The organism is Streptomyces thermodiastaticus, from assembly GCF_014656135.1.
Lineage (GTDB): Bacteria > Actinomycetota > Actinomycetes > Streptomycetales > Streptomycetaceae > Streptomyces > Streptomyces thermodiastaticus.
Window position 1 is genome coordinate 1 of sequence record NZ_BNBV01000020.1, and the last position, 57,671, is coordinate 57,671.

Consider the following 57,671-nt stretch of genomic DNA (forward strand, 5'->3'; position numbering starts at 1 on the left):
TCGGGGTGACTGGCGAGCTTCAGCGCGCGCCCGTAGTTCTTCAGGGCGACGTGGATTCCAACCGCCTCGGTCTTCGCCGCCGTTGCGCCGAAGCTGGTCCCGTACACCTTCTCGTCTCGTCCGAGCCTCGCCGCTGCGGCGTGCGCCTGTGAGATGTAGTCAGCCTCGCGCGACGGGCGGTGCCGGCTCGGACGACCGGCAGCCGTCGAGATGCCCTCACTCGCGCATGTCCCGGCTCACAGTGGTGGCCGCTCGCGCGGCGCAGGCCCGCCATCCCCCCGGTCAGTCGCGGGAGTTGCCGAACAGGATCCGGTAGACGATCAGCAGCACCAGGGAGCCGCCGATCGCGGCGGCCCAGGTGGCGCCGTCGTAGAAGTCGCGGGAGATGGGGTGGTCCAGCCAGCGGGCCGAGATCCAGCCGCCGATGAACGCCCCCGCGATGCCGATGAGCGTGGTGCCGATGAAGCCGCCCGGGTCACGGCCCGGCAGCAGGAATTTCGCGATGGCTCCCGCCAGCAGCCCCAGAACGATCCATGCGATGACGCTCATTGCCCGACCTGCCCTTCCCGGCCGACGGTCTGCGCGGTCGCGGGTGCTCCGCGCGCTCGGGCCGTGCTGCTGCGAAGGACGCCACGACGGCGTCCCACGGTTGCCTGCCGGGCGGGAGCGGGCTGGTCAGCGGGTCGCGAAGGGCCGGTCGGTGGGCACGATCTCGCGGCCCAGCGGGAACAGCGAGACCGGGATCAGCTTGAAGTTCGCGATGCCGAACGGGATGCCGATGATGGTCACGCAGAGCATGGCGCCGGTGACGATGTGGCCGAGGGCCAGCCACCAGCCGGCCAGGACCAGCCAGAGGACGTTGCCGACGCAGGAGGGGGCGCCGGCGTCGCGGCGCTCGACCGTGGTGTATCCGAAGGGCCACAGGGCGAAGCGGCCGATGCGGAAGGCCGCTATGCCGAAGGGGATGCCGATCACGGTGATGCACAGCAGCACGCCCGCGAGAAGGTAGCCCAGGAACAGCCAGAGACCGCTGAGCAGCAGCCAGATGATGTTCAGGATCGTCTTCACCGGGTGCGACCTGCCATCTGCTCGAGCCGGGCGATGCGCTCCGCCATCGGCGGGTGCGTGGAGAACAGCTTCGACAGCCCCTGGCCCGGGCGGAACGGGTTGGCGATCATCATATGACTGGCGGTCTCGATCCGGGGCTCGGGCGGCAGCGGGAGCTGCCGGGTGCCGATCTCCAGCTTGCGCAGGGCGTTGGCCAGGGCCAGCGGGTCGCCGGTGAGGCGGGCGCCGGACGCGTCGGCCTCGTACTCCCGGGAACGGCTGATGGCCAGCTGGACGACGGAGGCCGCCAGCGGGCCCAGAAGCATGATCAGCAGTATGCCGAACAGGCCGGGTCCCTCGTCGTCGTCGGACCGGCCGATGGGGATCAGCCAGGCGAAGTTGACCAGGAACATGATCACGGAGGCCAGGGCGCCGGCGACGGAGGAGATCAGGATGTCGCGGTTGTAGACGTGGCTGAGCTCATGGCCGATGACGCCGCGCAGCTCGCGTTCGTCGAGGATGCGCAGGATGCCCTCGGTGCAGCACACGGCGGCGTTGCGCGGGTTGCGGCCGGTGGCGAAGGCGTTGGGTGCCTCGGTCGGGGAGATGTACAGGCGGGGCATCGGCTGGCGGGCCTGCGTGGACAGGTCGCGGACCATCCGGTACAGGCCCGGGGCCTCGAACTCGCTGACCGGGCGGGCCCGCATGGCGCGCAGGGCGAGCTTGTCGCTGTTCCAGTACGCGTACGCGTTGGTGGCCAGGGCGACCAGGACGGCGACGATCAGCCCGGTGCGGCCGAAGAAGCCGCCGATGACGATGATGAGGGCGGACAGTACCCCGAGGAGTACTGCGGTCCTGAGTCCGTTGTGCCGGCGGTGCACGGTACGCCCTCCAAGTGGTGCGGCAGGGGAACCCTTCGCTTGTGCGGGACACCTCTGGTGCCGTGACGTCCTCGCGCTGTCACGTCCAGTGGACCCTTTCGTTACTGGTCAACGCCAGGCGGTCGCCGCGGGTTCCCTGAGACAGGGGGCGGGGCGCGGGCCGTCCGGGTGAGCGTGCCGGGCGGACGGCCCGTGCGGGTGTGCGGGCGGGGCCGTGCGGGCCGTCGCCCGGGTGCTCGCGCCGCCGGCGCGCCGGTCTCTAGAAGAGGCTGCCGCCGGCGAAGCGGAGGACCAGCTGGGGGGCGCCGGACAGGGCGACGGCCAGGACCGCGGTCAGGGCGATCGCGGCGGTGAGGGGTGCGGGGACGCGCAGCCGTACGGGTTCGCCCTCGGGGGCGCGGAACAGCAGGGCCGTCCACTGCAGGTAGTAGTACAGGGCGACGACGACGTTGACGGCCATGACGACGGCGAGCCAGCCGAGGCCCGCGTCGACGGCGGCGGAGAACACGACGACCTTGGCGAACAGTCCGATCACGCCCGGTGGGAGCCCGGCCAGGCACAGCAGGAAGAACGCCAGGACCAGCGCGGTGAGGGGGCGGGAGGTGTACAGGCCGCGGTAGTCGGCGACGCGGTTGCGCGTGCGGCCGCGGCCGACGAGGGCGGCGACGGCGAAGGCGCCGAGGTTGACCGCCGCGTACATCAGGGCGTAGGCGACCGTGGAGCCGATGGAGGTCTGCGGGTCCCTGGCGTGGCCCGCGGCGGCGATCGGCACCAGCAGATAGCCGGCCTGGCCGACGGAGGACCAGGCCAGCAGACGGATCGCGCTGTGGGTGCGGGTGGGCTGCTGGTGCAGTGCGCCGACGTTGCCGACGGTCATGGTCAGCGCGGCGAGCACGGCGAGCGCGGGGCCCCAGGCGGCGGAGTAGCCGGGGAACGCGACGACGGTGACCAGGATCAGGCCGGTGAAGCCGACCGCCTTGCCGATGACCGACAGGTAGGCGGCGATCGGCAGGGGGGCGCCGGCGTAGGTGTCGGGCACCCAGAAGTGGAAGGGGGCGGCGGCGGTCTTGAAGGCGAAGCCGACAAGGGTGAGGACGACGCCGGTCTGGGTGAGAGTCTGCAGGCTGCCGTCGACGTGCTGGATGCGGGCGGCGATCTCGGTGAGGTGGAGGGTGCCGGTGGTGGCGTAGACGAAGCTGACGCCCATCAGGCTGACGGCGGTGGCGGTGACCGAGGACAGGAAGAACTTCAGGGCGGCGTCGGTGGACCTGGCATCGCCGTGCCGCAGGCCGACCAGGGCGAACGCGGGCAGGGAGGCGACCTCCAGGGCGACGATCAGGGTGGCCAGGTCGCGGGCGGCGGGCAGCAGGGCGGCTCCGGCAGCCGAGGACAGCAGCAGGAACCAGTACTCGCCCTCGGGCAGCCGGCCGCGGGCGTCGGTGAGGGCGGTGACCGACAGCAGGGCCGTCAGCAGCGCGCCGCCGAGCACCAGGAACTGGATGACGAGGGCGAAGTGGTCGGCGGTGTAGCTGCAGACGTGGGGGTGGCCGGGCACGCAGAAGGTGCCGCGGTCGCCGTGGCGCAGGGGCAGCAGCAACAGGGCGGAGGCGGCCAGGGCGGCGACGGCCACCCAGCCGAGGAGGGGCTTGCGTGCCCGGGGCAGGAACAGATCGGCGACGAGGACGGCCAGGGCGGCGAGCGCGGTGAGGGCGGGCGGCGCGACGGCGAGCCAGTCGACGGACTGGACCAGTGACGCGGCCGGCTGGGCCAGGGTGCTCATCGGGTGCCTCCTGCGAGGAACTGCTGCACGGCCGGGTCGGTCAGTCCCAGCAGGGCCTTGGGCCACAGCCCGGCGAGGACGGTGAGGACGACGAGCGGCGTCCAGGCCGCGAACTCGAAGCCGCGGACGTCGGGCAGCCGGGGGGTCTGCTCGGGTGCGGCGCCCATGCAGACGCGGCGGACCACGACGAGCAGGTACGCGGCGGTCAGCAGGGTGCCGAGGGCGCCGATGGCCATGAAGGTGACGAAGGCGGGCCGGCTCAGGCCGGCGGCCGGCCGGAACGCGCCGAACAGGGCGAGCATCTCGCCCCAGAATCCGGCCAGGCCGGGCAGCCCGAGGGAGGCGACGGCGCCGAAGGCGAGCAGGCCTCCCAGGCGCGGGGCGGTGCCGTACAGCGCGGCGCCGGTGTCCTTCGCGAGGGTGTCGAGGTCGGTGGTGCCGGTGCGCTCCTTCAGGCCGCCGACCAGGAAGAACAGCAGGCCGGTGATCAGGCCGTGGGCGATGTTGGCGAACAGGGCGCCGTTGACGCCGGTCGGGGTCATGGTGGCGATGCCGAGCAGGACGAAGCCCATGTGGCCGACGGAGGAGTAGGCGATGAGCCGTTTCAGGTCCCCTCGGGCGCCGCGCCGGGCGAGGGCGAGGCAGGCGAGGGATCCCCAGACGATGCCGACGACGGCGAACGCGGCGAGGGCGGGCGCGAAGGTGCGGAAGCCGTCCGGGGCGACCGGCAGGAGGATGCGGACGAAGCCGTAGGTTCCCATCTTCAGCAGGACCCCGGCGAGCAGGACGGAGCCGGTGGTCGGGGCGGCGGTGTGGGCGTCGGGCAGCCAGCTGTGCAGCGGCCACATCGGGGACTTGACCGCGAGGCCGATCCCGATCGCCAGAACGGCGACGACCTGCACGGATGTGGTCAGTGACCGGCCGTTGTCAGTGGCGAGTGCCACCATGTCGAACGTGCCCGCCTTGATGCCGACGAGAAGGAGGCCGAGCAGCATGACGACCGAGCCGAGCAGGGTGTAGAGGACGAACCGCCAGGCGGCGGCCCGGCGTCCCTCGCCGCCCCAGCGGGCGATGAGGAAGTACATCGGGACGAGCACCGTCTCGAAGGCGAGGAAGAACAGCACGAGGTCGAGGACGGCGAAGGTCGCGAGGGTGCCGGTCTCGAGCAGGAGCAGCAGGGCGACGTAGGCCTTCGGGGCGGGGCCCGCAGGGGGCTTGACGTAGGAGTACAGCGCGCAGAGGAAGGTCAGCAGCGCGGTCAGCACGACGAGGGGGAGCGAGATGCCGTCGATGCCGAGATGGATCCGCACATGGAGTGCGGGGATCCAGCTGATGTCGGTCGTGGCCTGCATCCTTGACGGGTGGTCGTGGTCGAAGCCCGCCGCGAGGGCGATCGCGGCGAGGAGCACGACGCCGGTCACGGTCACGCCGTGCCGGAGCACGGCCTGCTCGGGGGAGGTTCCCTTCAGTCCGGGCGGCGCGGGCAGCAGGGCGGCCAGCGCGCCCAGGAGCGGGGCGGCGACGACGAATGCCAGAAGGAACTGCATCACGGACTCGCTGATATCGATCACGCCTGCTCACGCTCCCGTGGCGACGAGGACGGCGGCGACCGCCAGGACGACGGTGCCGGCGAGCAGCGCACTCACATAGGTCTGCACATTGCCGGTCTGGGCGCGCCGGACGGCGGCCCCCAGCAGCCGGGGCAGGGCTCCCGCGCCGCGCACGTAGGTCTCCACCACCTCGCGGTCGAGGAACCGTACAAGGCTCGCGCCGGCCGTCACCGGGCGGACGAACGCGGCCCGGTAGAGGGCGTCGAGGTGGAAGCCGGCGGCGGCGTGGCGGTGCAGCGGGCCGAGCAGCAGCCGTCCGGGGTCGGCGGGGTCGGGTGCGGAGGCGATGTCGCCGTAGGCGGGTTCGTGACCGGCGACGGCCTCCGCCTCGACGAGGCCGGCGTCGGCCTGCGGGTGCGCGGCGACCGCGCCCAGGGGGGTGCGCGCGGCGCGTGCGGTGGTGTGCCGCCAGGCGCCGTAGGTGAGGACGCCGCCGGCCAGGGCCAGGCCGGTGCCGAGCACGGAGGTGGTCAGGGCGGGGGCGAGGCTGTCGCCGCCCAGCCAGTCGGGCAGGAGGCGGTAGGTCAGTCCGCCGAAGGCGAGGGAGGGCACGGCGAGCACCCACAGCACGGCGTTCATGGCCACCGGCTGCCGGCCGTGGCCGGGGGCGTCGGCGCCGCGGCCGTGGAAGGCGAGCAGCCACAGGCGCAGTGCGTAGGCGCCGGTGAGCAGCGCGGTGACCAGGCCGGCGACGAGCACGGTCCAGCCGGCCGCGGCGGGGACGTGGACGGTGTGGCCCATCGCGGCGTGCTCGGCGGCGGCCAGGACGGTCTCCTTGGAGAAGAAGCCGCTGAAGGGAGGGATCGCGGCGAGCGCGAGGAGCGCGACGGTCATCGTCCAGTAGGCGTCGGGGACGCGGTCGCGCAGGTTGCCCGTGCGGGACATCGCGGCCAGCGAGTTGGTGCCGGCGGCGTGGATGACCACGCCGGCGGCGAGGAAGAGCAGCGCCTTGAAGGCGCCGTGGGACAGGAGGTGGAAGACGGCGGCACCGCGGTCGCCGGCGGCGAGGGCACCGGTCATATAGCCGAGCTGGCTGATCGTCGAGTAGGCGAGGACGCGTTTGATGTCGTCCTGGGCGAGGGCGGCGAGCGCCGCTGAGGCCATGGTGACGGCGGCCATGACGGCGAGGACCGTCATCGCGGCCGCCGAGGCCTGGTAGACGGGCAGCAGCCGGGCGACGACGTAGACGCCGGCGGCGACCATCGTCGCGGCGTGGATCAGCGCGGAGACGGGCGTGGGGCCGGCCATCGCGTCGGGCAGCCAGCTGTGCAGGGGGAACTGCGCCGACTTGCCCGCCACGCCCGCGAGGAGCAGCAGGGCGGCGAGGGTCGGATGGTGCAGTCCGCCGCCGGCCACGGTGCCGAGGACGGTGGTGATGCGGAACGAGCCCGCGTCGCCGGCCAGCACGAACAGGCCGATGAGGAAGGGGACGTCGCCGAGCTTCGTGACCAGGAACGCCTTCAGGGAGGCGGCGCGGGCCTGGGGGGTCTCCCAGTAGTGGCCGACCAGGAAGTAGGAGCAGATGCCCATGACCTCCCAGCCGACCAGCAGCACGATCAGGTCGCCGGTGTAGACGACGAGCAGCATCGCGGAGGTGAACAGGGAGACCAGGGCGGCATAGGAGGGGTAGCGCGGGTCGTCGCGCAGGTAGCCCGTGGAGTAGATCTGCACGCAGGTCGCGACGACGCCGACGAGGACGGCGACGAGTGCGGCGGTGCCGTCGATGTGCAGGGCCAGGTCGACGGGGACCGAGCCGGTGGGGGTCAGCTGGGTGGCCGCGTCGAGGGCGGGGCCGCCGCCCTGCCCGGCGGCGACGAGCACCGCGAGGACGAGGGAGGCGAGCGTCGGCAGGACGGCCAGCGGGCGCACGAACCCGGGGGCGGTGCGGCCCAGCAGCAGCCCGGCGACGGCGCCGAGGAACGGCAGGAGGGGGACGAGGACGGCGTTGGTGGTCGTGGTCACGCGGTGGCCTCAGCCTTCTCGGCACCGGGCACGGTGCTGTCGGAGCCGGCGGAGTCGTCGGAGTCGTCACCGTGGCCCTCGGCGGCGTCGCGGAGCCGGTCGATGGCCGAGGTGCCGCGGTTGCGGTAGACGGCGAGGACGATCGCCAGGCCGATGCCGATCTCGGCGGCGGCGATGGCGATGGTGAACAGGGTCAGGGCCTGCCCGGAGTGCAGGGTGTCGCGGGCGGCCTTGCTGAGATACACGTCGAAGGCGACCAGGTTGAGATTGACCGCGTTGAGCATCAGCTCGACCGACATCAGGACCAGGATCGCGTTGCGACGGGCGAGGACGCCGTACAGGCCGGTGCAGAACAGCAGCGCGGACAGCACGGCGGGGTAGGCCAGGTGCATCAGTGCTTTCCCTCCTCGGCGGGCCGCTGCCCGTCGCGGGCCGCCCGGGCCTGCTGTGCGGCGCCGCCCGCCCGGGCCTGCTGTGCGGCGTCGGCCGCCTTCGCCCTGCGGGACAGCACGATCGCGCCGACCAGGGCGGCGAGCAGCAGGACGGACAGGGCCTCGAAGGGCAGCACCCAGTTCTGGAACAGGCCGGCCCCGGTGACCCTGGTGGAGCCGGCGGCCGGGCCGTCGAGGTCGATCCAGGTGGTGCGGAACGCGTCGACGACCACCCAGACCAGGGCGGCGGCCGCGGCGACGGCCACCAGCAGGGCGGCCCAGCGGTTGCCGGAGTCGGCGTCCGGGGAGCGGCCGATGGGGGCCTTGGTGAGCATCAGGCCGAACAGCAGCAGCACGACGACGGAACCGACGTAGATCAGCACCTGCATCCAGGCGATGAACTCGGCGGTCAGCAGCAGGTACTCGACGGCGAGGCCGCCGAGGGCGACCACCAGCCACAGCGCCGCGTGCACCAACTGGCGGGTGGTGACGGAGACGAGGGCGGCGCCGAAGGTGACCAGGCCGATCAGGAGGAAGGTGATCTCGACGCCCGTCGGCGACAGGAAGCCGTGCTCGGCGGCGGCCGCGGCGGACACGGCGGCGTGGGAGGGGGTCACGCGTCGCCCTCCCGCGGTGCCGCCGGCCCGTCCGGCGCGGCCGCCTGCCGGTCGGCGAGCTTTTCGGCACTCCTGCGGGCGGCGGTCAGCTCCTTCGGCTCCTCCGCGCCCTCGTCCAGGGCGGGCGGGGCCGGCACGGTCCACATCCACTCGCGCAGCTTGTCGCGCTCGTGGGTGAGGTCACGGATGTCGGTCTCGGCGTACTCGAACTCCGGCGACCAGAACAGCGCGTCGAAGGGGCAGACCTCGACGCAGATGCCGCAGTACATGCACAGCGAGAAGTCGATGGCGAAGCGGTCGAGGACGTTGCGGCTGCGCTCGCGGCCGCCGGGGGTCGCCGCCGGGACCGTCTCCTTGTGCGAGTCGATGTAGATGCACCAGTCCGGGCACTCACGGGCGCACAGCATGCAGACCGTGCAGTTCTCCTCGAACAGGCCGATGACCCCGCGGGTGCGGGGCGGCAGCTCGGGCTGGACGTCCGGGTACTGCTCGGTGACGGTCTTCTTCGTCATCGTGCGCAGGGTGACGGCCAGCCCCTTGGCGAGGCCGGAGCCGGGGAAGGAAGCGCGGGGCCGCCCGGAGGGCGTCGTTGCGGGGCGGTGGCCCGGCGAGGGGCGGGACACTAGGAGATCACCACCTTGACGATGCCGGTGAGGGCGATCTGGGCGAGGGAGAGCGGCACGAGGAGGGTCCAGGACAGCTTCTGCAGCTGGTCCTCGCGCAGCCGCGGGTAGCTGACGCGCAGCCAGATGACGACGAAGGCGAGCACGGCCGTCTTCAGCAGGGTCCACAGCCAGCCGAGGCCGTCGGCGCCCCACGGCCCGTGCCAGCCGCCCAGGAACAGGACGGTGGTCAGACCGCTCAGGACGACGATGCCGGCGTACTCGGCGAGCAGGAACAGGGCGAAGCGCAGGCCGGTGTACTCGGTGTACGCGCCGAAGATGATCTCCGAGTCGGCCACGGGCATGTCGAACGGCGGGCGTTGCAGTTCGGCGAGGCCGGCCACGAAGAAGACGAACGCGCCGACGATCTGCCAGGGCACCCACCACCAGTGGAAGGCGTCCAGGATGCCCACCAGCGACACCGTGCCGGCCGCCATGGCCACGGAGGCGGCGGCGAGCAGCATCGGCAGCTCGTAGGCGAGCAGCTGGGCGGCGGTGCGCAGACCGCCGAGCAGAGAAAACTTGTTGGCAGAGGCCCAGCCGGCCATGAGGGAGCCGAGGACGCCGACGCCCATCACCGCGAGCACGAAGAAGATGCCCGCGTCCAGGACCTGCCCGACCAGGCCCGAGCCCGGGCCGATGGGGACGGCGAGCAGCACCAGCAGGTACGGCAGCAGGGCCACGGCCGGGGCGAGCTGGAAGACACGGCGGTCCGCGCCCGCGGGCACCACGTCCTCCTTCTGCGCGAACTTCACGCCGTCCGCGACGAGCTGGGCCCAGCCGTGGAAGCCGCCGGCGTACATGGGGCCCAGGCGGCCCTGCATATGGGCCATCACCTTGTGCTCGGTCTGGCCGACGAGCAGCGGGAGGACGAGGAAGGCCACGAAGACGGCCAGGAGTCGCAGGGCGACGTCGGCCACGCCGTTCACTGCGTGTCTCCTTCCGGTGCTTCGGGTGCTTCGGGTGCCTCAGGGGCGGCGGGGGATTCGGGAGTCCTTTGGGCCTCGGCGGCCTCGGGGGCCGGGGAGGCGCCAGAGGTCTCGGGGGCCGGGGAGGCGCCAGAGGTCTCGGGGGCCGGGGATCCCTGAGAGGCGTCGGGCTGCGGTCGCTCCTCGGGCTGCGGCTGCTGCCGCTCCTCGGGCTGCGGCTGCGTCCGCTTCTCGGGCTGCGGCTGCGGGTGGCCCTCGGGCTGCGGCCGCGGGCGTTCCCCGGGCTCCGGACGCCGCTGCGGCTCCGGTTCGTCGAAGGCGGGGCGGGCGTGGTGCCAGGGGGCGTCCGGGCTGCGGGGCGCACGGCTCGCCGGCGGCTGGGCGGCCGCCGCCCGCTGGGACGCCGACCCCTCGGAGGCACTGCGCATCCGGCGCGGCCCCGCCGTACCGGAGGCACCGCCGGCCCGCTGGGATGCCGACCCCTCCGACGCGCTGCGCATCCGGCGCGGCCCCGCCGTACCGGAGGCACCGCCGGCCCGCTGTGACGCCGACCCCTCCGACGCACTGCGCATCCGGCGCAGGCGTGCCGTGGGCGCGGCGGGCGGCTGTGCGCCCGGTTCGTGGGCCACGGATGCCCCGCCGGCCGGGCCCTCCCCCGCCGGTGCGCCCGGCGCGGTCTGGCTCGCCGATCCCTCGGAGGCCTTCCGCATCCGGCGCGGCCGGGTGGCGCCGGTGGTGTCCTGCGGCTCCCCCGCCGTGGTCTCCGCCGCCCCGGCGGCCTCGGTCCCGGCCGCCGTGCGGCGGCGCACCGGGCCGCCCGCGCGCCCCGCGGCCCGCGCGCCGCGGACCGGGGCGGCCGGGAGCTGTCCCTTGAGGGGTCCCCACTCGCTGGGGTCGGGGACGCCGGGGGGCAGCATCTGGCGGCGCCGGGGTCCGCCGTGGTCCGACTCGCCCGGTTCCTTGGCGCCGGGCCAGGTCTTGGCGACCCGCGCGGCCAGCACGAAGTCCTTGCGCAGCGGGTGGCCTTCGAAGTTCTCCGGCAGCAGCAGATGCTCCAGGTTGGGGTGGCCGGTGAAGCCGACCCCGAACATCTCGTGGGTCTCCCGCTCGTGCCAGGCGGCACCCGGGTAGACACCGACCGCGCTGGGCAGGACGGGCTCCTCGTGCGGGACCGTGGTGCGCAGCAGCAGCCGACGCACCGGGGCCAGGGCGGCGACATGGGCACAGACGCGCAGGCCCAGGCCCGGTTCGTCGACCGCGCTGAGCCAGTCGAAGTAGGTGCAGCCCAGCTCGTCGCGGGCGGTGCGCAGGGCGGTGAGCCACGCGGTCGAGGGCACGTCCACCGTGAGGACCTCGTAGGACTCCTCGGCCGTGGCCTCGGGTCCGAACAGGTTCTCGGCGGGCGCGGGCAGCCAGCCGGCCCCGCTCATCGCGCGCTCCCCTCGCCCGAGGGGCCGGTGCCGCCCGGCCGGCCGGAGCCGTCCGCGGCCCGGTCGCCCTCCGCGGCCCGGTCGTCGTCCGCGGCCCGTCGCTCGCGCGCGGCCTGGGGCGCCGGAGGCTTCACCAGGTCGCTCTGCAGCGCCGCCACCGAGGCGCGGGCGGGTGCGGCGTAGCGCTCGCCCAGCGACTCGCGGGCGATCTTCTCCTGGAGCTTGAGGATGCCCTGGAGCAGCGCCTCGGGGCGCGGCGGGCAGCCGGGGACGTAGACGTCGACCGGGATGATCTGGTCGACGCCCTTGGTCACGGAGTACGAGTCCCAGTACGGGCCGCCGCAGTTGGAGCAGGCGCCGAAGGAGATGACGTACTTCGGCTCGGGCATCTGCTCGTACAGGCGCTTGACCGCCGGGGCCATCTTGTCGGTGACGGTGCCGGACACCACCATCAGGTCGGCCTGGCGCGGTCCGGGCGCGAACGGGATGACGCCGAGGCGGATGAAGTCGTGCCGGGACATCGACGCGGCGATGAACTCGATCGCGCAGCAGGCGAGACCGAAGTTGAACACCCACAGCGAGTAGCGGCGGCCCCAGTTCAGGACGACCTTCATCGGTTCGGGGGCGAGCCGGGACAGGGCGCCCAGGCGCTTGGGCCCGGGGAGCGGTACGGGGCCGGCGGCCGGCGGAGTCGAGGCGTTCACGTCCATGCCAGGACTCCCTTCTTGTAGGCGTAGAGCAGGCCCACGGCGAGGAAGCCGAGGAAGAGGAACATCTCCACCAGCGTCGCCGCACCGTAGCCGGGGGCGGCGAAGACGGTCGCCCAGGGAAACAGGAAGACCGAGTCCACCGCGAAGATCACGTAGAGGAAGGCGTACACGTAGTAGCGGACCTGGGTGTGGGCCCAGCCCTCGCCGACGGGGTCGACGCCGCACTCGTAGGTCAGCAGTTTCTCGGGGGTGGGCACCACCGGGCGCAGCAGCCGGCCCGCGCCGAAGGCGACCGCGACGAACAGCACGCCCACGACCGCGAGCAGCCCGACGACCGAGTAGGCGTGGAAGTAGTCGGCCGCGACGACGGTCGACTCCCGCACCGTGTCCGGCAACGTCTCAGGCACCGTCCCTCGCTCCCTGGTCTCGTGCTGTCGCGTGTTCCGTACGGATGTACGGACGGATGCGCACCGTGTGTACGCACGGGAGTCTAGGCCCTGATAAAGAGAGGGTAAGCGGCCCCGTCACCCGGGGACGAGGCGGCCGCGCAGGTGAGACCAACGGGTCCACGCATGTGCGACCAGAGGGTCCACGCACGGGCGGCCAGAGGCTCCACGCATGGGCGGCGAGGTGGGGTTTTCCCCCGCTTGCCGGGGCGGTCGGCCTCATGGCGCCCCGGCCCGCCGCGCGGCACGCTGAGCCCTATGACCGCACGCACCCCTGTGGCCGGCCGTTCCGCCGCCGGCACCGAGGACACCGACCGCGACCGGCTGCCACCGCCCGGTTTCGCCTTCCCGGCGGCCACCTGGAAGGAGATCGCCCATCTGCTGACGAACCTGCCGGTGTCGGCGGTCGGGTTCGTCTATGTGCTGACCATGCTGAGCGTCGGCGCCGGCATGGCCGTCACGGTGGTCGGGCTGCCGCTGCTCGCGGCCGGACTGCTGGGCCAGCGGCAGCTGGGCAGGCTGGAGCGGCTGCGGGTCCGGGCGCTGCTCGGGGTGCGGATCGACGAGCCGAGCCCGCTGCCGCTGCTGCGCGGCGGGGGCGGGCTGAGCGGGATGTGGATGGCGCTGAAGGACCCGGTGGCCTGGCGCGGCGCGCTGTACGACGTCATCCGGTTCCCGTGGGGCGTCGTCACCTTCTCGGTCGTTGTCACCTCGCTGTTCGTGCTGTGGCCGGTGCTGCCGTTCCTGGCGCGGGGCATGGCGAACGTGGACCGGGCGATGGCGCGGGCGCTGCTGTCGCCCTCCGACGAGCTGGAGCGGCGGATCGCCGAACTGGAGTCCGACCGGGGGGTGGTGGTGGACGCGGCCGCCGCCGACCTGCGGCGCATCGAACGCGATCTGCACGACGGGGCGCAGGCCCGCCTGGTCAACCTGGCGATGGGGCTGGGCCTGGCCAAGGAGAAGCTGCTGGAGGATCCCGACGCCGCCGCCGCGATGGTGGAGGAGGCGCACGGCGAGGTGAAGCTGGCCCTGCAGGAGCTGCGGGATCTGGCCCGGGGCATCCATCCGGCCGTGCTGACCGACCGGGGCCTGGACGCGGCCCTGTCGTCGGTGGCCTCCCGGTGCACGGTGCCGGTGAAGGTGACCGTCGACCTGGACACGCGTCCGGCGGAGGCCGTCGAGGGCATCGCCTATTTCACGGTGTCCGAGCTGCTGCAGAACGTCAGCAAGCACAGCGGGGCGTCGCAGGCGTCGGTGGACGTGTGGCGGTCCGGGGACCGGCTGATGCTGCAGGTCGTGGACGACGGCCGGGGCGGGGCCCGGCCGGACGCCGGTTCGGGTCTGCGCGGGCTGGCGGAGCGGCTGGACGCCGTGGACGGGCTGTTCGTCGTGGACTCCCCCGAGGGCGGCCCGACGACGGTCACGGCGGAGCTGCCCTGGCGGGACCGCGGCGGCGCCCCGGCCCGGCGGGCGGGGGGCTCGCGCCGCCGCTGAGGTGGGGGAAACCCCCGGTGCGAGACGCCGACGCGCTCCATGGTCCGGCGGCCCGTCCCCGAGGAGCCTGGAGACACGGCCGGAACCGCAGGAGTACGCGCACGACGAGGGGAACGGGACGACGCCGATGACCATCTACGACCGATCACCCCACGCAGCGCCGCACGCGCCGGGCACCGGCGCCCGCGGCCACGGACACGCGCACGGACCCGGCTTCGCGCCGGACCGGCGCCACCGGCTGCCGGCGGCGCTGCGGGCCCCGGTCGAGGGCCGCCACTGGCGCGAGCTGGCGTATGTGCTGCTCAGCCTGCCGGTCGCCGTCACGCTGTTCACCTACGCCGTGACGATGGTGTCGCTGGGGGCCGGCCTGCTGGTGACGTTCCTGGGCATCCCGGTGCTGGCGGCGGCGCTGGCGGGCTGCCGCGGGTTCGGCGTGCTGGAGCGGGTGCGGGCCCGGGCGCTGCTGGGCTGCGAGGTGGCCGACCCCGAGCCGGTGCGGCCGCGCACCGGCAACGGCCCGCTGGCCTGGACGGGGGCGGTGCTGCGCAGCGGCGCCTCCTGGCGGGCGCTGCTGTACGCGCTGGCGCAGTTCCCGTGGGCGGTGTTCTCGTTCTGCGTCGCGGTGACCTTCTGGGCGACCGGCTGGTCGCTGCTGACGTACCCGCTGTGGTTCTGGGCCTTCCCGGTGTGGGGCGGGCAGGGCGGCATCCAGCTCTACGGGGACGAGCAGCACGCGTTCTACCTGGACGGCCCCTTCGAGATCGCCGTGACGGCGCTGGTGGGCCTGCTGGTCACGCTGGCCACCCCGTGGGTCGTGCGGGCGCTGACGACGGTGGACCGGCTGCTGGTGCACGGGCTGCTCGGCCCGTCGCGGCTGTCAGCACGGGTGTCGGAGCTGGAGTCGGACCGCGGGGTCGTTGTCGACACGGCCGCCGCCGACCTGCGGCGCATCGAACGCGATCTGCACGACGGGGCGCAGGCCCGCCTGGTCAACCTGGCGATGGGGCTGGGCCTGGCCAAGGAGAAGCTGGCGGAGGATCCGCAGGCGGCGGCGCGCATGGTGGAGGAGGCGCACGGCGAGGTGAAGACCGCGCTGCAGGAGCTGCGGGACCTGGCCCGCGGCATCCACCCGGCCGTGCTGACCGACCGGGGCCTGGACGCCGCCCTGTCGTCGGTGGCCTCCCGGTGCACGGTGCCGGTGCGGGTGGATGTGGACCTGCCGGAGCGGCCCGCCCCGGCCATCGAGGGGATCGCCTACTTCACGGTGTCGGAGCTGCTGCAGAACGTCAGCAAGCACAGCCGGGCCCGGTCGGCGTCGGTGGAGGTGTGGCGGTCCGAGGACCGGCTGATGCTGCAGGTCACGGACGACGGTGTGGGCGGCGCCGAGATGTCCGCCGGGTCGGGTCTGCGCGGGCTGGCCGAGCGGCTGGACGCGGTGGACGGGGTCCTGGTGGTGGACTCGCCGCCCGGCGGGCCCACCCGGGTGACCGCGGAGCTGCCCTGGCGGCGCTGACGGCGCACGAAACGACCGGTGGTGGCCTGCGGGCCGCGGTGTCACGGCCGCGGCCCGCAGGCCTGCGGACGTACGGGCGCCTCCGGTGCCGCGGGCTTCGTCCGGCGCGACATGCCGTCGTGACGATGCTGGGATGCTGGACGGTGCCGCCGCCGTCCCGAGCGGCGTACCGGCGGCCGTGGGAGCGAAGCAGCGAGCACATGGGGGCCGAGAAGCGTGGAGGACAGGGTGCGGGTGGTCATCGCCGAGGACTCGGTGCTGCTCAGGGAGGGGCTGACCCGGCTGCTCACGGACCGCGGGCACGAGGTGGTGGCGGGCGTCGGGGACGCTGAGGCGCTGGTGGCCACCATCACCGGGCTGCATCGCGAGGGGAAGCTGCCCGATGTCGTGGTGGTGGACGTGCGGATGCCGCCGACGCACACCGACGAGGGGGTGCGGGCGGCGGTACGGCTGCGCAAGGTGCACCCGGACCTCGGTGTGCTGGTGCTGTCGCAGTACGTGGAGGAGCGGTACGCCACGGAGCTGCTGGCGGGCTCCAGCCGCGGAGTCGGCTATCTGCTCAAGGACCGGGTGGCCGACGTGCGGGAGTTCACGGACGCGGTGGTGCGGGTGGCGCGCGGCGGGACGGCGCTGGACCCGGAGGTGGTCGCCCAGCTGCTCGGGCGCAGCCGCAGACAGGACGTGCTGGCCGCGCTGACCCCGCGCGAGCGGGAGGTGCTGGGCCTGATGGCCGAGGGCCGGACCAACTCGGCGATCGCCCGGCAGCTGGTGGTCAGCGACGGCGCGGTGGAGAAGCACGTCAGCAACATCTTCATGAAGCTCGGCCTGGCACCGAGTGACGGGGATCACCGGCGTGTTCTGGCCGTCCTCACTTATCTGAACTCCTGATCCGTCGACACTGTGTCAGTAACGGCGCGTCGCGCCGGCCACGGGCGCACCGCGGGTGCGCGCATCCGGGCTGCCGTGCGGCGGGCCGGACACCGGGCGGGGCGCGGCGCCGGCCACCGGGCACGCCCCGGGCGCACGCAGGGGCACGGGGAGGTTCAGGATCACGAGGGAGGTGTGCGGGGCCGGGCGCGGGCGGGACGCCCGCCACGGCAGGAGGAAGCGGGACGGACAGCAAGGACACCGGACCGTCTCACAACTGCGTCCACCATGCGAACGGCAGGCGGATGGCGATCCGGACGGTCGTAGGGTTGAAGCCGGGAAAGGTCTTCGGGGAAGGCCGCTCCCCCACAGCCGCCTCGAAGGAGGTCCAGTTCAGTGACCAGCCAGGTCAGCAGTCCAGCGGAGCAGGCCGACGGAGCCGTCGCGGGAGAGCAGCGCAGGGCGGGGACGAAGGACGTCCGCCGCCTGAACCGGGTGATCATCCGGTTCGCGGGTGACTCGGGTGACGGTATGCAGCTCACCGGCGACCGTTTCACCTCCGAGACCGCGTCCTTCGGCAACGACCTGTCGACGCTGCCGAACTTCCCCGCCGAGATCCGCGCCCCCGCAGGGACCCTGCCGGGCGTGTCCTCGTTCCAGCTGCACTTCGCCGACCACGACATCCTCACCCCGGGTGACGCGCCGAACGTGCTGGTGGCCATGAACCCGGCGGCGCTGAAGGCGAACATCGGCGATCTGCCGCGCGGTGCGGAGATCATCGTCAACACCGACGAGTTCACCAAGCGCGCCATGCAGAAGGTCGGCTACGACACCTCCCCGCTGGAGGACGGCTCGCTCGACGGGTACAACCTGCACCCGGTGCCGCTGACCACGCTGACGGTGGAGGCGCTGAAGGAGTTCGACCTGTCCCGCAAGGAGGCCGAGCGCAGCAAGAACATGTTCGCGCTGGGCCTGCTGAGCTGGATGTACCACCGGCCCACCGAGGGCACCGAGAGGTTCCTGCGGACCAAGTTCGCCAGGAAGCCCGAGATCATGAAGGCGAACATCGCCGCGTTCCGGGCCGGCTGGAACTTCGGCGAGACCACGGAGGACTTCGCGGTCTCCTACGAGGTCGCCCCGGCGGCCGAGGCGTTCCCCGTCGGCACCTACCGCAACATCTCCGGCAACCTCGCCCTGGCGTACGGGCTGATCGCCGCCGCCCACCAGGCGGACCTGCCGCTGTTCCTGGGCTCGTACCCGATCACCCCGGCCTCGGACATCCTGCACGAGCTGAGCCGGCACAAGAACTTCGGTGTGCGCACCTTCCAGGCCGAGGACGAGATCGCCGGCATCGGTGCCGCGCTCGGCGCCGCCTTCGGCGGCTCGCTGGCCGTGACCACGACGTCCGGCCCGGGTGTGGCGCTCAAGAGCGAGACGATCGGCCTGGCCGTGGCGCTGGAGCTGCCGCTGGTGATCGTGGACATCCAGCGCGGCGGCCCGTCGACCGGTCTGCCGACCAAGACCGAGCAGGCGGACCTGCTGCAGGCCATGTACGGCCGCAACGGCGAGGCCCCGGTCCCGGTGGTCGCCCCGCGCACCCCGGCGGACTGCTTCGACGCCGCCCTGGACGCGGCCCGGATCGCGCTGACCTATCGCACCCCGGTGTTCCTGCTGTCCGACGGCTACCTCGCCAACGGCTCCGAGCCGTGGCGCATCCCCGAGCTGGACGAGCTGCCCGACCTGAGGGTGCGGTTCGCGCAGAGCCCCAACCACACCCTCGCCGACGGCACCGAGGTCTTCTGGCCGTACAAGCGCGACCCCAAGACCCTCGCCCGCCCGTGGGCCGTCCCCGGCACCCCGGGCCTGGAGCACCGCATCGGCGGCATCGAGAAGCAGGACGGCACGGGCAACATCTCCTACGACCCGGCCAACCACGACTTCATGGTCCGCACCCGCCAGGCCAAGGTCGACGGCATCGAGGTCGCGGACGTGGAGGTCGACGACCCGGACCAGGCGCGCACGCTGGTGCTGGGCTGGGGCTCGACGTACGGGCCGATCACGGCGGCCGTGCGGCGGCTGCGCGCCGAGGGCCTGCCCGTCGCCCAGGCGCACCTGCGCCACCTCAATCCCTTCCCGAAGAACCTGGGGGCGGTGCTCGAGCGGTACGAGCGCGTGGTGATCCCCGAGATGAACCTCGGCCAGCTCGCCACCCTCATCCGCGCCACGTACCTGGTGGACGCCCACAGCTACAACCAGGTCAACGGCATGCCGTTCAAGGCCGAACAGCTCGCCACCGCTCTCAAGGAGGCCATCGATGGCTGAGACGTCCACGCAGGGCGCGGTCGAGGCGCTGTCCCTGGTGCCGAAGGCCGAGGCCCGGCAGACCATGAAGGACTTCAAGTCCGACCAGGAGGTGCGCTGGTGCCCGGGCTGCGGTGACTACGCGATCCTCGCCGCCGTCCAGGGCTTCCTGCCGGAGCTGGGGCTGGCGAAGGAGAACATCGTCTTCGTCTCCGGCATCGGCTGCTCCTCGCGCTTCCCGTACTACATGAACACCTACGGGATGCACTCCATCCACGGCCGCGCCCCGGCCATCGCCACCGGCCTGGCGACCTCGCGGCGGGATTTGAGCGTGTGGGTGGTCACCGGTGACGGCGACGCGCTGTCCATCGGCGGCAACCACCTCATCCACGCGCTGCGCCGCAACGTCAACCTGAAGATCCTGCTGTTCAACAACCGGATCTACGGCCTGACCAAGGGCCAGTACTCGCCGACCTCCGAGCTGGGCAAGATCACCAAGTCGACGCCGATGGGCTCGCTGGACGCGCCCTTCAACCCGGTGTCGCTGGCGATCGGCGCGGAGGCGTCCTTCGTGGCCCGCACCATCGACTCGGACCGCAAGCACCTCACCGAGGTGCTGCGGCAGGCGGCCGCCCACCCGGGCACCGCGCTGGTGGAGATCTACCAGAACTGCAACATCTTCAACGACGGCGCCTTCGAGGTCCTCAAGGACAAGCAGCAGTCCCAGGAGGCGCTGATCCGCCTGGAGCACGGGCAGCCGATCCGCTTCGGTGCCGACGGCAGCCGCGGTGTGGTGCGCGACCCGGCCACCGGCGATCTGCAGGTGGTGGACGTGACGCCGGAGAACGAGGCCGACATCCTCGTCCACGACGCCCACGCCGCCTCCCCGACCACGGCGTTCGCCCTGTCCCGGCTCGCCGACCCGGACACCCTGCACCACACGCCCATCGGTGTGTTCCGGTCGGTCGAGCGGCCGGTGTACGACACGCTGATGGCGGACCAGCTGGACACCGCGGTCGAGCAGCGCGGCAAGGGCGACCTGGCCGCCCTGCTGGCCGGCGGCGACACCTGGACCGTCGTCGGCTGACGAGGGCGCACGGCAGAGCCGGACGAGCTCGCAAGGCCCGGGACCGTTTGTCCCGGGCCTTCGCGCGTACCGGGACGGTACGGCGAGGGCGAGCGGAGACAGCCGGGAGACAGGGCACTGTCTCTTGGTTAGCGCTTCCCGTAGGGTCGGTGTCGACACCTACGGAACCGTCACGGAGATCCCCATGAGCATCGTCGTCACCGGAGCGACCGGACGCCTCGGCCGCCACGTCGTGGACCACCTGCTGCAGAAGGTACCGGCCGAGCAGATCACGGCCGTGGCGCGCACCCCGGAGAAGGCCGCCGGCCTCGCGAGCCGCGGCGTCCGCATCGCGGTGGCCGACTACGACGCGCCGCAGACCTTCGAGGGCCTCTTCGCGCCCGGTGACCGGGTGCTGCTGATCTCCGGCAGCGAGGTCGGCAAGGACCGGGTGCGGCAGCACCGGACCGTCATCGAGGCCGCCGCGGCGGCCGGGGTCGCCCAGCTCGCCTACACCAGCGCGCCCGGCAGCCTCACGGCCGCCCTCGCCGACGACCACCGCGCCACCGAGGAGGTGCTGCGGGCCTCCGGACTGCCGTGGACGCTGCTGCGCAACGGCTGGTACCACGAGAACTACACGGAGAACCTGGGCCCGGTGCTGGAGCGCCGCGCCGTCGTCGCGGCGGCCGGCGAGGGCCGGGTGTCCTCCGCCTCCCGCGCCGACTACGCGGCCGCCGCGGCCGCCGTCCTGACCGGCGAGGGACACGAGAACCGGACCTTTGAGCTGGGCGGCGACACCGCGTGGAGCTTCGCCGAGTACGCGGCCGAGCTGAGCCGCGTGACCGGCGAGGAGATCGTCTACAAGGCCGTCACGCCGCAGCAGCTCACCGGCATCCTGACCGGCGCGGGCCTGCCCGAGCAGGCGGCCGCGGTCTTCGCCGGCGTGGACGCCTCGATCGCCAAGGGCGAGCTGGAGATCACCTCCGGTGACCTCTCCCGCCTCATCGGCCGCCCGACCACCCCGCTCTCCGACGCGGTCGCCGCCGCACTGAAGGCCTGAGCCGGCCCTCGGGCCGTGTCCGCCACCGCACCGGCGCCCCGGCGGCACCGCGCCTGTCATGACCGTATACCGGTACGGACATGACAGGCGCGGCGCTCGGCGCTACCTTCGTGGAGGCATGTCACGACGTGTAGGAGGGCCCGTGGGCGGGACATCAAAGGGTGAGCAGCGCATAGGCCTGCTGAACGGCATCGCGGCGTACGGGATGTGGGGGCTGTTCCCCCTCTTCTTCCCCCTGCTGGAGCCCGCCGGCGCCGGTGAGGTCCTCGCCCACCGGATGGTGTGGTCCTTCGTCGTCGTGGCCGTCGTGCTGCTGTTCATCCGCCGCTGGCGGTGGGCCGGGGAGCTGCTGCGGCAGCCGCGCCGGCTGGGGCTCGTCGCGGTGGCCGCGGCCGTGATCAGCGTCAACTGGGGCGTCTACATCTGGGCCGTGAACAGCGGGCACGTCGTCGAGGCCTCCCTCGGCTACTTCATCAACCCGCTCGTCACCATCGCCATGGGCGTGCTCCTGCTCAAGGAGCGGCTGCGGCCGGTGCAGTGGGCCGCGGTCGGCGTCGGCCTGGCCGCCGTCGCGGTCCTGACCGTCGGCTACGGCCGTCCGCCGTGGATCTCCCTCGTCCTCGCCCTGTCCTTCGCCACCTACGGGCTGATGAAGAAGAAGGTCAACCTCGGCGGCGTGGAGTCCCTGGCCTCCGAGACCGCGATCCAGTTCCTCCCGGCCCTCGGCTACCTGCTGTGGCTGGGTGCGCACGGCGACTCGACGTTCACCACCGAGGGCTGGGGCCACACCGCTCTGCTCGCCACGACCGGCGTGGTCACCGCCCTGCCCCTGGTCTGCTTCGGCGCCGCCGCGATCCGGGTGCCGCTGTCCACGCTCGGCCTGCTGCAGTACCTCGCCCCGGTGTTCCAGTTCCTGTGCGGGATCCTGTACTTCCACGAGTCCATGCCCGCCGAGCGCTGGGCCGGGTTCGGCCTGGTGTGGATCGCGCTGATGACGCTGACCTGGGACGGGCTGCGCACGGCACGCCGGACCGCCCAGCGGCGGGACGCCCTCGCCCGGGCCGCGGCGGCGTCCACGTCCACCGAGGCGGTGGCTTCCGGTCCGGCGCGGGCGGCACAGCCGGCGGCCGCGCCGGTCGAGGCCCAGCAGGGGCCGGAGGCCTGACCGCCTCCGCCTGAACCGTTCCTCCGGCACCGGACCGGACCGCCGGGCATCGACCCGCCCGGCGGTCCGGTCCGGTGCCGTACGGCGTCAGTGGTCCGCCGGGGGCGTCCGGGAGCCGGTCCGGGCGGCGAGGCGGTCCAGGCGGGCGCGGACGGCATCGAGCCGGTCCCGGTCGCCGGCGGCCGGGCCGTCCGCCCCGGCGAGCCGGGTCCACAGCGCGAGCAGGTCGCTGCCGAGGCGCAGCCCCTGCTCCGGTTCCCTGACCGCCCGCCAGGCCGTGACCGCGCTCAGCACATCTCCGTAGGCGCCCTGAGCGTCCCCGTCCTGGTGGCGGGTGCGGGCCAGGTCCAGCAGCAGGGTGCAGGCCCGCAGCGGGTCGCAGTCCAGCCAGGCGAGGTAGGCGAGCAGTTCGCGCAGGTACAGGACCTCGGCGTGGTCCGGGCCGAGCGCCGCGGACGCGTCGGTGACGGTGCGCCCGGCGAGGTCCGCCGCCTCCTGGACGCGTCCGTCCCGCACGGCCTCGTGGACCGCCGTGAGAGCCCCGGCGAACAGCGCCTGCCCCGCACCGCCGGCCGCGGCCCCGGGATCCTCCCCGAGCACCGCCTCGGCCACGGCGTCGAAGCCGCACACGGGTGCGGGAGCGGAGGCGGAGGCGGTTCCGGGGTGCGGCTTCGGTCCCTCGTCGAGGCCGGGGCCGGCGCAGGCGGCCGAGGCCGCCGCGGAGACCGAGGGCGCCGGTGCGGAGTGCGCGCACGTCGCGGGCCCGGCGAGGGGACCGGGCGGGACCGGACGGGTGCCCGCCTCGGCCGCCCGGCCGTCCATCACCGGCGGCGGGCCGAACTCGCCCGTCGGCGGTGCGACGGTGCCGGGCGGGTGCGCCGCGCCGGCCGTGACCGGCTCCGGTGGGACGCGCAGCAGCACGGTCGGATCGGGGGAGTTGGGCGTCTCCGGCGCCGCAGGCGGCATCGCGGGCGTGCTGCCCCCGCCGGTGTTCCCGGTCCCGCCGGTGCTCCCGGTCCCGCCGGTGCTCTCGGCCCCGCCGGTGCTCTCGGCCCCGGCGGCGTCACCGTGGCCCGCGCCCGCCCCATCGCCCTGCGCCGTGTCCGGCCGGGCGGCCCCGGGCCCGGACGGGGTGGCGGCCGTGATGCGCACCGGCTCCGCCGTGAAGGTGCTGGAGCCGTCGCAGTGCACCCGCAGGGGGACCACGTAGCCGCTGCGTTCGTCGGTGACCGTGGCGTGGACCGGGCGGCCGGCGGCCCGGGCGATACGGTGCAGATGGTCCAGGACGGCCTGCTGGATCTCCTCGCCGGGCGCCGGCCGCACCGGGACACCGTCGACCAGCGCCCACGCCCCGGTCGCGGAGCCGGAGCCGCTGCCGTCCGGGGCGCCGGCGGCGGTGGCCGGCACACGCACGGCGATCGGGGTGGCCCGGGCGAGGACCGTGGAGCGCTCGGCGCTGTCCTGGTCCCGGTTCTTCTCGCGGCTCGGTCGAGACATCGGCTCCCTCGCTCGGATGCGTGCCATCCGGTCGTCGTGGTCGTACCGTCGAGTCTCGCCCGTCGACCGCGCCGTCCACGTCACCGCAGCGTCACATCCTCGCACCAGGAGCCGTCCCTGACGTCGCCCAGGTCACATCCGCCGCTCGTGGCCACCGGCCCACGGGAGCCCCTGCCGGCCCGCCAGGCCGCGCACGACGCCTGTCAGACGGTCACGTCCCGCGTGGTGAACCGCGCCCAGGCCGCCGAGCCGAACACGGCCGCGTACAGCGCCTGCAGCTCCAGGTTCTTCACCAGGTCGTCCCAGAGGACCGGCTCGCGCATCAGGTCGGCGAAGGACAGCCAGTAGTGGGACACGAGGTAGGGATGGACGGCGTGCAGCTGGGGGATCTGGTCGACGATCTGCATGCCGATCAGCAGGCCCACGGTCGTCGCCATGGCCGCGATGCCGCTGTCGGTCAGGGTGGAGACGAACAGGCCGAGCGCGGCGATCCCGATCAGTGACGCGGCGACCACGAGCGCAATCAGCAGGGCCCGCCACAGTCCCTCGCCGAACCCGATGCGGGTGCCGGAGATCGTCGTCAGGTCGCCGACCGGGAACAGCACCGCGCCCGCCCCGAGCGCCACCACGGCCACCACGAAGGTGGCGGCCAGACAGAACGCAAGGACGGCGGCGGACTTGGTGAGCAGCAGCCGGGTGCGGCCGGCCGGGGCGACCAGCAGATAGCGCAGGGTGCCCGCGCTCGCCTCGCCCGCGATCGCGTCGCCCGCGACGACGCCCACGGCCATCGGCAGGAAGAACGGCAGGGTCGCCGCCAGCGCGGTGAAGACCAGGAAGAGGCCGTTGTTGCTGACCTGCGCGATGAACGGCGGCCCCTCGCCGCCGGCCGGGGAGCCGTCCCGGGTCTCGATCCGCACGGCCACCCCGACCAGAACCGGCACGGCGGCCAGCACCCCGAGCAGCGCGCGGGTGCGCCAGCGCCGGAAGACGGTCGCCAGCTCGCTGCGCAGCAGTCCCAGCGTCCACAGCGGGTGCGCGGCGGGCGAGGAGCCCGTCGTCCCGGCGGCCGGCCCGGCGGTCTCAGCCCGCGACATCGAACCCCTCCCCCGTCAGGGCCACGAACGCGTCCTCCAGCGAGGCGCGTTGGACGCCGAAGCCGCGGACCCGCACGCCGGCGGTGACCAGGGCGGCGTTCACCTCGGCCAGGTCCCGCTTCGGCACCTGCCCGCTCACCCGGTCACCGGTGACCACGAGGTCGCCCACGCCCTGCTCCTTCAGCACCCGGGCGGCCTCCCCCGCATCGGGCGTGGTGACCACCAGACGGCCGCGCGCCCCCGCGGCCAGCTCGGCCACCGGGCCCTGGGTGACCAGCCTGCCGTGAGTCATGACCGCGGCGTGCGTGCACATCTGCTCGATCTCGTCGAGGAGGTGGGAGGAGACGAAGACGGTCGTGCCGTCCGAGGCCAGCTGCCGCACCAGGGAGCGGATCTCCCGCATCCCCTGCGGGTCCAGGCCGTTGGTCGGCTCGTCCAGCACCAGCAGCTTGCGGGGCCGCAGCAGCGCGGCGGCCAGGCCGAGCCGCTGCTTCATGCCCAGGGAGTAGGCCTTGGCCTTCTTGCCGGCGGCCGCGGTCAGGCCCACCCGGTCCAGGGCGGCGGCGACGCGGGCCGTGCGGGTGCGCGGGTCGGCCGTCGGGTCGGCGGCGTCGTAGCGCAGCAGGTTGTCCCGGCCGCTGAGGAAGCCGTACAGGGCGGGGCCCTCGATGAGGGCGCCGACGTGAGGCAGCACGGTGCGCGCGGCGCGCGGCACGGGGTGTCCCAGGACGTGCGCGGTGCCGGACGTCGGCTCGATCAGGCCCATCAGCATGCGGATGGTGGTGGTCTTGCCCGAGCCGTTCGGGCCGAGGAAGCCGAAGACGCTGCCCTTCGGGACCGTGAGGTCCAGCCGGTCGACGGCGAGCTGTCCGCCCCGGTAGCGCTTGGTCAGCGCGCGGGTGCGGATGACGCCGTCCACCGCGTCGTCCGACTGCCCCGGCCGTGGTGTGCCGGCGGGCGCCTCGTCCATCGGCTCCCTCGATCCGTCGTGCCCCGAGCGGGGCTCACCGTGCCCCGCTCGCCGCCTTCACCAGCGTGTCCTTGGTGACGGCACCGGCGTAGACCGTGCCGTCGTCCGTGATCAGGGCGTTGACCAGGCGGGTGGAGAACACCGTGCCCGTGCCGAACTTCCCGCTGACCTGGTCGCCGAGCGAGCCGAGGAAGCCGCTCGCGGCGCCCTGGCCGGAGGACGGCCGGGTGCCGCCGCCGAGGCCGGTGTCGAAGCGGACGACGGAGTTCCAGCCCTTGCCGATGACCCGCACGCCGTCCTTCGCCGCCCCGTCACCGGCGGACTTGCCCGAGGGCAGCAGGCCCTCGGGGAGGGCGCCGGAGGACAGGGAGTGCTCACCGGCGTCTTCGCCCTCGGTGACCTTCGCTCCCTTGGGCGGGGTGAAGCGGAATGTGGAGGCGGCCGGCTCGGCGAAGCTGATCCGGGTGAAGCCGGCGTCCACGACGGCGGGTCCGCCGCCGGCCGGGGTGAGCGTGAACTTCAGCGGCAGGCCGGTCGCGGAGTCCACCGCGATGGTGATCACGCCGACCGTGGTGCCGGAGGCGTGCCGGGGCGTGACGACCAGCCGGTAGGCGTCCCGGCCGGCCACCCGGGCGGTGCCGTCGACCGTCACCGAGGTGGTGTCGTCGACCGCCGCGAGGACCTTCCCGGCGAAGTCCTGGGGCGTGCCCGGCACCTGTTCACGGTGCTGCTCGCCGTGCTGGGACGCGGTGGTGTGGTACACCTCGCCGGACGCGCTGTCGTAGCCCCAGACGTCCTTGCCGTTGTGGACGATGCTGTACTCGGCGGCCTTCTCGACCAGCGAGACCTTCTGCCGGTCGGGGCCGTCGGCCGCGACCCGCAGCGTGTGCGTGCCGGAGGCCAGCTCGGCCAGGCGGGACGCCGGGTCGGCCGACGAGCCGTCACCGTCCTTGCCCACGCCGAAGGCCGGCCCGTCCGCCAGGCCGCCGAGGTCGGGCAGGCCGAGGTCGGTGCTGATCCGGACCGTGCCGGACAGCTGCTCGACGTCGGACGCGGCGATCTTGGCGAGAAGCTGCCGGGCACTGACGTCGGGCAGGTCGGGGTCGCCGGAGTCGGCGAGCGCGGGGACCAGTCCGATCGTCGCCGCGGCCACCCCCATCACCGCCACGGGGACGACGTACCGAGCGGCCTTGCGCCGCATCGGGTGCGGCACGCGCGTCTGCCCGGAGTCCGTGGTGCCGTCGGATGCGTACGGTGCCATGTGTGCCTTACCTCCGTCGTCGGCGGCGGCTCCCCTGTGCGCTGTTCCCACCCGAGCCGCCATTCTCACCCGAAACGGTGAGGAGTGGTGTGGTCCGTGTCTCCATCTGACCAGAACCGCACCCTGGAGACGTCAGACCTCGGGCCCAACTCCCGGTACGCCTGGGGTATGACGCGGGACGCGGCTCTCCCCCGGAACCCGTAGGGGACGCGGGGCGGCGCTCAGGGCGACGGGGGCCGCGGGCCGGAACGGCCGGTGCGCGAGGGGTCAGCCGGCCCGGTGCACCACGGCGTCGCACAGGTCGATCAGCGCGGCCTTGGCGTCGCAGTCCTCCAGCGGGGCGAGCGCGGCCCGGGCGTCCTCCGCGTACCGCACGGTGTCCCGGCGCGCCTGCTCCAGGGCCGGGTGGGCGCGCAGCGCGGCCAGCGCCTCGGCGTGCCGGGCGTCGTCGCTGAGGTCGGAGTCCAGCAGCTCGCACAGCGCGACGTCCTCGGCCAGGCCGAGCCGCGCCACCCGCTCGCGCAGCCGCAGCACCGGCAGGGTCGCGATGCCCTCGCGCAGGTCCGTGCCCGGGGTCTTGCCGGACTCGTGGGTGTCGGAGGCGATGTCCAGCACGTCGTCGGCCAGCTGGAAGGCGACGCCCAGCCGCTCGCCGTACTGGGTGAGCACGTCCACGACGGTCTCGTCGGCCCCGGACATCATGGCGCCGAACCGGCACGAGACGGCCACCAGCGAGCCCGTCTTGCCGCCGAGGACGTCCAGGTAGTGGTCGACCGGGTCCCTGCCGTCCTGCGGTCCCGCGGTCTCCAGGATCTGACCGGTGACCAGCCGCTCGAAGGCCAGGGCCTGCACGCGGACCGCCTCGGGGCCCAGGTCGGCGAGGATCTGCGAGGCACGGGCGAACAGGAAGTCACCGGTCAGGACGGCCACGGAGTTGCCCCAGCGGGTGTTCGCACTGGCCACTCCGCGCCGCACCGCGGCCTCGTCCATGACGTCGTCGTGATACAGCGTCGCCAGGTGGGTCAGCTCCACCACCACGGCCGAGGGCACCACCCCCGGCGCGTACGGGTCGCCGAACTGCGCCGCGAGCATCACGAGCAGCGGCCTGAACCGCTTCCCGCCGGCCTTGACCAGGTGCTGCGCGGCCTCGGTGATGAAGGGGACCTCGCTCTTGGTGGCTTCGAGCAGCCCTTCCTCGACAGCCGCCAATCCGGCCTGGACATCGGCTTCGAGAGCCTGGCCCCGCACGCTCAGCCCGAACGGCCCGACGACGGTCACGAGGGGTCTCCTGTCTGCTGGTGTCTGCTGGCGATTACACGGTTTGTCGATAGGTCGCTGCCATCACTCAAGTCAGCGTATCCGGTCATGTTTCGATCACCGATAGCGCCCACCGCTACAGGCCGGGCGCTATCGGGTATCGCTCGGCATGACGCCGAATGCGACATATGTACAGATATGCGCCGTCTTGCTGCTCCCCGGTGGAGGTTGCCCGCGCCCGCCATGCGTGCCCACCCATACACACGTTCACACTGGCCATAACGTCGCCCGACGTGACGATCGTCACGTTGCCGCGCCCCGCACCTCCCTTCATCGCCCGATTCAACCCTATTAGGGCCCCACTTCCTGTTAGCCGTGAATGCCCCTGCCCGTCGGCCGACCGTGAGGTCTATCACGTCCGCGCCGGGCACGCATCACGTCGCCGTTCCTTCATTCCCGCCCCACGCAGGCAAGTTGACCCTTGGCGGACGCAAAGGATCAAGCCCCTCATATGCCCTTGATCATGGAATATCCGGGCGATGCAGGCGACGAGGACTTGTTCCGGACATGTGCTGTCGCATAGCTTCCCGCCACGCCGGGCGGAACGCCGAATCCTGCCGCCGCCCGGAACCCATCGACGACCACTCACGGCAGGAGCGGGGGACCCAGGTAAGTCGCCGGGCCGGAGCACCGGACGTCACCGGACGTCAGGCCGCACCGGAACGGCTAGGGGTGAAGCCGCGCCCTCAGGGGCCGGCCGGGCACCTTTCCGCCCGAACCCGACAGCTCACCTCGCAGGCGGCGGAGAGGAAGAACCCATGTCTGTCCACGGACGCCGTACCCGTCGCAGCGCTCGTCTGATGCGGGCCCTCGCCGTCAGCGGCGCGAGCGCCGCGGTCCTCGCCCTGCCCCTCGTGGGCGCCACCAGCGCCTTCGCGGCCACCCCGGCGGCGGAGCAGACCACCGCCACCGCGGTGAGCTACCCGGACAACCTCGACGGCTGGATCCGCGAGTCGCTCGCGGTCATGCGGAAGCACGGCATTCCCGGCACCTACAACGGCATCTACCGCAACGTGATGCGCGAGTCCTCCGGGAACCCCAAGGCCATCAACCTGTGGGACTCCAACGCCGCCAAGGGCATCCCGTCCAAGGGCCTGCTCCAGGTCATCGACCCGACGTTCAACGCGTACCACGTGCCCGGCACCTCGTACGACATCTACGACCCGGTCGCCAACATCACGGCCGCCTGCAACTACGCGGCCGACCGGTACGGCTCGATCGACAACGTCAACGGCCCGTACTGACCGGCGCCCACGGAGCGTACTGGTGAGCGGCCGGCCGGGACCCGGTCGGCCGGCCGCTAGCCAAACAACCGTTCGATGACAACGGCCACGCCGTCGTCCTCGTTCGACACGGTGACCTCGTCGGCCACCGCCTTCAGCTCCGGGTGGGCGTTGGCCATCGCCACGCCCCGCGCCGCCCACCTGAACATCGGGATGTCGTTCGGCATGTCCCCGAACGCCAGAGCGGCGCTCCGGTCCAGGCCCAGGTGCTCGGCGGCCAGCGCCAGCCCGGTCGCCTTGGTGATGCCGCAGGGCTGCAGCTCGACCGTCCCGGGGCCCGACATGGTGACCGTGGCGAGGGAGCCCACCACGCTGCGCGCCGCCGCCGCCAACGCGTCGTCGGACAGCACCGGATGGCGCAGCAGCACCTTGGTGATGGGCTTGTGCCACAGCTCGTCCCGCCGCTCCACCCGCTGGGCGGGCAGGGTCGGGTGCGGCATGCGGTAGCCCGGCTCGATGAGCGTCAGCCCGTCCACGCCGTCCTGGTCGACCGCGGCGTACACCTCGCCCACCTCGGCCTCGATCTTGCCGAGCGCGACCTCCGCGGTCTCCCGGTCCAGGGTGACCGACGACAGCAGCCGGTCCGCGCCCGCGTCGTACAGCTGGGCGCCCTGCCCGCACACCGCGAGCCCGGTGATGCCCAGGGACGCCAGCAGCGGCTTCACCCGCGGCGCCGGCCGGCCGGTGACGACGAGATGGCATGCACCGGCCGCCGTCGCCCGCGCCAGCGCGGCACGGGAACGCTCGGACACGCTGTCGTCGCCGCGCAGCAGCGTCCCGTCCAGATCGGTGGCGATGAGGGCGTAGGCAGGGGGTGCGGGCATGAGCGAAGAATACGGACCGGGCACCGGCTGCGGCCTGCCGCCCGTCCGGAGCACGCACGCCGGCCGCCGGGCGTGTCCCCGGCGGCGGCTCAGCCGCGCGCCGTGGTCAAGCGCTGCCGCGGCGGTGGGTCCGCCACAGCTGGTAGAGGTGCTTGACGCCCGGCCGCACGAGGCGGGCGAGCATCGTGACGAACGGCAGCGGGTCGTCGGCCGCCAGCCAGGCCAGCTCCGTCCCGCTCGCCCGGGCCGGGGCGTGCGGCGTGGTGTAGCCGCTGCGGCGGTAGGCGAGCAGGGCCGGAAGGTCGATGTTCTCCACGACGAAGCGATGACCGGAGCGCTGCTCCCCCGCCGGGACGGGACGCCCGGTGAGGTCCAGGTGCATGGCGCGGACCACGTCCACGCCCGACTCGCTCTCGAACAGCCGGAACTGGGCGCCCATCCGCGGATTGAAGTCCAGCAGCTTGTACTGCCCGTCGCGCCGGTCGTAGCGCAGGTCGAGGTCGGCGATGCCGGTGAAGCCGATCTGCTTGACGAACCGCTCGGCCAGATCGGCGAGTTCCGGGTTGTCCACGACATAGGCGTGCGCCGTCATGCCCGCGTGGGGCGGCCAGGAACGGACCTTCACCCCGGTGAACAGCGCCCTCGGGGTGGCGTCCTGGGCGAAGTAGGCGTGCACGATCCAGTCCTCGGCGTCCTCCCGCGGCAGGTACTCCTGCAGCACCACCCCCGGCCGCTCGCCCCAGTCACGGGCCAGGGTGAGCAGGCCCTCGCGGGTGGTGATCCGCGTGGTGCCGTTCACCGCCGGGCGGCTGCGGCGCACGAACGCCTCGCGGTTCTTCGCCACCACCGGGAAACGGGCTCGCTCGGCGAAGGCGACGACGTCCTCGTAGGTCTGCGGGAAGGACGTCACGGGCGCGGAGACGCCGTGCTCCACGCACAGCTCGTACAACCCCTGCTTGCTGGCCAGCCGCCGGGGCAGGCCGGGGGTCACGCGCGGGAAGAGGAACGGCCCGGCGAGCGCGTCCTGGTGCTCGGCGATCAGGACGGCGGCCTCCTCGTCGGTGGGCACCAGCACGGTGGGCCGGCCGATCCGGCGGCCGATCCGCAGCAGGCCCTCCACCAGATGGCCGGCGTCCTCGGTGCCCCGTGTCCGCCAGACGAAGGCCCGCGTGAGATAGCGGGAGGAGGCCGCCGGGGTGTAGGCGTCCTCGGTGATCGCGTACATCGGCACGCCGAGCCGGCCCAGGCTGCGGATCGCTCCCACCCCGCCGTGGTGCAGCGGATAGTCGCCGAACTTCACGATCAGGGCCGGCACATCGCGGTCGGCCTCGAACGGCACACTGGCGGCTCGGCTGCCCACGGGTCCCCCCACGTGTCCCCCTCCACGGAGCGGAGCGGACCCACCCCGTCCGCGTCCCCCGAACGACGCTAAGCCGGAACCGGAGACTCCCACAAGACGATTTCGGACATTACAAACTCTTTAGGCACTGCTCAAACAAGCACCAGCGCCGTAACGTGTGTCGCGACCACATGAACGTGTGGCCGTCTGACTAGGAACGCTCGGCACACGACTCGGAAGGCAGTACGCCATGACCCCCTTCGAGGTCCCCGAGGGCGATCCCTTCGGTCCGCACAACCTTCCCTACGGCGTGTTCTCCCCGGCCGGATCCGAGCACCGGACCGTGGGAGTCCGGCTCGGCGACCACGTCCTGGACGCGGGCGCGGCGGCCCGCGCGCTCGGCTCCCCGTACGCCGCCCTGCTCGCCCGTCCGACCCTGAACCCGCTGCTCGCCGCCGGCCGCACCGCCTGGTCGGACGTCAGGCGCGCCCTGACCGCCTGGGTGACGGTGCCCTCCCACCAGGAGACCGTGGCGCCGTTCCTGCATCCGCTGTCCTCGGTGACCCTGCATCTGCCCTTCGAGGTCGCGGACTACGTCGACTTCTACGCCTCCGAGAACCACGCCCGCAACGTCGGGCAGATCTTCCGCCCGGACGCCGCGGACTCCCTCACCCCCAACTGGAAGCATCTGCCGATCGGTTACCACGGCCGGGCCGGGACCGTGGTGGTCTCGGGCACGGACGTGGTCCGGCCCTCGGGACAGCGCCGGGTGCCGGGCGAGGACGCACCGGTGTTCGGGCCGTCGGTGCGCCTGGACATCGAGGCCGAGGTCGGCTTCGTGGTGGGCGTGCCCTCGCGGCTCGGGCGGCCGGTGCCGCTGGCGGACTTCCGGGAGCACGTCTTCGGCCTGTGCCTGCTCAACGACTGGTCGGCACGCGACATCCAGGCCTGGGAGTACGTCCCCCTCGGGCCCTTCCTCGGCAAGTCCTTCGCCACCTCCGTCTCGGCGTGGATCACTCCCCTGGACGCGCTGGAGGAGGCCCGGGTCAGGCCGCCGGAGCGCACCCACCCGCTGCTGCCGTACCTCGACGACTCCGAGGAGGAACCCGGCGGCTACGACCTGCGGATCTCCGTCGCCGTCAACGGGCACGTGGTGTCCGAGCCGCCGTTCTCCACCATGTACTGGACCGCCGCCCAGCAGCTGGCCCATCTGACGGTCAACGGCGCCAGTCTGCGCACCGGCGACCTGTACGCCTCGGGCACGGTGAGCGGCCCGGAGCCAGGCCAGCGCGGCTCGCTGCTGGAACTCACCTGGAACGGCCGCGATCCGCTGGAACTCCCCGACGGTAAGCGGACGTTCCTGGAGGACGGGGACGTGGTGACCCTGTCGGCGTGGGCTCCGGGTCCGCACAGCGTCCGGGTGGGCCTGGGCGAGGTGACCGGACGGATCGTGGCCGGCTGAGCCGCCGGCCCCTCCGGGCCGGCGGGCTGCCGGGACCGACGGGCTGCGGGTGCGGGCGGTGCCGGCGGGTGCGGGCCGGGTGTCGCACGGGAACCCGTCGCCGCCGGGCGCTGACGTGAGGCCTCCACCGCCGTCATACTGAGGCTGGCCGTGTGCGCGGGCCGTCCGCCGGGCGCCGCACGGCCCGCCGCACCGCACGAACCGACACCCGCCGACCTCCGATCAGGATCCGGAGTCCGTGGCATGACCGTCTGTCTGCTCCTGCTCTGTGCCGTCGCGTTGACGGCCGCCCTGCCGGTGCCCCGCGCACTGACCCGGGCGGCCTGGCCCGAACGGGAGCCCGTGGTCGCGCTGTGGGTGTGGCAGTGTCTGGTCGCCACCGTTCTGCTCTCCTTCCTGGCCGCCCTGGTGCTGGGCACCGCCGCCCTCTTCGGCGCCGTCCGCGACCGGGTGTTCGCCCCGGCGCCCAAGGCCGTGACCGCCGCCTACGACCTGTCGGCCACGCCCGCCTGGGCCGCCGTGCTCACCCTGCTGCTGGCGCTCGGCGCCGCCTGGACCACGGCGATGCTCGCCCGCGAGCTGGCCGACGCCCGCCGGCGCCGCCTGCTGGCCCGCGCGCATCTGCGCGAGCGCGCCCCCGAGCTGCCGGCCGGTCTCCCCGCCGCCCGCGGGCCGCTGCTGGTGCTGGAGGACGAGTACCCGGACGCCTGGTGGATGCCGGGCCACCCGCCGCAGCTCATCGTCACCACCGGCGCCCTGCACCGTCTCACCGGGCATCAGCTCGATGCGGTGCTCGCGCATGAGCGCGGGCACGCCCGCGCCCGCCACGACTGGCTGCTGCACCTGTCGACGGCGCTGGCGACCGGCTTCCCGCACATTCCGCTGTTCGCGCACTTCTGCGAGCAGACCCGCCGCCTGGTCGAGCTGGCCGCGGACGACACCGCCTCCCGCCGCCACGGCCACCTCACGACGGCGCTGGCCCTCATCGAGCTGAACCAGCACCGCGGCGTGTTGTCCTGCGCCAACAGCCGCCGTCTGCTCGGCGAGCGCGTCGACCGCCTGCTGGAGCCCCCGCCCCGGCTGGCCCGCCGGCGCCGCGCCCTGACCACGGCGGCGGCGGCCCTGGTCCCGCTGGTACCGCTGCTGATCACCTTCGCACCGGGGCTGTCGGCGCTGGCCTGAGCGGCCCGGCCGGATCACAGGCGTGCCCCGTTCGCCGAGGGGAGGCCGGTGACGCGCGCTCCGGTCACTCCGGTGAGCCGGTGACGCGTGCTGCAGTCAGCCTGGTGAGCCGGTGACGCGTGCTGCGGTCACCCCGGTGGGCCGGTGACGCGTGCTGCGGTCACCCCGGTGGGCCGGTGACGCGCGGCCCGCTCACCACCGGTCGGCCGGTTCCGGCCCGGCGCCGTACCCGGGGTCCGCGGCGTACGGCTGGATGTCCGCCTCCGGCTCCGGATGCGGACCCGGTCCGGCGTCCGCTCCAGGGCCGTGGCCAGAAGGGCCGTGCCCGGCGTCCGGCTGCGGACCGGTCGGGCCGTCCAGACAGGCCAGCACCGCCAGCACCCCCTCCCCGTAGGTCGCGAGCTTCTTCTCGCCGACCCCGCTGACCGAGCCCAGCTGGGCCAGGGAGGCCGGGCGGACCGTGACGATCTCGCGGAGTGTGGCGTCGTGGAAGATGACGTAGGCCGGGACGCCCTGCTCCCGGGCCTGCTCGGCACGCCAGGCGCGCAGCGCCTCGAACGCGGGCAACAGCTCCTCGGGCAGCTCGGCCGTCGCGGCCCTGGGCTTGGACCGCCCCGACGCGGAGGACCCCGTACGCAAGGCCGCCGGGCGTCTGGGGTCCTTGCGCAGCGGCACCGTCCGCTCGCCGCGGAGCACCGAGGCGCTGGCCTCGGTCAGCACCAGGGTGCCGTACTCGCCCTCCACCCCGATGAGGCCCTGCGCCAGCAGCTGCCGTACGACGGCGCGCCACTCGCCCTCGGTCAGCTCCTGGCCCTTGCCGAAGACCGACAGCTGGTCGTGGTCGAACTGGATGACCTTGCCGGTGCGCCGACCGAGCAGGATGTCGATGATCTGCCCCGCGCCGAACTTCTGCCCGCGCTCGCGCTGCAGCCGCACCACCGTCGACAGCACCTTCTGGGCGGCGACGGTGCCGTCCCAGGTCTCGGGCGGGGTCAGGCAGGTGTCGCAGTTGCCGCAGCCGGCCTGGTCCGGTTCCTGGCCGAAGTAGGCGAGGAGATGACCGCGGCGGCACTGCGCGGTCTCGCACAACGCCAGCATCGCGTCCAGGTGGGCGGCGGCCCGGCGGCGGAAGGCCTCGTCGCCGCCGCCCGACTGGATCAGCTTGCGCTGCTGGACGACGTCGTTGAGGCCGTAGGCCATCCAGGCCGTCGACGGCAGTCCGTCCCGGCCGGCGCGGCCGGTCTCCTGGTAGTAGCCCTCGACCGACTTGGGCAGGTCCAGGTGGGCGACGAAGCGCACGTCGGGCTTGTCGATGCCCATGCCGAAGGCGATGGTGGCGACGACGACCAGGCCGTCCTCGCGCAGGAAGCGGGACTGGTGCGCGGCGCGGGTGGCCGCGTCCAGGCCCGCGTGGTAGGGCACCGCCTCGATGCCGTTGCGGGTCAGGAACTCCGCGGTGCGCTCCACCGAGCTGCGGGACAGGCAGTAGACGATGCCCGCGTCCCCCGGGTGCTCCTCGCGCAGAAAGGCCAGCAGCTGCTTCTTGGGGTCGGCCTTGGGCACGATCCGGTACTGGATGTTGGGCCGGTCGAAGCTCGCCACGAAGTGACGGGCGTCCGGCATGCCCAGCCGCCGGGTGATCTCCTGGTGGGTGGCGGGGGTGGCGGTCGCGGTCAGCGCGATCCGCGGCACGTCCGGCCAGCGCTCGCCCAGCAGGGACAGGGCGAGGTAGTCCGGGCGGAAGTCGTGCCCCCACTGGGAGACGCAGTGCGCCTCGTCGATGGCGAAGACGGAGATCTTGCCCCGGGAGAGCAGGTCGAGCGTGGCCTCCAGCCGCAGCCGCTCCGGCGCCACGTAGAGCAGGTCCAGTTCGCCCGCGAGGAACTCGGCCTCGACGACGCGGCGCTCGTCGAAGTCCTGGGTGGAGTTGATGAAACCGGCGCGCACACCGAGCGCGCGCAGGGCGTCCACCTGGTCCTGCATCAGCGCGATCAGCGGTGAGACCACGACGCCGGTGCCGGGCCGGACCAGGGCCGGGATCTGGTAGCACAGCGACTTGCCGCCGCCGGTGGGCATGAGGACCACGGCGTCGCCGCCGGCCACCACATGCTCGATGACCGCTTCCTGCTCGCCCCGGAAGGCCTCGTACCCGAAGACCCGTCGCAGCGTGGCCAGCGCCTCGCTGTCCGTCACTGGCATGTCGGTGACACCGCCCGTCCCACCCATCGTCTCGTCCCCCGTGCGTCTGCTTCGACCATTTCCTCCACGATAGGGGGCTCCGCCGACAGCCCCGGAGTTGTCCACAGGCCGGGACGCAGGCACCGCCTGCAGGGACCACTGGCAGGCACCGCTGCGGCCCGCGCGCACCAGCGCACCCGCACCCGTGCCCACGCCCACGCCCACGCCCACGTCAAGGACACAGCGGTCGCTCACCCGCACGCGGGAGACCTGTCCGCTTCCGCTCGACAGCCTGCCTCCACCGGCGAGACTCCGCCCCATGGGAGACCCGACGAACCCCGCGCCGAAGGCGACCCCGTCCGACTGGCCCGTCCCGCCGGAAGGCGGCTGGACCGCCGACGACCTGGACCGCCTCCCGCATCTCCCCCCGCACACGGAACTGATCGACGCGAGCCTGGTCTTCGCAGGTCCGCGGACTCTTTTCCACACGCGAGCGGTGGACTTCTTCACGTGCCGGCTGCGGTCCCTGGCGCCCGGGGAGTTCGAGGTGGTCCGCGAGTTCACCATCGACATCGACCGCCAGAACCGCCCCGAGCCCGACGTGGTCGTGGTGCGCGCGGACGTGGTGCGGGACCCGGAGCAGACCCGTCTTCCGGCCGAGGCGGTCGTCCTGGCCGTGGAGGTCGTCTCCGAGGACTCCGTGTCGCGGGACCGCGAGACCAAGCCCGCGAAGTACGCCCGGGCGAAGATCCCGCACCACTGGCGGGTGGAGAACGAGCAGGGCCGCGCCGCCGTGCACACCTTCGAGCTGGAGCCCACCACCGGCGCGTACACCAGCACCGGCATTGTCCGGGAGCGGATGAAGACGGACCTGCCGTTCCCGGTCGACCTGGACCTCACCCGCATCAGGGTCCGCCGCACCGACGCACAGTGACCGCCGGGAACGCCGCTGCCCGGCACCCCCGCTCGCAGGGTGCCGGGCAGTCGCGTACCGCGCGGGCGGCGTGCTCAGCGGACGAACACCGCCGCCTGATCCGCCAGGTCGAGGAAGTACTGCGGGGCCACACCGAGGGCGATGGTGACCACTACGCCGATGCCGATCGCGGTCACGGTCAGCGGTGAGGGCACCGCCACCGTCGGGCCCTCCGGCCGCGGCTCGTTGAAGAACATCAGGACGATCACGCGGATGTAGAAGAAGGCCGCGACCGCCGAGGCGAGCACACCGACGACCACCAGCGGGGCCGCGCCGCCCTCGGCGGCCGCCTTGAACACGGCGAACTTCCCGGCGAAGCCGCTGGTCAGCGGGATGCCCGCGAAGGCCAGCAGGAACACCGCGAAGACCGCGGCCACCAGCGGCGAGCGCCGGCCGAGACCGGCCCACCGCGACAGGTGCGTCGCCTCGCCGCCCGCGTCGCGCACCAGCGTGACCACGGCGAAGGCGCCGACCGTCACGAAGGAGTACGCGGCCAGGTAGAACAGGACGGAGGAGACACCGTCCTTCGAGGTGGCGATCACACCGGCGAGGATGAAGCCCGCGTGGGCGATCGACGAGTACGCCAGCAGACGCTTGATGTCGGTCTGAGTGATCGCGACGATCGCACCGACCACCATCGTCAGGATCGCCACGCCCCACATCACCGGCCGCCAGTCCCAGCGCAGGCCCGGCAGCACCACGTAGAGCAGCCGCAGCAGCGCACCGAACGCGGCCACCTTGGTCGCCGCCGCCATGAAGCCGGTGACCGGGGTCGGGGCGCCCTGGTAGACGTCGGGCGTCCACATGTGGAACGGCACCGCGCCCACCTTGAACAGCAGCCCCATCACCACCATGGCCGCGCCGATCAGCAGCAGCACGTCGTTGCCCGTGGTGTTGGCCAGCGCCGGGTCGACGGTGCTCACCTTGCCCTCGACGACCTGCGCGATCGTCCCGTAGGACACCGAACCGGCGTACCCGTACAGCAGCGCGATGCCGAACAGGGTGAACGCGGAGGCGAACGCGCCGAGCAGGAAGTACTTCACCGCGGCCTCCTGCGACATCAGCCGCCGGCGGCGGGCCAGCGCGCACAGCAGGTACAGCGGCAGCGAGAAGACCTCCAGGGCCACGAACAGGGTCAGCAGGTCGTTCGCCGAGGTGAAGACCAGCATGCCCGCGACGGCGAAGAGCAGCAGGGGGAAGACCTCGGTGGTGGTGAAGCCGGCCCGCACCGCGGCCTTCTCGGTGTCGCTGCCCGGCACGGCGGAGGCCTGCGCGGCGAAGGAGTCGACGCGGTTGCCGTGCGCGGCCGGGTCCAGGCGCCGCTCGGCGAAGGTGAACAGGCCGACGAGGCCGGCCAGCAGAATGGTGCCCTGCAGGAACAGCGCCGGGCCGTCGACGGCGACCGCACCCATCGCGGCGACGTGCGCCCGGGTGGTGCCGTACCCGCCCGCGGCGAGCCCGACGACCGCCGCGAACGCGGCGCACAGGGCCACCACGGAGACGAACACCTGTGCGTAGTACCGGGACTTGCGCGGGACGAACGCCTCGACCAGCACCCCGATGAGCGCGGCGCCCGCGACGATCAGGGTGGGCGCCAGCTGCCCGTATTCGATCTTCGGCGCCTCGATCTTCGCGATCGGGTCGGCCGCGGTTGTCCACAGGCTGTGGACGGCTGCTGTGCTCACTTGGCCGCCTCCACCTCGGGCCGGGGATCGGTCGTGTGTACGTCGGACATGGTCTGCTGGACCGCCGGGTTGACGATGTCCGCCACGGGCTTGGGATAGACGCCCAGGAAGACGAGCAGCACGATCAGCGGGGTCACCACCACCAGCTCACGGACCCTCAGGTCCGGCATCGCCGTAACCTCCGGCCTTACCGGGCCGGTCATCGTCCGCTGGTAGAGGACCAGCGTGTACAGCGCGGCCAGGACGATGCCGAGGGTCGCGAGGACACCGATCACGGGATGGCGGGTGAACGTGCCGACCAGGACCAGGAACTCACTGACGAACGGCGCCAGACCCGGCAGCGACAGCGTCGCCAGACCGCCGATCAGGAAGGTGCCGGCGAGCACCGGCGCGACCTTCTGCACGCCGCCGTAGTCGGCGATGAGCCGCGAGCCGCGCCGCGAGATCAGGAACCCGGCGACCAGCAGCAGCGCGGCGGTGGAGATGCCGTGGTTGACCATGTACAGCGTCGCGCCGGACTGGCCCTGGCTGGTCATGGCGAAGATGCCGAGGATGATGAAGCCGAAGTGGGAGATCGACGCGTACGCCACCAGGCGCTTGATGTCCCGCTGGGCCACCGCGAGCAGCGCGCCGTACAGGATGCTGATCAGGGCCAGGACCAGGATGACCGGGGTGGCCCAGCGGCTGGCCTCCGGGAAGAGCTGGAGGCAGAAGCGCAGCATCGCGAAGGTGCCCACCTTGTCCACGACCGCGGTGATGAGCACGGCGACCGGGGCGGTGGCCTCCCCCATGGCGCCCGGCAGCCAGGTGTGCAGCGGCCACAGCGGCGCCTTCACCGCGAAGGCGAAGAAGAAGCCGAGGAACAGCCAGCGCTCGGTGCTGGTCGCCATGCTCAGGGAGCCGTCGGCACGGGCCTGGGCGATCTCCGTCAGCGAGAACGTTCCCGCGACCACGTACAGGCCGATGACCGCGGCCAGCATGATCAGGCCGCCGGCCAGGTTGTACAGCAGGAACTTCACCGCCGCGTACGAACGCTGAGCGGCCGCCGTCTCCTCGCCGTGCTCGTGGGCCCGGTCTCCGAAGCCGCCGATGAGGAAGTACATCGGGATCAGCATGGCCTCGAAGAAGATGTAGAAGAGGAAGACGTCGGTGGCCTCGAAGGAGATGATCACCATCGCCTCGACGGCCAGGATCAGCGCGAAGAAGCCCTGGGTGGGCCGCCAGCGGCGGCTGCCGGTCTCCAGCGGGTCGGCGTCGTGCCACCCGGCCAGGATCACGAACGGGATCAGCAGGGCGGTCAGGGCGATCAGCGCCACCCCGATGCCGTCCACGCCCAGCTGATAGCGCACCCCGAAGGCGGAGATCCACGCGTGGGACTCGGTGAGCTGGTACCGGGCGCCGTCCGGGTCGTACCGCACCGCCACGGCGACGGCCAGGAAGAACGTGGCGAGCGAGACGAGCAGGGCCAGCCACTTGGCGGCCGTGCGCCTGCCGGCCGGGACGGCGGCCGTGGCGACGGCCCCGACGGCCGGCAGCACCGCCGTCGTTGTCAGCAAAGGAAAGGACATCGGTATCAGACCGCCCTCATCAGCAGGGTCGCGGCGATCAGGAGCGCCGCACCGCCGAACATCGAGACCGCGTAGGAGCGGGCGAAGCCGTTCTGCACCCGGCGCAGCCGCCCGGACAGGCCGCCCATCGCGGCCGCCGTGCCGCCCACGGCTCCGTCGACCAGGTTGTGGTCGACGTACACCAGGGAGCGGGTGAGGTGTTCACCGCCGCGGACCAGGACGACATGGTTGAAGTCGTCCTGGAGCAGGTCGCGCCGGGCGGCCCGGGTGAGCAGCGATCCGCGCGGGGCGACGGCCGGGACCGGCTTGCGGCCGTACTGGGCCCAGGCGACGGCCACCCCGATCACCAGGCACGCCAGGGTCGCCCCGGTGACCGTGGCCGCGCCGACGGGCGAGTGGCCCTCGCTGTGCCCGGTGACCGGCTCCAGCCAGTGCAGGAAGCGGTCGCCGACGGAGAAGAACGCACCGCCGAACACCGAGCCGACGGCCAGCACGATCATCGGGATCGTCATGACCTTCGGCGACTCGTGCGGGTGCGGGGTGCCCGCCGGGGTCGTGCGGTTGCGCCAGCGTTCCTCGCCGAAGAACGTCATCAGCATCACCCGCGTCATGTAGAACGCGGTGATCGCGGCGCCCAGCAGGGCCGCGCCGCCGAGGATCCAGCCCTCGGTGCCGCCCTTGGCGAAGGCCGCCTCGATGATCTTGTCCTTGGAGAAGAAGCCGGACAGGCCCGGGAAACCGATGATCGCGAGATAGCCGAGGCCGAAGGTGACGAAGGTGACCGGCATGTACTTCCTGAGGCCGCCGTAGGCGCGCATGTCGACCTCGTCGTTCATGCCGTGCATCACGGAGCCCGCGCCGAGGAACAGGCCGGCCTTGAAGAAGCCGTGGGTCACCAGGTGCATGATCGCAAAGGCGTAGCCGATCGGGCCGAGGCCGGCGGCCAGCACCATGTAGCCGATCTGCGACATGGTCGACCCGGCCAGCGCCTTCTTGATGTCGTCCTTGGCGCATCCGACGATCGCACCGAACAGCAGGGTGACCGCGCCGACCACGGTGACGGCCAGCTGTGCGTCGGGGGCGGCGTCGAAGATGGCGCCGGAGCGGACGATGAGGTAGACGCCCGCGGTCACCATGGTCGCGGCGTGGATGAGGGCGGAGACCGGGGTCGGGCCCTCCATGGCGTCGCCGAGCCAGGACTGCAGCGGCACCTGGGCCGACTTGCCGCACGCGGCGAGCAGCAGCATCAGCCCGATGGCGGTGAGCTTGCCCTCGGAGGTGTCCTGGGCGTGGCCGAGGACCGGCCCGAAGGCGAAGGTGCCGAAGGTGGTGAACATCAGCATGACCGCGATCGACAGGCCCACGTCGCCGACGCGGTTGACCAGGAACGCCTTCTTCGCCGCGGTGGCCGCGCTGGGCTTGTGCTGCCAGAAGCCGATCAGCAGGTAGGAGGCCAGGCCGACGCCCTCCCAGCCGACGTACAGCAGCAGGTAGTTGTCGGCGAGGACGAGCAGCAGCATCGCCGCGAGGAAGAGATTGAGGTAGCCGAAGAAGCGGCGGCGGCGCTCGTCGTGCTCCATGTAGCCGACGGAGTACAGGTGGATCAGCGAGCCGACGCCGGTGATCAGCAGCACGAACGTCATGGACAGCTGGTCCAGGCGGAAGGTGACGTCCGCCTGGAACCCGGCCACCGGGATCCAGCTGAACAGGTGCTGGGTGACGGTGCGGTCGTCGGCGCCCCGGCCGAGCAGATCGGCGAAGAGCACCAGGCCGATGACGAAGGAGACCGCGGCGAGCAGGGTGCCCAGCCAGTGGCCGACGGCGTCGAGCCGGCGGCCGCCGACGAGAAGGACGACCGCTCCGAGCAGAGGCGCCGCGATCAGCAGCGCAATCAGGTTCTCCACGATTCTTCCGACCCCTTACAGCTTCATCAGGCTGGCGTCGTCGACCGAGGCCGAGTGACGGGTACGGAACAGCGACACGATGATCGCGAGCCCGACCACGACCTCCGCCGCGGCGACGACCATCGTGAAGAAGGCGATGATCTGGCCGTCGAGGTTGCCGTGCATCCGGGAGAAGGCGACGAACGCGAGGTTGCAGGCGTTGAGCATCAGCTCGATGCACATGAAGAGCACGATGGCGTTGCGCCGGACGAGCACACCGGTGGCACCGATCGTGAACAGCACGGCGGCGAGATACAGGTAGTTGACGGGGTTCACTGCGACGCCTCCTCGGTCCGCTTGAAGGTCGCCGGGATCTGGGGGCGCTCCAGGCGCTCGGCGGCGCGCCGCTCCAGGGCCTTCAGGTCGTTCAGCGCCTCGGCCGAGACGTCCCGGATCTGGCCGCGTTCGCGCAGGGTCCGGTTGACGGTCAGCTCGGACGGGGTGCCGTCGGGCAGCAGGCCCGCGATGTCGACGGCGTTGTGCCGGGCGTAGACACCGGGGGCGGGCAGCGGCGGCACGTAGGTGCCCTCGCGCACGCGCCGCTCGGACAGCTCGCGCTGGGTCTTGGCCCGCTCGGTGCGCTCGCGGTGGGTGAGGACCATGGCGCCGACGGCCGCCGTGATGAGCAGGGCGCCGGTGAGTTCGAAGGCGTAGACGTACTTGGTGAAGATGACGGACGCCAGCCCCGCGACGTTGCCGTTCGCATTGGCCCGGCCGGTGCCGGCGAAGTCCTTCAGGGAGGCGTTGGCGATGCCCGCGAGCAGCAGGATGCCGAAGCCGAGACCGCACAGCGCGGCCAGCCAGCGCTGGCCCTTGATGGTCTCCTTCAGCGAGTCCGCCGCGGTGACACCGACGAGCATCACCACGAACAGGAACAGCATCATGATCGCGCCGGTGTAGACGACGATCTGCACGATGCCGAGGAAGTACGCGCCGTTGGCGAGGTAGAACACCGCCAGCACGATCATGGTGCCCGCCAGGCTCAGCGCGCTGTGCACGGCCTTCTTCAGAAAGACGGTGCACAGGGCGCCGATCACCGCGATGGTGCCCAGGATCCAGAACTGGACGGCCTCCCCGGTGGACGTGGTGTAGGCGGCGAGCTGTGCGGTCATCAGCTGATCACCTTCTTCGGCGCCTGCTCGCGGTCGTCGGCGGCGGACGTCTCCTCGGGCGGCACCTCGCCCTTGGAGACGGCGACCTGACGCACCGTCCCCGGTGCGGCCTCGGTCACCAGGCCCCGGTAGTAGTCCTGCTCGTCGGTGCCCGGGTACATGGCGTGGGGCGTGTCGACCATGCCCTCCTCCAGGCCGGCGAGCAGCTGCTCCTTGGTGTAGATGAGGTTCGCGCGGCTGGAGTCGGCCAGCTCGTACTCGTTGGTCATGGTCAGCGCGCGCGTGGGGCAGGCCTCGATGCACAGGCCGCACAGGATGCAGCGGGCGTAGTTGATCTGGTAGACGCGGCCGTAGCGTTCGCCCGGGGAGTAGCGCTCCTCGTCGGTGTTGTCGGCGCCCTCGACATAGATGGCGTCGGCGGGGCAGGCCCAGGCGCACAGCTCGCAGCCGACGCATTTCTCCAGGCCGTCCGGATGGCGGTTGAGCTGGTGCCGTCCGTGGAAGCGCGGAGCCGTGGGCTTCTTCTGCTCCGGGTACTGCTCGGTCAGCCGCTTCTTGAACATGGCCTTGAAGGTCACGCCGAAGCCGGCCACGGGGTTCAGGAAACCGGGCTTGGTCTCCTTGGGCTCCTCAGCCATCGGACGCCTCCTTTCCCTCCGTAGGTCCGTCGTGGACGGTGTCGGGCCCGCCGCTGACGATCAGTTCGCGTTCGCGGCGGGGACGGCGCCGGGGCACCGGCGGCAGTTCCTGGCCGGGCAGCGGCGGGACGGGGAATCCGCCGGCCATCGGGTCGAAGACGGCGGGCTGGGAGGCGGGCTGCTCGGCCCGCCTGGCCTTGTCGCGGAACAGGTCGGCGACGAAGGAGATGAGCAGCAGCGCCAGGACGGCGCCGACGACGTAGAGGGCGATGTCAGTGAAGCCGTAGTTCTCGTTGCGCAGGGTGCGCATCGCGGCGACGAGCATCAGCCAGGTCACGGAGACCGGGATGAGCACCTTCCAGCCGAGCTTCATCAGCTGGTCGTAGCGCACCCGGGGCAGGGTGCCGCGCAGCCAGATGAAGAAGAACAGCAGCAGCTGCACCTTGACGACGAACCAGAGCATCGGCCACCAGCCGTGGTTCGCGCCCTCCCAGAAGGTGCTGACCGGCCACGGGGCCCGCCAGCCGCCGAGGAAGAGGGTGGTGGCCACGGCCGAGACGGTCACCATGTTCACGTACTCGGCGAGCATGAACATCGCGAACTTGATCGACGAGTACTCGGTGTTGAAGCCGCCCACCAGGTCGCCCTCGGACTCGGGCATGTCGAACGGGGCGCGGTTGGTCTCGCCGACCATCGTGACGATGTACAGCAGGAACGACACCGGCAGCACCACGATGTACCAGCGGTCGTGCTGCTGCTCGACGATCGCCGACGTCGACATCGACCCGGAGTACAGGAACACCGAGGCGAACGCGGCACCCATGGCGATCTCGTAGGAGATCATCTGGGCGCACGAGCGCAGGCCGCCCAGCAGCGGGTAGGTGGAGCCGGAGCTCCAGCCGGCCAGCACGATGCCGTAGATGCCGACCGAGGCGACCGCGAGGATGTACAGCATGGCGATCGGCAGGTCGGTCAGCTGCATCGCGGTGCGGTGGCCGAAGACGGAGATCTCGTTGCCGGCCGGGCCGAAGGGGATCACCGCGATCGCCATGAACGCGGGGACGGCCGCGACGACGGGCGCGAGGACGTAGACGGCCTTGTCCGCGCGGCGGACGACGATGTCCTCCTTGAGCATCAGCTTCACGCCGTCGGCCAGCGACTGCAGCAGGCCCCACGGGCCGTGCCGGTTGGGGCCGATGCGCAGCTGCATCCAGGCGACGACCTTGCGCTCCCAGACGATGGCGAACAGCACGGTCAGCATCAGGAAGGCGAAGCAGAACACCGCCTTGACGACGATCAGCCACCACGGGTCGGTGCCGAACACCGACAGGTTCTCTGCGGCGAGGTACCGGCTCACGCCTCCACCTCCTTCGGGGCCTCGGTGGCGCGGGGCGCCGGGCCGATACGGACCAGGGAGCCGGGCAGCGCGCCGGTGTCGGAGGCGACGCCGGAGCCTGCGGAGTTCAGCGGCAGCCACACGACCCGGTCGGGCATGTCGGTGACCTGAAGCGGGAACCGCACCGATCCGGCGGGACCGGTCACGGCGACGATCTCGCCGTCCCGCACGCCCGCCTCGGCGGCCGTGGCGGGCGACAGGCGGGCGCAAGCCGCGTGCCGGGTGCCGGCGAGCGCCTCGTCGCCCTGCTGCAGGACGCCCTGGTCGAGCAGCAGGCGGTGCCCGGCGAGCACGGCCTCGCCGGCGGCCGGCCGGGGCAGGGCGCCGGCGCGCTGCTCGGGGTCGGCGGCGCGCGTCCCGGTCCACACCCCGAGCCGGCCCAGCTCGGCGCGGGCGGTGCGCAGGTCCGGCAGTCCCAGGTGGACGTCCATGGCGTCGGCGAGCATCTGCAGCACCCTGAGGTCGGACGGGTTGAGCCGGCGAGTCATCTGGTCCGGCTTCAGCGCGGCCTCGAAGGGGCGCAGCCGGCCTTCCCAGTCGAGGAAGCTGCCGGCCTTCTCCGCGACCGCGGCGACGGGCAGCACCACGTCGGCGTGCTCGGTGACCTCGCTGGGCCGCAGCTCCAGCGACACCAGGAAGCCGGCTTCCGCCAGGGCGGCCCGGGCCCGTGCCGGGTCGGGCAGGTCGGCGACCTCCACACCGGCCACCAGCAGCGCCTGCAGCTCACCGGTCGCGGCGGCCTCGAGGATCTCCCCGGTGTCCCGGCCGTAGCCGTGCGGGAGCGCGGCCACGCCCCAGGCGGCGGCGACCTCCTCCCGGGCCCGCGGGTCGGTGGCCGGGCGTCCGCCCGGCAGCAGCGACGGCAGCGCGCCCGCCTCGATCGCGCCGCGCTCGCCGGCCCGGCGCGGGATCCACACCAGCCGTGCGCCGGTCGCGGTGGCGGCCCGGACGGCGGCGGTCAGTCCGCCGGGCACGCCGGCGAGCCGTTCGCCGACCACGATCACGGCGTTCTCCTCGCGCAGCGCGACCGCGGCGCGGGCGCCGTCACCCTCCAGGCCGACGCCGCCGGCCAGGGCGTCCAGCCACTTCGTCTCGGTGCCGGGCGCGGCCGGCAGCAGGATGCCGCCCGCCTTCTCAAGGCCCCGGGTGGCGTGCGTGGCCAGGGCGTAGACCTTCTGGCGGTGCTTGCGCCAGGCCTTGCGCAGCCGGAGGAAGACCGCGGGCGCCTCCTCCTCGGACTCGAATCCGACGAGGAGGACGGCGGGCGCCTGCTCCAGGGCGGTGTAGGTCACGCCGGTGCCGTCGAGGTCCCGGCCGTGGCCGGCCACGCGGGCGGCCAGGAAGTCGGCCTCCTCACCGCTGTGCACGCGGGCGCGGAAGTCGATGTCGTTGGTGTCGAGCGCGACCCGCGCGAACTTGCTGTAGGCGTAGGCGTCCTCGACGGTGAGCCGGCCGCCGGTGAGGACGCCGGTGCGGCCGCGGGAGGCCAGCAGGCCCTGGGCGGCGATCTCCAGCGCCTCCGGCCAGGACGCCGGCACGAGGTCGCCCTCCGGGTTGCGCACCAGCGGGGTGGTCAGCCGGTCCTTCAGCTCGGCGTAGCGGAAGGCGAACCGCCCCTTGTCGCAGATCCACTCCTCGTTGACCTCGGGGTCGTTCGCGGCGAGCCGCCGCAGCACCTTGCCGCGCCGGTGGTCGGTGCGGGTGGCGCAGCCGCCCGCGCAGTGCTCGCACACCGACGGCGAGGAGACCAGGTCGAAGGGGCGGGAGCGGAAGCGGTAGGCGGCCGAGGTGAGGGCGCCGACCGGGCAGATCTGGATGGTGTTGCCGGAGAAGTACGACTCGAAGGGGTCGCCCTCGCCGGTGCCGACCTGCTGCAGCGCGCCCCGCTCGACCAGGTCGATCATCGGGTCGCCGGCGATCTGCTGGGAGAAGCGGGTGCAGCGGGCGCACAGCACGCACCGCTCCCGGTCCAGCAGCACCTGCGAGGAGATCGGAACCGGCTTTGCGTAGGTCCGCTTCTTGCCCTCGAAGCGGGACTCGGCGTGGCCGTGCGACATGGCCTGGTTCTGCAGCGGGCATTCGCCGCCCTTGTCGCACACCGGGCAGTCCAGCGGGTGGTTGATGAGCAGCAGCTCCATCACACCCTTCTGGGCCTTCTCCGCGACCGGGGAGGTCAGATGGGTCTTGACGACCATGCCGTCGGTGCAGGTGATGGTGCACGAGGCCATGGGTTTGCGCTGGCCCTCGACCTCCACGATGCACTGGCGGCAGGCCCCGGCCGGGTCCAGCAGCGGGTGGTCGCAGAACCGGGGAATCTCGATGCCGAGCTGCTCGGCGGCCCGGATGACCAGGGTGCCCTTGGGCACGCTGATCTCGATGCCGTCGATGGTCAGCGTGACCAGGTCCTCCGGCGGGACGGCCGCCGCACCGCCCTGCCAGGGCGCGTTGGTGGTCACGGTCATGCGAGCACCTCCGTGTGCTTGTCCGCCCAGGCCGTCGACTTGGCGGGGTCGAAGGGGCAGCCGCGGCCGGTGATGTGCTCCTCGTACTCGGCGCGGAAGTACTTCAGGGAGGAGAAGATCGGCGAGGCGGCGCCGTCACCGAGGGCGCAGAAGGACTTGCCGTTGATGTTGTCGGCGATGTCCTCCAGCTTGTCGATGTCGGCCTTGCTGCCCCGGCCGGCCTCGATGTCCCGCAGCAGCTGCACCAGCCAGTAGGTGCCTTCGCGGCACGGGGTGCACTTGCCGCAGGACTCGTGGGCGTAGAACTCGGTCCACCGGGTCACGGCCCGCACCACGCACGTGGTCTCGTCGAAGCACTGCAGGGCCTTGGTGCCGAGCATGGATCCGGCGGCGCCGACGCCCTCGTAGTCCAGCGGGACGTCGAGGTGTTCCTCGGTGAACATCGGGGTGGAGGAGCCGCCGGGCGTCCAGAACTTCAGCCGGTGCCCGGGGCGCATGCCGCCGCTCATGTCGAGCAGCTGGCGCAGGGTGATGCCGAGCGGGGCCTCGTACTGGCCGGGGCGGGCGACATGGCCGGAGAGGGAGTAGAGCGTGAAGCCGGGCGACTTCTCGCTGCCCATCGACCGGAACCATTCCTTGCCGTTCCTCAGGATGGCGGGAACCGAGGCGATGGACTCGACGTTGTTCACCACCGTGGGGCACGCGTACAGGCCGGCGACCGCGGGGAAGGGAGGACGCAGGCGCGGCTGGCCGCGGCGCCCTTCGAGGGAGTCCAGCAGCGCGGTCTCCTCGCCGCAGATGTACGCGCCGGCGCCGGCGTGCACGGTGACGTCGAGGTCCATGCCGCTGCCGAGGACGTTCCGGCCGAGGTAGCCGGCCGCGTAGGCCTCGCGGACGGCCGCGTGCAGCCGCCGCAGCACGGGGACGACCTCGCCGCGCAGGTAGATGAAGGCGTGCGAGGACCTGATGGCGTAGCAGGCGATGACGATGCCCTCGATGAGGGCGTGCGGGTTGGCGAACAGGAGCGGGATGTCCTTGCAGGTGCCGGGCTCCGATTCGTCGGCGTTGACCACCAGGTAGTGCGGTTTGCCGTCGCCCTGGGGGATGAACTGCCATTTCATCCCGGTCGGGAAGCCCGCGCCGCCGCGCCCGCGCAGACCGGAGTCCTTGACGTAGGCGATGACGTCGTCGGGCGACATGGCGAGTGCCTTGCGCAGCCCCTCGTAGCCGTCGTGTTTCCGGTAGACGTCGAGCGTCCAGGACCGGTCCTCGTCCCAGAAGGACGACAGCACGGGAGCGAGCAGCTTCTCCGGGCTGGAGTCCTTCAGTTCGGCTGCCAAGGTCATCACTCCCCCTCCTTCGCGTCGGGTGCCGCACCGCCCGACGTGCGGGGTGCGTCACCTTCGTCCCGGACGGCGGGCGACGGGTGGTGCGGGTCGGAGGCCGAGGTCGGCTGCGGGCTGTCGTGGGAGCTGAGGTGCTCCGCGGGCGACGGCTCGTGCACGGTGCCGTGCGGCACGTCGTCCGGGCCGGTCTCGCGGGGGTGGACGACGCGTGCGGGGGCGGCCTGTCCCTTGGCCAGGCGCAGGCCCGCGAGCGAGGCCTCTCCCGCGCTGCCGCCGGCCTCGGTGGCCCCGGGCCGCTCGTCGGGGAAGCCGGCCAGGATCCGGGCGGTCTGCTGGAAGGTGCACAGCGGCGCGCCGCGCGTGGGGGTGACGGTCCGTCGCGCGCGCAGGTCGTCGACCAGGCGCTTGGCGCTCTCGGGGGTCTGGTTGTCGAAGAACTCCCAGTTGATCATCACGACCGGCGCGTAGTCGCAGGCCGCGTTGCACTCGATGTGCTCCAGGGTGATCGTGCCGTCGTCGGTGGTCTCGCCGTTGCCGACGCCGAGGTGGTCCTGCAGCGCCTCGAAGATCGCGTCTCCGCCCATGACCGCGCACAGCGTGTTGGTGCACACCCCGACCTGGTAGTCGCCGGAGGGTTTGCGCCGGTACATGGTGTAGAAGGTGGCGACCGCGGTGACCTCGGCCGTGGTCAGGCCGAGGACGTCCGCGCAGAACCGGATGCCGGTGCGCGTGACGTAGCCCTCCTCCGACTGCACCAGGTGCAGCAGCGGCAGCAGGGCGGACCGGGAGTCGGGGTAGCGGGCGATGATCTCCCGCGCGTCGGCCTCCAGCCGGGCGCGGACGTCGTCCGGGTAGCCGGGGGCGGGCAGCTCGGGCATGCCCAGGCTGACGGCCCGCTCCGAGGAAGAGGTGGTCACCGGTCGACGCCTCCCATCACGGGGTCGATGGACGCGACGGCGACGATGACGTCGGCGACCTGGCCGCCTTCGCACATCGCCGCCATGGTCTGCAGGTTGGTGAAGGACGGGTCGCGGAAGTGGACCCGGTAGGGGCGGGTGCCGCCGTCGGAGACGACGTGCACGCCGAGTTCGCCCTTGGGTGACTCCACCGCCGTGTACGCCTGTCCCGGCGGGACGCGGAAACCCTCGGTGACCAGCTTGAAGTGGTGGATCAGGGCCTCCATGGAGGTGCCCATGATCTTCTTGATGTGGTCGAGGGAGTTGCCGAGGCCGTCCGGCCCCAGGGCGAGCTGGGCGGGCCAGGCGATCTTCTTGTCGGCGACCATGACCGGGCCGGGCTGCAGCCGGTCCAGGCACTGTTCGACGATCCGCAGCGACTGGCGCATCTCCTCCAGCCGGATCAGGAACCGGCCGTAGGCGTCGCAGGTGTCGGCGGTGGGGATGTCGAAGTCGTACGTCTCGTACCCGCAGTACGGCTGGGCCTTGCGCAGGTCGTGGGGCAGGCCGGTGGCCCGCAGGATGGGGCCGGTGGCGCCGAGGGCCATGCAGCCGGCCAGGTCGAGGTAGCCGACATCCTGCATGCGGGCCTTGAAAACGGGGTTCCCGGTGGCGAGCTTGTCGTACTCCGGGAGATTCTTCTTCATCTTCTTGACGAACTCGCGGATCCGGTCGACCGCGCCGGGCGGCAGGTCCTGGGCGAGTCCGCCGGGACGGATGAAGGCGTGGTTCATCCGCAGCCCGGTGATCAGCTCGTAGAGGTCCAGGATCATCTCGCGGTCCCGGAACCCGTAGATCATGATCGTGGTGGAGCCGAGCTCCATGCCGCCGGTGGCGATGCACACCAGGTGGGAGGAGAGCCGGTTCAGCTCCATCAGCAGCACCCGGATGACCGTGGCGCGCTCGGGAACCTGGTCCTCGATGCCGAGGAGTTTCTCCACGGCGAGGCAGTAGGCGGCCTCGTTGAAGAAGGACGTCAGGTAGTCCATGCGCGTCACGAACGTGGTGCCCTGCGTCCACGTGCGGTACTCGAGGTTCTTCTCGATGCCGGTGTGCAGATAGCCGATGCCGCAGCGGGCCTCGGTGACCGTCTCTCCCTCGATCTCCAGGATCAGCCGGAGCACCCCGTGGGTGGAGGGGTGCTGCGGGCCCATGTTGACGACGATGCGCTCGTCGTCGGCGCGCGCCGCGGACTGGACGACCTCGTCCCAGTCGCCGCCGGTGACCGTGTAGACGGTGCCTTCGGTGGTTTCGCGGGGGGTCGCGGACGACGGGGTGTGCGTGCTCATGAGTACGACCTCCGCTGGTCCGGAGCCGGGATCTGGGCGCCCTTGTACTCGACGGGGATGCCGCCGAGGGGGTAGTCCTTGCGCTGCGGATGGCCCTGCCAGTCGTCCGGCATCATGATCCGCGTCAGGGCCGGGTGGCCGTCGAAGACGATCCCGAAGAAGTCGTAGGTCTCGCGTTCGTGCCAGTCGCAGGTCGGATAGACCGAGAACAGCGACGGGATGTGCGGGTCGCGGTCCGGGACGCTGACCTCCAGGCGGATCAGCCGGTTGTGGGTGATGGAGCGCAGGTGGTAGACGGCGTGCAGCTCGCGCCCCTTGTCGTGCGGGTAGTGGACGCCGCTGACGCCGGTGCACAGCTCGAAGCGCAGCGCCGGGTCGTCGCGCAGGGTGCGGGCGACGCGCACCAGGTGCTCGCGCTCGATGTGGAAGGTGATCTCGCCGCGGTCGACGACCGTCTTCTCGATGGCGTTCTCGGGCAGCAGGCCCTGTTCCTCCAGGGCGCCTTCCAGTTCGTCGGCGACCTCGTCGAACCAGCCGCCGTAGGGCCGGCTCGCCGGTCCCGGGAGCCGGATGGAGCGGACCAGGCCGCCGTAGCCGGAGGTGTCGCCGCCGTTGTTCGCGCCGAACATGCCGCGCTGGACGCGGATCTCCTCGCCGCCCTCGCCGCGCCGGCCGGGGAGGTTGGCCGCGGCGAGGTCCTTCTCCGGGTTCACCCCGTTCGCCGCGCCGTTCACGGCGTCAGGCCCGGTCGCCTTGCTGGTGCCGTTGGCGTCGCTCACTGCAGCAGCCCCTTCATCTCGATCGTGGGCAGGGCCTTGAGCGCCGCCTCCTCCGCCTCGCGGGCCGCCTCCTCGGCGTGCACGCCGAGCTTGCCTGCGCGGATCTTCTGGTGGAGCTTGAGAATGGCGTCCATCAGCATCTCGGGCCGGGGCGGGCAGCCGGGCAGATAGATGTCGACGGGGACGATGTGGTCGACGCCCTGCACGATCGCGTAGTTGTTGAACATGCCGCCCGAGGAGGCGCAGACGCCCATGGAGATCACCCACTTGGGATTGGGCATCTGGTCGTAGACCTGCCTGAGGACCGGCGCCATCTTCTGGCTGACCCGGCCCGCCACGATCATCAGGTCGGCCTGCCGGGGCGAGCCCCGGAACACCTCCATGCCGAAACGCGCCAGGTCGTAACGGCCGGCGCCGGTGGTCATCATCTCGATCGCGCAGCAGGCCAGGCCGAAGGTGGCGGGAAAGACGGACGCCTTGCGCACCCAGCCCGCGGCCTGCTCGACGGTGGTCAGCAGAAAACCGCTCGGCAGCTTTTCTTCGAGTCCCATGTCAGTTGGCCCCTCAGTCCCATTCCAGGCCGCCGCGCCGCCAGACATAGGCGTAGGCGACGAAGACGGTGAGCACGAAGAGCAGCATCTCCACGAGCCCGAACACACCGAGGGCGTCGAAGGTGACGGCCCACGGATAGAGGAAGACGATCTCGATGTCGAAGACGATGAAGAGCATCGCCGTCAGGTAGTACTTGACGGGGAAGCGCCCGCCGCCCGCCGGCGTGGGGGTCGGCTCGATGCCGCACTCGTAGGCCTCGAGCTTGGCGCGGTTGTACCGCTTCGGTCCGATCAGCGTGGCCATCACCACGGAGAAGATCGCGAAGGCTGCCCCGAGGGCTCCCAGTACGAGGATGGGCGCATACGCGTTCACCGCTCCTCGCTCCTCTCAGTCGGCACTGACTGCTGGCGGTTGCGTGGACTCACGGCCGTCTCATGTGTCCCACCACCCCCGCTTGTCCCGGCGAAGATCGAGAACATGTGAAGCAGGTCACAAGCCCAACTGCAGGGCATCTTATGCCCGACGCTCTGTGATCTGCGACACGGGGTATCGCACAAGCTTTGTGATCTTTGCCACCTGACGAACGATCACCAAGCCGGATCAGCGGTGATCTTCGCACGTGAAGCACCCGTGCGATCACCACTGGTGACATTTTACCGCGTCTTTGCAGGTAAAGACCGGTCCGCATTATCAGATGACCGGCGTCCACCGCAAAGTGGCGCTGGACGTCAAGACCTTGATATAGGGCTTGTTTTCACACCCGGGGACGACGGCGGGGCGCGATGTGGACGTGTTCACACATTCACAAGCGTGCCGGCCCTGGTGCGGCTCCCGATCGGCCCGGTCCGCACGGCCGTGTCATGGACGTGTTCGGCCTCGGAACCGGCCGCTCCGGCCGAGGGACGCGGCCCGCCGGCGGCGTCGCTCCGGTCGTCGGCGCCCGGCGCGTCGGCGGGCAGGGGCGGGGAGGCGGACGGGTGCCGGCGCCCGACGCCGGCCGTCGTGGCCACCCACCCCGCTGCCGGAGACGGTGGCCGGCCCACCGCCGACGACCGCCGCCCGCACGAAAAATGTGGTGAGCACCGGCGAGTTGGGCCCGAAGGGAGCGAGCGCACCGCCTGCACCGCTGTCCCGGCCGCTCCCGGCCGCTCCCGGCCGCTCCCGGCCGCCCACCGGACGAGCCGCCGCGAGGCCCGCGCCCCCACCGGCGACGGGCCCGGTCCGCGGCCGCGGCGGCCCGCGCACACACCCGCCCACGGACAAGGACGCGCCGCGATGGGACACCTCGAAGCCTCGCACCTCGAGTACCGCTTGCCCGACGGGCGGGTGCTGCTCGACGACGTGTCGTTCCGGGTCGGCGAGGGGACGGTGGCGGCCCTGGCCGGCGCGAACGGCGCCGGCAAGACGACCCTGCTGCGCCTGCTGTCCGGCGAGCTGAGGCCGCGCGGCGGCACGGTGACCTCCAGCGGCGGTGTCGGGGTGATGCGGCAGTTCGTCGGATCGGTACGGGATGCGAGCACGGTCCGCGATCTGCTGGTGTCGGTGGCGCCGCCGCGCATCCGGCAGGCCGCCCGCGCCGTCGACGAGGCCGAGCACCTCGTGATGACGGTGGACGACGAGGCCGTCCGGATGACCTGCGCCCAGGCCCTGGCCGACTGGGCAAAGGCGCGCGGCTACGAGGCGGAGACGCTGCGGGACATGTGCACCATGGCCGCGCTCGGCGTGCCGTACGTCAAGGCGCAGTGGCGCGAGGTGCGCACCCTGTCGGGCGGTGAGCGCAAGCGGCTGGCGCTGGAGGCGCTGCTGCGCGGCCCTGACGAGGTGCTGCTGCTGGACGAGCCCGACAACTACCTGGACGTACCGGGCAAACGGTGGCTGGAGGACCGGCTCGCCCAGACCGGCAAGACAGTGCTGTTCGTCTCGCACGACCGGGAGCTGCTCGCCCGTGCCGCCGGGCGCGTCGTCGCGGTGGAGCCGGGACCGGCCGGCTCCGAGGTGTGGGTGCACCCAGGCGGCTTCGGCACCTTCCACAAGGCGCGGCAGGAGCGGTTCGCCCGGTTCGAGGAGCTGCGCCGCCGCTGGGACGAGAAGCACGCCCAGCTGAAGAGGCTGGTGCAGGACCTGCAGCAGTACGCCGCGCGCAGCGACGACATGGCCTCCCGGCACCAGGCGGCGAGGACCCGGCTGCGGAAGTTCGAGGAGATCGGGCCGCCGCCCGAGCCGCCGCGCAAGCAGGACATCCGGATGCGTCTTCAGGGCGGGCGGACCGGGGTGCGGGCCGTCACCTGCGAGCAGCTGGAGCTGACGGGGCTGATGAAGCCGTTCTCGCTGGAGATCTTCTACGGCGAGCGGGTGGCGGTCGCCGGCTCCAACGGCTCGGGCACGTCGCACTTCCTGCGGCTGCCGGCCGGGGAGGACATCGCCCACACGGGCAAGGTGAAGCTGGGCGCGCGGGTGGTGCCCGGCCATTTCGCCGAGACCCATGCGCGTCCCGAGCTGATGGGCCGCACGCTGGTGGACATCCTGTGGACGGAGCACGCCCGGGACCGCGGCGCGGCCATGTCCGTGCTGCGCCGCTACGAACTGCACCGCCAGGCGGACCAGACCTTCGACCGGCTCTCCGGCGGCCGGCAGGCCCGCTTCCAGATCCTGCTGCTGGAACTGGCGGGCACCACCGCGCTGTTGCTGGACGAGCCGACGGACAACCTGGACCTGGAGTCGGCGGAAGCCCTCCAGGAGGGCCTGGAGTCCTACGAGAAGACAGTGCTGGCGGTCACCCACGACCGCTGGTTCGCGCGGTCCTACGACTGTTTCCTGGTGTTCGGCAGCGACGGCCGGGTACGCGAGATGCCGGAGCTGGTGTGGGACGAACGCCGGGTGGAGCGTGCCCGCTGACGGGACAGCAGGCACACGACGGGACACAGCGGAACCTGCCGCAGGCGTGCGGACCCTCCGGTCCCCGCACCCGCGGGGCGCGGCGGACGTCGAGGGCGGCCGCACGCACGGACACCCCGGCCGCAGTGACCGTTCCGTGACCTTAGCCACACCTTCGAGCTGCGCACAGAAAGCGGGCTTGGCCAACGATCCCGACCGGTGATAGGCGCGGAGCAAATCGGGCGTAATGACGAAAGCCCATGATCACGCCCATGATCACTCCGGTCCGCCATGTCCGTTGTGGCGTCAATAAAGGCCCTCACATCAGGGCTTCACGGCCCCGACCGAGCAAATGTGGCGCATCACACGTTTGTTGAAGATACGGAGGAGGCCCTGATACCGGTTGTTCCCATGTCCCACACCGCTCACATACGCAGCCACCGGAAGCCCCGCCGTAGCGCGTCCAGGATCGCGATGCGGGCCGGGGTTGCCGGTGGGGTTCTCGGCACACTGGCAGTGACGGGTGCGTCGGCCTCCTCGGCGAACGCCGCCGAGCCGGTCACCCAGACCCTCGAACTGCCCACCCTCTCCGATGGCCTGGCCGCCCAGGTCGCCCAGTCCGCGGACGCCACCGCTCAGGCGGCCGCGGACTACGAGCTGCAGGCCGAGCGTGACGCGGCCGCCGCCAAGGCCGCACGGCAGGCCGAGGCGGACCTGGCCGAGGCCAAGAAGAAGGCCGAGGCCGAAAAGAAGAAGAAGGCCGAGGAGGCCGCCCGCAAGGCTGCCGCCGAGCGCGCCTCGCGCACCAGCGCGCGGACCGTGCTGGCCGCCTCGGTGAGCACCGGTTCCGGCGTCTCGGCGTCCACCGGTTCCTCCACCGCCACCGGTTCGGTCGCCGCCGTCCTCTCCTTCGTCAAGGCCCAGATCGGCAAGGCGTACGTCTCCGGGGCCACCGGTCCGTCGGCGTACGACTGCTCGGGTCTGGTGCAGGCCGCCTTCAAGCAGGTCGGTGTGGACCTGCCGCGTGTCTCCCAGGACCAGTCCACCGCGGGCACCCAGGTGTCGCTGTCGAACCTCCAGCCGGGCGACATCCTGTACTGGGGCGGCGCGGGCAGCGCGTACCACGTGGCCGTGTACGTCGGTGACGGTATGTTCGTCGGCGCGCAGAACCCCTCCTCCGGTGTCGTGGAGAGGCCGCTGTCGTACGACCCGCCGTCCGGCGCGGTGCGGGTGCTCTGACGGCACCGCGCACGCCGTACGGAACGAAGGGCCGCAGCCGCTCGGGGGCAGCGGCCCTTCGGGCGTTCACGGCGCGGGCCGGTGGCGCACCGGTCCGCGCGGTGCCGTCACGTCCGGCGCGCCCCGGGCCTGCTCAGGCTTTCGGGACCTGCTCAGGCCTTCGGCGCCACCTTGGACAGGCCGTTGATGATGCGGTCCATGGCGTCGCCGCCGGTCGGGTCGGTGAGGTTGGCCAGCAGCTTGAGGGCGAACTTCATCAGCACCGGGTGGGTCAGGCCGCGCTGGGTGGCGATCTGCATGATCTTCGGGTTGCTGATGAGCTTCACGAAGGCGCGGCCCAGCGTGTAGTAGCCGCCGTAGGTGTCCTTCAGCACCTGCGGGTAGCGCCGGAGGGCGAGCTCACGCCGGGCGGCCGTGCCGCGGGCGTGCGCCTGGACGATGACGTCGGCGGCGATCTGGCCGGACTCCATCGCGTAGGCGA

General features: G+C 72.3%; 49 protein-coding genes, 1 pseudogene and 1 riboswitch (1 of these 51 running past the window's edge). Of the genes and pseudogenes, 13 read left to right on the forward strand and 37 right to left on the reverse strand.

Annotation, left to right across the window (positions count from 1 at the left end):
- The 14 genes and pseudogenes from IE286_RS27255 to IE286_RS18295 form a co-directional block, all read right to left on the reverse strand.
- A pseudogene (locus tag IE286_RS27255) lies at positions 1–167 on the reverse strand (transcriptional regulator); the annotation flags it as partial.
- 115 nt (positions 168–282) lie between these two features.
- Positions 283–549: a GlsB/YeaQ/YmgE family stress response membrane protein gene (locus IE286_RS18235; RefSeq protein ID WP_189797828.1), complete on the reverse strand. Its 267-nt coding sequence runs from the start codon at positions 547–549 to the stop codon at positions 283–285.
- A 126-nt stretch (positions 550–675) separates the two neighbouring features.
- Complete coding sequence (locus tag IE286_RS18240; RefSeq protein ID WP_189797829.1) at positions 676–1,068, reverse strand: YccF domain-containing protein; 393 nt, start codon at positions 1,066–1,068, stop codon at positions 676–678.
- Positions 1,065–1,928 (reverse strand): zinc metalloprotease HtpX, encoded by an 864-nt coding sequence (gene htpX / locus IE286_RS18245; RefSeq protein WP_189797830.1) that lies wholly within the window; start codon positions 1,926–1,928, stop codon positions 1,065–1,067. The genes IE286_RS18240 and htpX overlap by 4 nt, the downstream gene beginning before the upstream one ends.
- 259 nt (positions 1,929–2,187) lie before the next feature.
- Positions 2,188–3,708, reverse strand: coding sequence for an NADH-quinone oxidoreductase subunit N (locus IE286_RS18250; protein ID WP_189797831.1), 1,521 nt, complete (start codon positions 3,706–3,708; stop codon positions 2,188–2,190).
- Positions 3,705–5,279 (reverse strand): complex I subunit 4 family protein, encoded by a 1,575-nt coding sequence (locus tag IE286_RS18255; protein ID WP_189797832.1) that lies wholly within the window; start codon positions 5,277–5,279, stop codon positions 3,705–3,707. Before IE286_RS18255 ends, IE286_RS18250 begins: the two co-directional genes overlap by 4 nt.
- A gap of 6 nt (positions 5,280–5,285) precedes the next feature.
- A complete protein-coding gene (locus IE286_RS18260) occupies positions 5,286–7,280 on the reverse strand; it encodes an NADH-quinone oxidoreductase subunit 5 family protein (protein ID WP_189797833.1) in 1,995 nt (664 codons plus the stop codon).
- Positions 7,277–7,672 carry an NADH-quinone oxidoreductase subunit NuoK gene (gene nuoK, locus IE286_RS18265; protein WP_189797834.1) on the reverse strand — a complete coding sequence of 132 codons (396 nt, stop codon included), beginning with the start codon at positions 7,670–7,672 and terminating at the stop codon, positions 7,277–7,279. The genes IE286_RS18260 and nuoK (IE286_RS18265) overlap by 4 nt, the downstream gene beginning before the upstream one ends.
- Positions 7,672–8,328, reverse strand: a complete 657-nt coding sequence (locus tag IE286_RS18270) for an NADH-quinone oxidoreductase subunit J family protein (protein ID WP_229863091.1) — start codon at positions 8,326–8,328, stop codon at positions 7,672–7,674. The genes nuoK (IE286_RS18265) and IE286_RS18270 overlap by 1 nt, the downstream gene beginning before the upstream one ends.
- Positions 8,325–8,840: a 4Fe-4S binding protein gene (locus IE286_RS18275; protein ID WP_189797835.1), complete on the reverse strand. Its 516-nt coding sequence runs from the start codon at positions 8,838–8,840 to the stop codon at positions 8,325–8,327. The genes IE286_RS18270 and IE286_RS18275 overlap by 4 nt, the downstream gene beginning before the upstream one ends.
- A gap of 110 nt (positions 8,841–8,950) precedes the next feature.
- On the reverse strand, positions 8,951–9,919 hold the full coding sequence (locus tag IE286_RS18280; protein WP_189797836.1) for a complex I subunit 1/NuoH family protein: 969 nt from the start codon (positions 9,917–9,919) through the stop codon (positions 8,951–8,953).
- Complete coding sequence (locus IE286_RS18285; RefSeq protein ID WP_189797837.1) at positions 9,916–11,349, reverse strand: NADH-quinone oxidoreductase subunit C; 1,434 nt, start codon at positions 11,347–11,349, stop codon at positions 9,916–9,918. The genes IE286_RS18280 and IE286_RS18285 overlap by 4 nt, the downstream gene beginning before the upstream one ends.
- A complete protein-coding gene (locus IE286_RS18290; protein ID WP_189797838.1) occupies positions 11,346–12,059 on the reverse strand; it encodes an NADH-quinone oxidoreductase subunit B in 714 nt (237 codons plus the stop codon). The genes IE286_RS18285 and IE286_RS18290 overlap by 4 nt, the downstream gene beginning before the upstream one ends.
- Positions 12,050–12,442: an NADH-quinone oxidoreductase subunit A gene (locus tag IE286_RS18295; protein ID WP_189797927.1), complete on the reverse strand. Its 393-nt coding sequence runs from the start codon at positions 12,440–12,442 to the stop codon at positions 12,050–12,052. Before IE286_RS18295 ends, IE286_RS18290 begins: the two co-directional genes overlap by 10 nt.
- 321 nt (positions 12,443–12,763) lie before the next feature.
- On the opposite strand from IE286_RS18295, the gene IE286_RS18300 reads away from it, so the two are divergent.
- From IE286_RS18300 to rarD, 7 genes are all read left to right on the forward strand, one after another.
- Entirely contained in the window at positions 12,764–13,999 is a 1,236-nt protein-coding gene (locus IE286_RS18300) for a sensor histidine kinase (RefSeq protein ID WP_189797839.1), read from the forward strand.
- A 127-nt stretch (positions 14,000–14,126) separates the two neighbouring features.
- Positions 14,127–15,512 carry a sensor histidine kinase gene (locus IE286_RS18305; RefSeq protein WP_189797840.1) on the forward strand — a complete coding sequence of 462 codons (1,386 nt, stop codon included), beginning with the start codon at positions 14,127–14,129 and terminating at the stop codon, positions 15,510–15,512.
- A 228-nt stretch (positions 15,513–15,740) separates the two neighbouring features.
- Positions 15,741–16,400 carry a response regulator transcription factor gene (locus IE286_RS18310; protein ID WP_308115070.1) on the forward strand — a complete coding sequence of 220 codons (660 nt, stop codon included), beginning with the start codon at positions 15,741–15,743 and terminating at the stop codon, positions 16,398–16,400.
- A gap of 375 nt (positions 16,401–16,775) precedes the next feature.
- Entirely contained in the window at positions 16,776–18,701 is a 1,926-nt protein-coding gene (locus IE286_RS18315) for a 2-oxoacid:acceptor oxidoreductase subunit alpha (RefSeq protein ID WP_189797842.1), read from the forward strand.
- A complete protein-coding gene (locus tag IE286_RS18320; protein ID WP_189797843.1) occupies positions 18,694–19,767 on the forward strand; it encodes a 2-oxoacid:ferredoxin oxidoreductase subunit beta in 1,074 nt (357 codons plus the stop codon). Before IE286_RS18315 ends, IE286_RS18320 begins: the two co-directional genes overlap by 8 nt.
- Before the next feature lie 184 nt (positions 19,768–19,951).
- A complete protein-coding gene (locus tag IE286_RS18325; protein WP_189797844.1) occupies positions 19,952–20,806 on the forward strand; it encodes an NAD(P)H-binding protein in 855 nt (284 codons plus the stop codon).
- Between the two features lie 142 nt (positions 20,807–20,948).
- On the forward strand, positions 20,949–21,971 hold the full coding sequence (gene rarD / locus IE286_RS18330) for an EamA family transporter RarD (RefSeq protein ID WP_189797845.1): 1,023 nt from the start codon (positions 20,949–20,951) through the stop codon (positions 21,969–21,971).
- A gap of 87 nt (positions 21,972–22,058) precedes the next feature.
- Here rarD and IE286_RS18335 read toward each other — a convergent pair whose 3' ends face one another.
- From IE286_RS18335 to IE286_RS18355, 5 genes are all read right to left on the reverse strand, one after another.
- Positions 22,059–23,468 carry a tetratricopeptide repeat protein gene (locus IE286_RS18335; protein ID WP_189797846.1) on the reverse strand — a complete coding sequence of 470 codons (1,410 nt, stop codon included), beginning with the start codon at positions 23,466–23,468 and terminating at the stop codon, positions 22,059–22,061.
- Between the two features lie 203 nt (positions 23,469–23,671).
- Entirely contained in the window at positions 23,672–24,562 is an 891-nt protein-coding gene (locus IE286_RS18340) for an ABC transporter permease (RefSeq protein ID WP_189797847.1), read from the reverse strand.
- The gene (locus IE286_RS18345; RefSeq protein ID WP_189797848.1) at positions 24,549–25,532 is read right to left on the reverse strand and encodes an ABC transporter ATP-binding protein; all 984 of its coding nucleotides are present in this window, start codon (positions 25,530–25,532) and stop codon (positions 24,549–24,551) included. The genes IE286_RS18340 and IE286_RS18345 overlap by 14 nt, the downstream gene beginning before the upstream one ends.
- Before the next feature lie 34 nt (positions 25,533–25,566).
- Positions 25,567–26,793, reverse strand: coding sequence for a LolA family protein (locus IE286_RS18350; RefSeq protein ID WP_189797849.1), 1,227 nt, complete (start codon positions 26,791–26,793; stop codon positions 25,567–25,569).
- Between the two features lie 267 nt (positions 26,794–27,060).
- Positions 27,061–28,071 carry a polyprenyl synthetase family protein gene (locus tag IE286_RS18355; RefSeq protein ID WP_125496940.1) on the reverse strand — a complete coding sequence of 337 codons (1,011 nt, stop codon included), beginning with the start codon at positions 28,069–28,071 and terminating at the stop codon, positions 27,061–27,063.
- 607 nt (positions 28,072–28,678) lie between these two features.
- Positions 28,679–28,866: riboswitch (cyclic di-AMP (ydaO/yuaA leader) on the forward strand.
- A gap of 2 nt (positions 28,867–28,868) precedes the next feature.
- Between IE286_RS18355 and IE286_RS18360 the strand changes: the two genes are divergently transcribed.
- The gene (locus IE286_RS18360; RefSeq protein ID WP_189797850.1) at positions 28,869–29,354 is read left to right on the forward strand and encodes a transglycosylase SLT domain-containing protein; all 486 of its coding nucleotides are present in this window, start codon (positions 28,869–28,871) and stop codon (positions 29,352–29,354) included.
- Positions 29,355–29,410: 56 nt separating this feature from the next.
- Here the strand turns inward: IE286_RS18360 and IE286_RS18365 are convergent, their stop codons facing one another.
- Complete coding sequence (locus tag IE286_RS18365) at positions 29,411–30,217, reverse strand: HAD family hydrolase (RefSeq protein WP_189797851.1); 807 nt, start codon at positions 30,215–30,217, stop codon at positions 29,411–29,413.
- Positions 30,218–30,323: 106 nt separating this feature from the next.
- On the reverse strand, positions 30,324–31,556 hold the full coding sequence (locus tag IE286_RS18370) for a carboxylate--amine ligase (protein WP_189797928.1): 1,233 nt from the start codon (positions 31,554–31,556) through the stop codon (positions 30,324–30,326).
- A gap of 250 nt (positions 31,557–31,806) precedes the next feature.
- Between IE286_RS18370 and fahA the strand changes: the two genes are divergently transcribed.
- Positions 31,807–33,018 (forward strand): fumarylacetoacetase, encoded by a 1,212-nt coding sequence (fahA, locus tag IE286_RS18375; protein ID WP_189797852.1) that lies wholly within the window; start codon positions 31,807–31,809, stop codon positions 33,016–33,018.
- 243 nt (positions 33,019–33,261) lie between these two features.
- Positions 33,262–34,200: a M56 family metallopeptidase gene (locus IE286_RS18380; protein ID WP_189797853.1), complete on the forward strand. Its 939-nt coding sequence runs from the start codon at positions 33,262–33,264 to the stop codon at positions 34,198–34,200.
- 192 nt (positions 34,201–34,392) lie between these two features.
- Here IE286_RS18380 and recQ read toward each other — a convergent pair whose 3' ends face one another.
- Positions 34,393–36,426 (reverse strand): DNA helicase RecQ, encoded by a 2,034-nt coding sequence (gene recQ / locus IE286_RS18385; protein ID WP_229863097.1) that lies wholly within the window; start codon positions 36,424–36,426, stop codon positions 34,393–34,395.
- Between the two features lie 271 nt (positions 36,427–36,697).
- On the opposite strand from recQ, the gene IE286_RS18390 reads away from it, so the two are divergent.
- A complete protein-coding gene (locus tag IE286_RS18390) occupies positions 36,698–37,312 on the forward strand; it encodes a Uma2 family endonuclease (protein WP_189797854.1) in 615 nt (204 codons plus the stop codon).
- 74 nt (positions 37,313–37,386) lie between these two features.
- Here IE286_RS18390 and nuoN read toward each other — a convergent pair whose 3' ends face one another.
- From nuoN to IE286_RS18460, 14 genes are read right to left on the reverse strand one after another with little or no spacing between them, the layout of a single operon-like run.
- The gene (nuoN, locus tag IE286_RS18395; protein WP_189797855.1) at positions 37,387–39,036 is read right to left on the reverse strand and encodes an NADH-quinone oxidoreductase subunit NuoN; all 1,650 of its coding nucleotides are present in this window, start codon (positions 39,034–39,036) and stop codon (positions 37,387–37,389) included.
- Positions 39,033–40,604, reverse strand: a complete 1,572-nt coding sequence (locus IE286_RS18400; RefSeq protein WP_189797856.1) for an NADH-quinone oxidoreductase subunit M — start codon at positions 40,602–40,604, stop codon at positions 39,033–39,035. Before IE286_RS18400 ends, nuoN begins: the two co-directional genes overlap by 4 nt.
- Positions 40,605–40,609: 5 nt before the next feature.
- Positions 40,610–42,508, reverse strand: coding sequence for an NADH-quinone oxidoreductase subunit L (gene nuoL, locus IE286_RS18405; RefSeq protein WP_189797857.1), 1,899 nt, complete (start codon positions 42,506–42,508; stop codon positions 40,610–40,612).
- A gap of 15 nt (positions 42,509–42,523) precedes the next feature.
- Positions 42,524–42,823 (reverse strand): NADH-quinone oxidoreductase subunit NuoK, encoded by a 300-nt coding sequence (gene nuoK, locus IE286_RS18410; RefSeq protein ID WP_189797858.1) that lies wholly within the window; start codon positions 42,821–42,823, stop codon positions 42,524–42,526.
- The gene (locus IE286_RS18415) at positions 42,820–43,659 is read right to left on the reverse strand and encodes an NADH-quinone oxidoreductase subunit J (protein WP_189797859.1); all 840 of its coding nucleotides are present in this window, start codon (positions 43,657–43,659) and stop codon (positions 42,820–42,822) included. Before IE286_RS18415 ends, nuoK (IE286_RS18410) begins: the two co-directional genes overlap by 4 nt.
- The gene (nuoI, locus tag IE286_RS18420; RefSeq protein WP_189797860.1) at positions 43,659–44,297 is read right to left on the reverse strand and encodes an NADH-quinone oxidoreductase subunit NuoI; all 639 of its coding nucleotides are present in this window, start codon (positions 44,295–44,297) and stop codon (positions 43,659–43,661) included. The genes IE286_RS18415 and nuoI overlap by 1 nt, the downstream gene beginning before the upstream one ends.
- Complete coding sequence (gene nuoH, locus IE286_RS18425; RefSeq protein ID WP_189797861.1) at positions 44,290–45,654, reverse strand: NADH-quinone oxidoreductase subunit NuoH; 1,365 nt, start codon at positions 45,652–45,654, stop codon at positions 44,290–44,292. Before nuoH ends, nuoI begins: the two co-directional genes overlap by 8 nt.
- On the reverse strand, positions 45,651–48,155 hold the full coding sequence (locus IE286_RS18430; RefSeq protein ID WP_189797862.1) for an NADH-quinone oxidoreductase subunit G: 2,505 nt from the start codon (positions 48,153–48,155) through the stop codon (positions 45,651–45,653). Before IE286_RS18430 ends, nuoH begins: the two co-directional genes overlap by 4 nt.
- Positions 48,152–49,504 carry an NADH-quinone oxidoreductase subunit NuoF gene (nuoF, locus tag IE286_RS18435; protein WP_189797863.1) on the reverse strand — a complete coding sequence of 451 codons (1,353 nt, stop codon included), beginning with the start codon at positions 49,502–49,504 and terminating at the stop codon, positions 48,152–48,154. Before nuoF ends, IE286_RS18430 begins: the two co-directional genes overlap by 4 nt.
- A complete protein-coding gene (gene nuoE, locus IE286_RS18440) occupies positions 49,501–50,418 on the reverse strand; it encodes an NADH-quinone oxidoreductase subunit NuoE (RefSeq protein ID WP_189797864.1) in 918 nt (305 codons plus the stop codon). Before nuoE ends, nuoF begins: the two co-directional genes overlap by 4 nt.
- The gene (locus IE286_RS18445; RefSeq protein WP_189797865.1) at positions 50,415–51,746 is read right to left on the reverse strand and encodes an NADH-quinone oxidoreductase subunit D; all 1,332 of its coding nucleotides are present in this window, start codon (positions 51,744–51,746) and stop codon (positions 50,415–50,417) included. Before IE286_RS18445 ends, nuoE begins: the two co-directional genes overlap by 4 nt.
- The gene (locus IE286_RS18450; RefSeq protein WP_229863100.1) at positions 51,743–52,525 is read right to left on the reverse strand and encodes an NADH-quinone oxidoreductase subunit C; all 783 of its coding nucleotides are present in this window, start codon (positions 52,523–52,525) and stop codon (positions 51,743–51,745) included. The genes IE286_RS18445 and IE286_RS18450 overlap by 4 nt, the downstream gene beginning before the upstream one ends.
- Positions 52,522–53,076, reverse strand: coding sequence for a NuoB/complex I 20 kDa subunit family protein (locus IE286_RS18455; RefSeq protein ID WP_189797866.1), 555 nt, complete (start codon positions 53,074–53,076; stop codon positions 52,522–52,524). The genes IE286_RS18450 and IE286_RS18455 overlap by 4 nt, the downstream gene beginning before the upstream one ends.
- A gap of 13 nt (positions 53,077–53,089) precedes the next feature.
- Entirely contained in the window at positions 53,090–53,449 is a 360-nt protein-coding gene (locus IE286_RS18460) for an NADH-quinone oxidoreductase subunit A (protein WP_125496959.1), read from the reverse strand.
- 903 nt (positions 53,450–54,352) lie between these two features.
- Here IE286_RS18460 and IE286_RS18465 point away from each other — a divergent pair.
- Both IE286_RS18465 and IE286_RS18470 read left to right on the forward strand, forming a co-directional pair.
- Complete coding sequence (locus tag IE286_RS18465; RefSeq protein ID WP_189797867.1) at positions 54,353–55,972, forward strand: ATP-binding cassette domain-containing protein; 1,620 nt, start codon at positions 54,353–54,355, stop codon at positions 55,970–55,972.
- 390 nt (positions 55,973–56,362) lie between these two features.
- Positions 56,363–57,190: a C40 family peptidase gene (locus tag IE286_RS18470; protein WP_189797868.1), complete on the forward strand. Its 828-nt coding sequence runs from the start codon at positions 56,363–56,365 to the stop codon at positions 57,188–57,190.
- Positions 57,191–57,342: 152 nt separating this feature from the next.
- Here IE286_RS18470 and IE286_RS18475 read toward each other — a convergent pair whose 3' ends face one another.
- Positions 57,343–57,671, reverse strand: the end of a protein-coding gene (locus tag IE286_RS18475) for a geranylgeranyl reductase family protein (RefSeq protein WP_189797869.1). 964 nt of this gene lie beyond the right edge of the window; 329 of the gene's 1,293 nt are visible here — the last part of the coding sequence; its start codon lies off the right edge, out of view; it ends in the stop codon at positions 57,343–57,345.

Excerpts from the sequence above, each read along its gene's own strand:
- IE286_RS18250 (WP_189797831.1), bottom strand. The coding sequence starts at position 3,708 with ATGAGCACCCTGGCCCAGCCGGCCGCGTCACTGGTCCAGTCCGTCGAC.
- IE286_RS18380 (WP_189797853.1), top strand. The coding sequence starts at position 33,262 with ATGACCGTCTGTCTGCTCCTGCTCTGTGCCGTCGCGTTGACGGCCGCC.
- IE286_RS18305 (WP_189797840.1), top strand. The coding sequence starts at position 14,127 with ATGACCATCTACGACCGATCACCCCACGCAGCGCCGCACGCGCCGGGC.
- IE286_RS18350 (WP_189797849.1), bottom strand. The coding sequence starts at position 26,793 with ATGGCACCGTACGCATCCGACGGCACCACGGACTCCGGGCAGACGCGC.
- IE286_RS18300 (WP_189797839.1), top strand. The coding sequence starts at position 12,764 with ATGACCGCACGCACCCCTGTGGCCGGCCGTTCCGCCGCCGGCACCGAG.
- IE286_RS18415 (WP_189797859.1), bottom strand. The coding sequence starts at position 43,659 with ATGACCGCACAGCTCGCCGCCTACACCACGTCCACCGGGGAGGCCGTC.
- IE286_RS18430 (WP_189797862.1), bottom strand. The coding sequence starts at position 48,155 with ATGACCGTGACCACCAACGCGCCCTGGCAGGGCGGTGCGGCGGCCGTC.
- IE286_RS18345 (WP_189797848.1), bottom strand. The coding sequence starts at position 25,532 with ATGGACGAGGCGCCCGCCGGCACACCACGGCCGGGGCAGTCGGACGAC.
- IE286_RS18335 (WP_189797846.1), bottom strand. The coding sequence starts at position 23,468 with ATGTCTCGACCGAGCCGCGAGAAGAACCGGGACCAGGACAGCGCCGAG.
- IE286_RS18320 (WP_189797843.1), top strand. The coding sequence starts at position 18,694 with ATGGCTGAGACGTCCACGCAGGGCGCGGTCGAGGCGCTGTCCCTGGTG.
- IE286_RS18275 (WP_189797835.1), bottom strand. The coding sequence starts at position 8,840 with ATGACGAAGAAGACCGTCACCGAGCAGTACCCGGACGTCCAGCCCGAG.
- IE286_RS18360 (WP_189797850.1), top strand. The coding sequence starts at position 28,869 with ATGTCTGTCCACGGACGCCGTACCCGTCGCAGCGCTCGTCTGATGCGG.
- IE286_RS18400 (WP_189797856.1), bottom strand. The coding sequence starts at position 40,604 with ATGTCCTTTCCTTTGCTGACAACGACGGCGGTGCTGCCGGCCGTCGGG.
- fahA (WP_189797852.1), top strand. The coding sequence starts at position 31,807 with ATGACCCCCTTCGAGGTCCCCGAGGGCGATCCCTTCGGTCCGCACAAC.
- IE286_RS18340 (WP_189797847.1), bottom strand. The coding sequence starts at position 24,562 with ATGTCGCGGGCTGAGACCGCCGGGCCGGCCGCCGGGACGACGGGCTCC.
- recQ (WP_229863097.1), bottom strand. The coding sequence starts at position 36,426 with ATGGGTGGGACGGGCGGTGTCACCGACATGCCAGTGACGGACAGCGAG.
- IE286_RS18465 (WP_189797867.1), top strand. The coding sequence starts at position 54,353 with ATGGGACACCTCGAAGCCTCGCACCTCGAGTACCGCTTGCCCGACGGG.
- IE286_RS18365 (WP_189797851.1), bottom strand. The coding sequence starts at position 30,217 with ATGCCCGCACCCCCTGCCTACGCCCTCATCGCCACCGATCTGGACGGG.
- IE286_RS18455 (WP_189797866.1), bottom strand. The coding sequence starts at position 53,076 with ATGGGACTCGAAGAAAAGCTGCCGAGCGGTTTTCTGCTGACCACCGTC.
- IE286_RS18235 (WP_189797828.1), bottom strand. The coding sequence starts at position 549 with ATGAGCGTCATCGCATGGATCGTTCTGGGGCTGCTGGCGGGAGCCATC.
- IE286_RS18290 (WP_189797838.1), bottom strand. The coding sequence starts at position 12,059 with ATGGACGTGAACGCCTCGACTCCGCCGGCCGCCGGCCCCGTACCGCTC.
- IE286_RS18390 (WP_189797854.1), top strand. The coding sequence starts at position 36,698 with ATGGGAGACCCGACGAACCCCGCGCCGAAGGCGACCCCGTCCGACTGG.
- IE286_RS18325 (WP_189797844.1), top strand. The coding sequence starts at position 19,952 with ATGAGCATCGTCGTCACCGGAGCGACCGGACGCCTCGGCCGCCACGTC.
- IE286_RS18445 (WP_189797865.1), bottom strand. The coding sequence starts at position 51,746 with ATGAGCACGCACACCCCGTCGTCCGCGACCCCCCGCGAAACCACCGAA.
- IE286_RS18285 (WP_189797837.1), bottom strand. The coding sequence starts at position 11,349 with ATGAGCGGGGCCGGCTGGCTGCCCGCGCCCGCCGAGAACCTGTTCGGA.
- nuoK (WP_189797834.1), bottom strand. The coding sequence starts at position 7,672 with ATGCACCTGGCCTACCCCGCCGTGCTGTCCGCGCTGCTGTTCTGCACC.
- nuoI (WP_189797860.1), bottom strand. The coding sequence starts at position 44,297 with ATGGCTGAGGAGCCCAAGGAGACCAAGCCCGGTTTCCTGAACCCCGTG.
- IE286_RS18470 (WP_189797868.1), top strand. The coding sequence starts at position 56,363 with ATGTCCCACACCGCTCACATACGCAGCCACCGGAAGCCCCGCCGTAGC.